This window comes from Acinetobacter sp. YK3 (assembly GCF_001729365.1).
GTDB classification, from domain to species: domain Bacteria; phylum Pseudomonadota; class Gammaproteobacteria; order Pseudomonadales; family Moraxellaceae; genus Acinetobacter; species Acinetobacter vivianii.
In genome coordinates this window covers 1-57,671 of record NZ_LZPJ01000110.1, presented here as the reverse complement: position 1 = coordinate 57,671, position 57,671 = coordinate 1, and the positions used below count along the sequence as shown (strand labels likewise).

At 42.9% G+C, this 57,671-nt stretch carries 51 protein-coding genes (1 of these 51 running past the window's edge); 14 read left to right on the top strand and 37 right to left on the bottom strand.

The features are described from left to right. The 3 genes from A9Z07_RS13380 to A9Z07_RS13370 all read left to right on the top strand — a co-directional run. Window positions 1–1,403 carry the 3' portion of an efflux RND transporter permease subunit gene (locus A9Z07_RS13380; protein WP_069579294.1) on the top strand. The gene continues 1,708 nt to the left of window position 1, outside the view, so only the last 1,403 of its 3,111 coding nucleotides appear in the window; its start codon lies off the left edge, out of view; the stop codon is at window positions 1,401–1,403. Window positions 1,404–1,482: 79 nt separating this feature from the next. Then, window positions 1,483–2,883 (top strand): AdeC/AdeK/OprM family multidrug efflux complex outer membrane factor, encoded by a 1,401-nt coding sequence (gene adeC / locus A9Z07_RS13375; RefSeq protein ID WP_069579292.1) that lies wholly within the window; start codon window positions 1,483–1,485, stop codon window positions 2,881–2,883. Between the two features lie 85 nt (window positions 2,884–2,968). Next, window positions 2,969–3,364 carry an acyl-CoA thioesterase gene (locus A9Z07_RS13370; RefSeq protein WP_069579290.1) on the top strand — a complete coding sequence of 132 codons (396 nt, stop codon included), beginning with the start codon at window positions 2,969–2,971 and terminating at the stop codon, window positions 3,362–3,364. A 44-nt stretch (window positions 3,365–3,408) separates the two neighbouring features. Here A9Z07_RS13370 and A9Z07_RS13365 read toward each other — a convergent pair whose 3' ends face one another. The 5 genes from A9Z07_RS13365 to A9Z07_RS13350 form a co-directional block, all read right to left on the bottom strand. After that, window positions 3,409–4,350, bottom strand: coding sequence for a Dyp-type peroxidase (locus A9Z07_RS13365; protein ID WP_069579288.1), 942 nt, complete (start codon window positions 4,348–4,350; stop codon window positions 3,409–3,411). Between the two features lie 87 nt (window positions 4,351–4,437). Further along, the gene (gene fdhD / locus A9Z07_RS13360; RefSeq protein WP_069579286.1) at window positions 4,438–5,223 is read right to left on the bottom strand and encodes a formate dehydrogenase accessory sulfurtransferase FdhD; all 786 of its coding nucleotides are present in this window, start codon (window positions 5,221–5,223) and stop codon (window positions 4,438–4,440) included. Window positions 5,224–5,250: 27 nt separating this feature from the next. Then, a complete protein-coding gene (locus A9Z07_RS13355; protein ID WP_004772748.1) occupies window positions 5,251–7,659 on the bottom strand; it encodes an FdhF/YdeP family oxidoreductase in 2,409 nt (802 codons plus the stop codon). 192 nt (window positions 7,660–7,851) lie between these two features. Further along, entirely contained in the window at window positions 7,852–8,025 is a 174-nt protein-coding gene (locus A9Z07_RS17820; protein ID WP_139126644.1) for a cbb3-type cytochrome oxidase assembly protein, read from the bottom strand. A gap of 43 nt (window positions 8,026–8,068) precedes the next feature. After that, window positions 8,069–8,887 (bottom strand): hypothetical protein, encoded by an 819-nt coding sequence (locus A9Z07_RS13350; protein WP_069579284.1) that lies wholly within the window; start codon window positions 8,885–8,887, stop codon window positions 8,069–8,071. Window positions 8,888–9,245: 358 nt separating this feature from the next. Between A9Z07_RS13350 and A9Z07_RS13345 the strand changes: the two genes are divergently transcribed. The 4 genes from A9Z07_RS13345 to A9Z07_RS13335 all read left to right on the top strand — a co-directional run bounded on the left by A9Z07_RS13345 (window position 9,246) and on the right by A9Z07_RS13335 (window position 13,298). Further along, a complete protein-coding gene (locus A9Z07_RS13345; RefSeq protein ID WP_069579282.1) occupies window positions 9,246–10,691 on the top strand; it encodes a cytochrome ubiquinol oxidase subunit I in 1,446 nt (481 codons plus the stop codon). Then, window positions 10,684–11,688, top strand: a complete 1,005-nt coding sequence (gene cydB / locus A9Z07_RS13340; protein ID WP_069579280.1) for a cytochrome d ubiquinol oxidase subunit II — start codon at window positions 10,684–10,686, stop codon at window positions 11,686–11,688. The genes A9Z07_RS13345 and cydB overlap by 8 nt, the downstream gene beginning before the upstream one ends. A gap of 13 nt (window positions 11,689–11,701) precedes the next feature. Then, a complete protein-coding gene (locus tag A9Z07_RS18105; RefSeq protein WP_264673641.1) occupies window positions 11,702–11,824 on the top strand; it encodes a hypothetical protein in 123 nt (40 codons plus the stop codon). Window positions 11,825–11,885: 61 nt separating this feature from the next. Further along, the gene (locus A9Z07_RS13335; protein ID WP_004772759.1) at window positions 11,886–13,298 is read left to right on the top strand and encodes a PLP-dependent aminotransferase family protein; all 1,413 of its coding nucleotides are present in this window, start codon (window positions 11,886–11,888) and stop codon (window positions 13,296–13,298) included. Here the strand turns inward: A9Z07_RS13335 and A9Z07_RS13330 are convergent. Next, complete coding sequence (locus A9Z07_RS13330; protein ID WP_069579278.1) at window positions 13,295–14,359, bottom strand: AraC family transcriptional regulator; 1,065 nt, start codon at window positions 14,357–14,359, stop codon at window positions 13,295–13,297. The genes A9Z07_RS13335 and A9Z07_RS13330 overlap by 4 nt on opposite strands. A 118-nt stretch (window positions 14,360–14,477) precedes the next feature. Here A9Z07_RS13330 and A9Z07_RS13325 point away from each other — a divergent pair, with 118 nt between their 5' ends. Next, window positions 14,478–15,194 carry an enoyl-CoA hydratase/isomerase family protein gene (locus A9Z07_RS13325; protein ID WP_069579276.1) on the top strand — a complete coding sequence of 239 codons (717 nt, stop codon included), beginning with the start codon at window positions 14,478–14,480 and terminating at the stop codon, window positions 15,192–15,194. Between the two features lie 36 nt (window positions 15,195–15,230). Then, window positions 15,231–16,058 carry an SDR family oxidoreductase gene (locus A9Z07_RS13320; RefSeq protein WP_069579273.1) on the top strand — a complete coding sequence of 276 codons (828 nt, stop codon included), beginning with the start codon at window positions 15,231–15,233 and terminating at the stop codon, window positions 16,056–16,058. Window positions 16,059–16,124: 66 nt separating this feature from the next. Here the strand turns inward: A9Z07_RS13320 and A9Z07_RS13315 are convergent, their stop codons facing one another. From A9Z07_RS13315 to A9Z07_RS13275, 9 genes are all read right to left on the bottom strand, one after another. Beyond that, window positions 16,125–17,396, bottom strand: coding sequence for a Glu/Leu/Phe/Val family dehydrogenase (locus A9Z07_RS13315; RefSeq protein WP_004772767.1), 1,272 nt, complete (start codon window positions 17,394–17,396; stop codon window positions 16,125–16,127). Between the two features lie 32 nt (window positions 17,397–17,428). Further along, window positions 17,429–18,349 (bottom strand): formimidoylglutamase, encoded by a 921-nt coding sequence (gene hutG, locus A9Z07_RS13310; protein WP_069579271.1) that lies wholly within the window; start codon window positions 18,347–18,349, stop codon window positions 17,429–17,431. 34 nt (window positions 18,350–18,383) lie between these two features. Next, complete coding sequence (hutI, locus tag A9Z07_RS13305; RefSeq protein ID WP_069579270.1) at window positions 18,384–19,589, bottom strand: imidazolonepropionase; 1,206 nt, start codon at window positions 19,587–19,589, stop codon at window positions 18,384–18,386. Between the two features lie 52 nt (window positions 19,590–19,641). After that, on the bottom strand, window positions 19,642–21,054 hold the full coding sequence (locus A9Z07_RS13300; protein ID WP_005258176.1) for an amino acid permease: 1,413 nt from the start codon (window positions 21,052–21,054) through the stop codon (window positions 19,642–19,644). A gap of 64 nt (window positions 21,055–21,118) precedes the next feature. Beyond that, window positions 21,119–22,657: a histidine ammonia-lyase gene (hutH, locus tag A9Z07_RS13295; RefSeq protein WP_069579268.1), complete on the bottom strand. Its 1,539-nt coding sequence runs from the start codon at window positions 22,655–22,657 to the stop codon at window positions 21,119–21,121. 84 nt (window positions 22,658–22,741) lie between these two features. Next, a complete protein-coding gene (gene hutU / locus A9Z07_RS13290) occupies window positions 22,742–24,418 on the bottom strand; it encodes a urocanate hydratase (RefSeq protein WP_004772775.1) in 1,677 nt (558 codons plus the stop codon). A gap of 238 nt (window positions 24,419–24,656) precedes the next feature. Continuing rightward, window positions 24,657–25,238: a HutD family protein gene (locus tag A9Z07_RS13285; protein ID WP_069579266.1), complete on the bottom strand. Its 582-nt coding sequence runs from the start codon at window positions 25,236–25,238 to the stop codon at window positions 24,657–24,659. After that, window positions 25,235–25,987 (bottom strand): histidine utilization repressor, encoded by a 753-nt coding sequence (gene hutC, locus A9Z07_RS13280; protein WP_069579264.1) that lies wholly within the window; start codon window positions 25,985–25,987, stop codon window positions 25,235–25,237. The genes A9Z07_RS13285 and hutC overlap by 4 nt, the downstream gene beginning before the upstream one ends. Before the next feature lie 143 nt (window positions 25,988–26,130). After that, window positions 26,131–27,186 carry an aromatic ring-hydroxylating oxygenase subunit alpha gene (locus A9Z07_RS13275; RefSeq protein ID WP_069579262.1) on the bottom strand — a complete coding sequence of 352 codons (1,056 nt, stop codon included), beginning with the start codon at window positions 27,184–27,186 and terminating at the stop codon, window positions 26,131–26,133. A 164-nt stretch (window positions 27,187–27,350) separates the two neighbouring features. Here A9Z07_RS13275 and A9Z07_RS13270 point away from each other — a divergent pair, with 164 nt between their 5' ends. Beyond that, window positions 27,351–28,277, top strand: coding sequence for a LysR family transcriptional regulator (locus A9Z07_RS13270; protein ID WP_069579261.1), 927 nt, complete (start codon window positions 27,351–27,353; stop codon window positions 28,275–28,277). 135 nt (window positions 28,278–28,412) lie between these two features. Then, window positions 28,413–29,363 (top strand): allantoinase PuuE, encoded by a 951-nt coding sequence (puuE, locus tag A9Z07_RS13265; protein ID WP_069579259.1) that lies wholly within the window; start codon window positions 28,413–28,415, stop codon window positions 29,361–29,363. Between the two features lie 273 nt (window positions 29,364–29,636). Here the strand turns inward: puuE and A9Z07_RS13260 are convergent, their stop codons facing one another. From A9Z07_RS13260 to A9Z07_RS13245, 4 genes are all read right to left on the bottom strand, one after another. Beyond that, the gene (locus tag A9Z07_RS13260; protein ID WP_069579257.1) at window positions 29,637–31,091 is read right to left on the bottom strand and encodes an amidohydrolase family protein; all 1,455 of its coding nucleotides are present in this window, start codon (window positions 31,089–31,091) and stop codon (window positions 29,637–29,639) included. Then, window positions 31,088–31,882: an ABC transporter permease gene (locus A9Z07_RS13255; RefSeq protein ID WP_069579255.1), complete on the bottom strand. Its 795-nt coding sequence runs from the start codon at window positions 31,880–31,882 to the stop codon at window positions 31,088–31,090. The genes A9Z07_RS13260 and A9Z07_RS13255 overlap by 4 nt, the downstream gene beginning before the upstream one ends. Then, window positions 31,875–32,696, bottom strand: coding sequence for an ABC transporter ATP-binding protein (locus A9Z07_RS13250; protein ID WP_069579253.1), 822 nt, complete (start codon window positions 32,694–32,696; stop codon window positions 31,875–31,877). The genes A9Z07_RS13255 and A9Z07_RS13250 overlap by 8 nt, the downstream gene beginning before the upstream one ends. Window positions 32,697–32,761: 65 nt before the next feature. Continuing rightward, entirely contained in the window at window positions 32,762–33,754 is a 993-nt protein-coding gene (locus tag A9Z07_RS13245; RefSeq protein ID WP_069579251.1) for an ABC transporter substrate-binding protein, read from the bottom strand. A 762-nt stretch (window positions 33,755–34,516) separates the two neighbouring features. Between A9Z07_RS13245 and A9Z07_RS13240 the strand changes: the two genes are divergently transcribed. Next, window positions 34,517–35,530: an isopenicillin N synthase family dioxygenase gene (locus tag A9Z07_RS13240; protein ID WP_069579249.1), complete on the top strand. Its 1,014-nt coding sequence runs from the start codon at window positions 34,517–34,519 to the stop codon at window positions 35,528–35,530. A 74-nt stretch (window positions 35,531–35,604) separates the two neighbouring features. Here the strand turns inward: A9Z07_RS13240 and A9Z07_RS13235 are convergent, their stop codons facing one another. From A9Z07_RS13235 to alc, 3 genes are all read right to left on the bottom strand, one after another. Beyond that, window positions 35,605–36,387, bottom strand: a complete 783-nt coding sequence (locus A9Z07_RS13235) for a hypothetical protein (RefSeq protein WP_069579248.1) — start codon at window positions 36,385–36,387, stop codon at window positions 35,605–35,607. A 139-nt stretch (window positions 36,388–36,526) separates the two neighbouring features. Further along, the gene (locus tag A9Z07_RS13230; RefSeq protein ID WP_069579300.1) at window positions 36,527–37,063 is read right to left on the bottom strand and encodes an ureidoglycolate lyase; all 537 of its coding nucleotides are present in this window, start codon (window positions 37,061–37,063) and stop codon (window positions 36,527–36,529) included. 66 nt (window positions 37,064–37,129) lie between these two features. Next, complete coding sequence (gene alc, locus A9Z07_RS13225; protein WP_069579246.1) at window positions 37,130–38,134, bottom strand: allantoicase; 1,005 nt, start codon at window positions 38,132–38,134, stop codon at window positions 37,130–37,132. Between the two features lie 162 nt (window positions 38,135–38,296). Here alc and A9Z07_RS13220 point away from each other — a divergent pair, with 162 nt between their 5' ends. Together A9Z07_RS13220 and hpxO are read left to right on the top strand one after the other, a co-directional pair. Further along, a complete protein-coding gene (locus A9Z07_RS13220; protein WP_069579244.1) occupies window positions 38,297–39,007 on the top strand; it encodes a FadR/GntR family transcriptional regulator in 711 nt (236 codons plus the stop codon). 207 nt (window positions 39,008–39,214) lie between these two features. After that, window positions 39,215–40,372 carry an FAD-dependent urate hydroxylase HpxO gene (hpxO, locus tag A9Z07_RS13215; protein ID WP_069579242.1) on the top strand — a complete coding sequence of 386 codons (1,158 nt, stop codon included), beginning with the start codon at window positions 39,215–39,217 and terminating at the stop codon, window positions 40,370–40,372. Between the two features lie 111 nt (window positions 40,373–40,483). Here the strand turns inward: hpxO and A9Z07_RS13210 are convergent, their stop codons facing one another. The 15 genes from A9Z07_RS13210 to pcaF form a co-directional block, all read right to left on the bottom strand. Next, entirely contained in the window at window positions 40,484–41,767 is a 1,284-nt protein-coding gene (locus A9Z07_RS13210) for a hypothetical protein (RefSeq protein WP_069579241.1), read from the bottom strand. Between the two features lie 173 nt (window positions 41,768–41,940). After that, complete coding sequence (locus tag A9Z07_RS13205; protein ID WP_047428279.1) at window positions 41,941–43,314, bottom strand: nucleobase:cation symporter-2 family protein; 1,374 nt, start codon at window positions 43,312–43,314, stop codon at window positions 41,941–41,943. A 49-nt stretch (window positions 43,315–43,363) separates the two neighbouring features. Further along, on the bottom strand, window positions 43,364–43,699 hold the full coding sequence (gene uraH / locus A9Z07_RS13200; protein WP_047428280.1) for a hydroxyisourate hydrolase: 336 nt from the start codon (window positions 43,697–43,699) through the stop codon (window positions 43,364–43,366). Continuing rightward, entirely contained in the window at window positions 43,699–44,199 is a 501-nt protein-coding gene (uraD, locus tag A9Z07_RS13195; protein WP_069579239.1) for a 2-oxo-4-hydroxy-4-carboxy-5-ureidoimidazoline decarboxylase, read from the bottom strand. The genes uraH and uraD overlap by 1 nt, the downstream gene beginning before the upstream one ends. 184 nt (window positions 44,200–44,383) lie before the next feature. Further along, window positions 44,384–46,807: a glucose/quinate/shikimate family membrane-bound PQQ-dependent dehydrogenase gene (locus A9Z07_RS13190; protein ID WP_069579237.1), complete on the bottom strand. Its 2,424-nt coding sequence runs from the start codon at window positions 46,805–46,807 to the stop codon at window positions 44,384–44,386. A gap of 16 nt (window positions 46,808–46,823) precedes the next feature. Beyond that, a complete protein-coding gene (locus A9Z07_RS13185; RefSeq protein ID WP_069579236.1) occupies window positions 46,824–48,152 on the bottom strand; it encodes a carbohydrate porin in 1,329 nt (442 codons plus the stop codon). 18 nt (window positions 48,153–48,170) lie between these two features. Further along, complete coding sequence (locus A9Z07_RS13180; protein ID WP_069579234.1) at window positions 48,171–49,631, bottom strand: right-handed parallel beta-helix repeat-containing protein; 1,461 nt, start codon at window positions 49,629–49,631, stop codon at window positions 48,171–48,173. A gap of 20 nt (window positions 49,632–49,651) precedes the next feature. After that, window positions 49,652–50,491: a type I 3-dehydroquinate dehydratase gene (aroD, locus tag A9Z07_RS13175; RefSeq protein WP_069579232.1), complete on the bottom strand. Its 840-nt coding sequence runs from the start codon at window positions 50,489–50,491 to the stop codon at window positions 49,652–49,654. Window positions 50,492–50,805: 314 nt separating this feature from the next. Further along, on the bottom strand, window positions 50,806–51,435 hold the full coding sequence (gene pcaG / locus A9Z07_RS13170; RefSeq protein ID WP_005258202.1) for a protocatechuate 3,4-dioxygenase subunit alpha: 630 nt from the start codon (window positions 51,433–51,435) through the stop codon (window positions 50,806–50,808). A gap of 12 nt (window positions 51,436–51,447) precedes the next feature. Continuing rightward, the gene (pcaH, locus tag A9Z07_RS13165) at window positions 51,448–52,173 is read right to left on the bottom strand and encodes a protocatechuate 3,4-dioxygenase subunit beta (RefSeq protein WP_004772812.1); all 726 of its coding nucleotides are present in this window, start codon (window positions 52,171–52,173) and stop codon (window positions 51,448–51,450) included. 10 nt (window positions 52,174–52,183) lie between these two features. Further along, complete coding sequence (pcaC, locus tag A9Z07_RS13160) at window positions 52,184–52,597, bottom strand: 4-carboxymuconolactone decarboxylase (RefSeq protein WP_004772813.1); 414 nt, start codon at window positions 52,595–52,597, stop codon at window positions 52,184–52,186. A 32-nt stretch (window positions 52,598–52,629) separates the two neighbouring features. Further along, on the bottom strand, window positions 52,630–53,982 hold the full coding sequence (locus A9Z07_RS13155) for an MFS transporter (RefSeq protein WP_004772814.1): 1,353 nt from the start codon (window positions 53,980–53,982) through the stop codon (window positions 52,630–52,632). Between the two features lie 41 nt (window positions 53,983–54,023). After that, on the bottom strand, window positions 54,024–54,809 hold the full coding sequence (pcaD, locus tag A9Z07_RS13150; RefSeq protein WP_069579229.1) for a 3-oxoadipate enol-lactonase: 786 nt from the start codon (window positions 54,807–54,809) through the stop codon (window positions 54,024–54,026). 4 nt (window positions 54,810–54,813) lie between these two features. Beyond that, the gene (locus tag A9Z07_RS13145; protein WP_069579227.1) at window positions 54,814–56,163 is read right to left on the bottom strand and encodes a 3-carboxy-cis,cis-muconate cycloisomerase; all 1,350 of its coding nucleotides are present in this window, start codon (window positions 56,161–56,163) and stop codon (window positions 54,814–54,816) included. 8 nt (window positions 56,164–56,171) lie between these two features. After that, the gene (gene pcaF / locus A9Z07_RS13140) at window positions 56,172–57,380 is read right to left on the bottom strand and encodes a 3-oxoadipyl-CoA thiolase (protein ID WP_069579225.1); all 1,209 of its coding nucleotides are present in this window, start codon (window positions 57,378–57,380) and stop codon (window positions 56,172–56,174) included. Between the last annotated feature and the right edge of the window lie 291 nt (window positions 57,381–57,671).

Below are 57,671 nucleotides of genomic sequence, written 5' to 3'. Positions count from 1 at the left end.
TTCTGACTTCGTTCCAATTGCCTTCTGACGCCACTGCTGAAAGAACGAGAAGCGTTGTGAATGAGTTTGAAAACAGTTTAAAAGACAATCCGAATGTCAAAAGTAACACCACCATTATGGGCTGGGGCTTCAGTGGTGCGGGTCAAAACGTGGGTATTGCGTTTACTACGCTCAAAGATTTTAAAGAGCGTACCTCAAGTGCCAGCGAAATGACCAACGGCGTCAATGAAACAATGGCTCATAGCAAAGAAGGTGCAACCATGGCGGTGCTTCCACCTGCCATTGATGAACTTGGGACATTTGCTGGTTTCAGCTTACGCTTACAAGACCGTGCGAATCTGGGTATGCCTGCGCTATTAGCTGCACAAGACCAGTTAATGGAAATGGCAGCCAAGAATAAAAAGTTCTATATGGTTTGGAATGAAGGCTTACCGCAAGGTGACAATATTTCTTTAAAAATTGACCGTGCAAAATTGAATGTTCTTGGTGTGAAGTTCGCAGATGTTTCTGACATCATTTCAACGTCAATGGGCTCGATGTATATCAATGACTTCCCAAATCAGGGACGTATGCAACAAGTCATTGTTCAGGTCGATGCCAAGTCACGAATGCAATTAAAAGATATTTTGAATCTGAAAGTGATGGGTTCAAATGGGCAATTGGTCTCTTTATCAGAAGTGGTTACACCGCAATGGAATAAAGCACCACAGCAATATAACCGCTATAACGGTCGCCCATCGTTAAGTATTGCAGGTATCCCAAACTTTGATACGTCATCAGGCGATGCCATGCGTGAAATGGAGAACCTGATTGCCAAATTGCCAAAAGGCATCGGCTATGAATGGACGGGTATTTCTTTGCAAGAAAAGCAATCTGAATCGCAGATGGCGTTCTTACTTGCCCTTTCCATGCTGGTGGTATTCCTTGTTCTAGCTGCACTTTATGAAAGTTGGGCAATTCCGCTTTCAGTGATGCTGGTCGTGCCTTTGGGTATCTTTGGTGCCATCGTTGCGATTATGTCTCGAGGCTTGATGAATGATGTGTTCTTTAAGATTGGCCTGATTACCATTATTGGTTTATCCGCCAAGAACGCGATCCTGATTGTCGAATTTGCCAAGATGCTGAAAGAAGAAGGTATGAGTTTAGTCGAGGCCACCGTTGCCGCAGCTAAACTTCGTTTACGTCCAATTTTGATGACTTCGCTGGCCTTTACCTGTGGTGTGATTCCACTGGTGATCGCTTCTGGTGCCAGTTCAGAAACACAGCATGCCTTAGGTACAGGTGTATTTGGCGGCATGATTTCAGCGACGATTCTGGCAATCTTCTTTGTACCAGTGTTCTTCATTTTCATTCTGGGTGCAGTTGAAAAGCTGTTTTCTTCGAAGCAAAAAAATCCATCTTAAATGACATTTCGCAGAGGGAATCAACGGATTTCCTCTGCCTCCTCCTCTGCATTTATTCTTATCTTATTTGGAGAAGACCATGTCTAAAGCGACTGTCTTATCTCGTGGCTTGCTTGTCTCTACACTCTCAATTGCCTTGACGGCGTGTATGAATATGCAGGCACCAAAACCTGTGATTCAATCGGATATTCCACAAAATTTTTCTCAAACCACAGCTGGAAATTCGATTGCCAATCAAGGTTATCAACAATTTTTTTCTGACCCGCGCTTATTACAAGTGATTGAAATCAGTTTAAATCACAACCGTGATTTACGTACTGCAACACTGAATATTCAACGTGCACAGCAACAATATCAAATCAGCAAAAATGACCAGTTACCAACCATTGGCGCGACTGGCAGCGCTGTAAGACAGGTTAACTCTACTGTAAATCCGAATAATCCTTATTCCACCTTTCAAGTCGGCCTTGGCGTAACTGCTTATGAGTTAGACTTTTGGGGCCGTGTACAAAGTTTAAAAGATGCGGCGCTGAGTAATTACCTTGCCACCCAAAGTGCCAGAGATGCCACTCAAATTAGTCTGGTGAGTCAGGTCAGCCAAGCATGGTTAAATTATGCCTATGCAAAGGCCAATTTAAATCTGGCTGAGCAAACGTTAAAAGCACAGCTCGATTCATTTAACCTCAACAAGAAACGTTTTGATGTCGGGATTGATAGTGAAGTTCCATTACGACAGGCACAAATATCAGTTGAAACAGCCCGAAATGATGTCGCAACCTATAAAACTCAAGTGTCACAAGCACAAAACCTACTGGATCTGTTGGCTGGTCAAGCGATTCCTCAAAATCTCCTGCCGAATCAAGCTGTGAAAAATATCAGTGCTGAACGCAGCTTTGCAACGGGCTTAAGCAGTGATTTACTCAATAACCGTCCAGATCTAAAAGCTGCTGAATATCAATTACTTGCTGCTGGAGCAAATATTGGTGCAGCGAAAGCACGCATGTTCCCGACCATCAGTCTGACAGGTTCAGCGGGATATGCATCGACAGATCTCAAAGATTTATTTAAGTCAGGAGGTTTCTCTTGGTCAGTTGGGCCAAGTATTGATCTTCCAATTTTTGATTGGGGAACGCGTAAAGCCAATATTAAAATTTCTGAAACAGAGCAAAAAATTGCTATTGCAGATTATGAAAAAGCCATTCAATCCGCTTTTCGTGAAGTCAATGATGCGCTGGCTGCCCGTGCCCATATTGAGGATCGTTTGAGTGCACAACGCCGTTTGGTTGCTGCAACCGATACCACCTATAAATTATCTACGGCCCGTTTTAGAGCAGGCATTGACAGTTATTTGACGGTGCTGGATGCACAACGTTCTGCCTATGCGGCTCAACAAGGTCTACTGCTGCTGGAACAAACCAAATTAAATAATCAGATCGAACTCTATAAAGCTTTAGGTGGCGGCTTATCTCAGGCTTCGTAAACGCTTAAGTCGATTATTTGGGCTGATTTTTAAAGATTCAGCCCTTATAGTATTTGAGTTTAAATAAGAAAATAACCATTCATCTATGTTTACACTTTCGATTACGCCTAGATTCTATGAAACCGATGCTTTTGGACATATCAACAATACTGTGATTACAGGTTGGTTTGAAACTGCACGTGAACCAGTTTTCCGCCTATTTAACCCCGGCATGGAGATCAAAAATCTGCCTTTGATTCTGGCGCGGGTTGAGGTCGATTTTGTTGCCCAAATCTATTACGGCGCTGAGATTGAAATCAAAACATGGATTGAACAGATTGGAAATTCTTCATTCGTTGTTGCCCATGAAGCTTGGCAAAATGAGCATTGTGTTGCGCGTGGCAAAGCAGTTCAGGTGTATTTTGATTTCAGCACGCAAAAATCAGGTCGTATTCCAGATCCATTCCGTGCTCAGTTACAACAATATCTAATTAACCAATAAATATTTCCCGCTGAAATAAACCCATTCATCTCAGCGGTTCTGAATTACTCGCCTAAATCTTCGAGAAAATCAAAGGTTGGCACAAAGAATAAGCTCCCTGAAACAGGTGTACTAAAATCGAGTAAGCGATCGACATGACCAGTTTCTTTACCCAAGAACATATTCTCAAGCATGGTTTTGGTGATATTAAAAGACCGTGAATAGCCAATAAAGAAGGTGCCATACTCCCCTTCTGTTGGATTGGAAAATGGCATATTGGCTCTTAAGATTTTAAGTTCGTTCCCATCCGCATCATGTGCCTTACTCGCCACATTATGTGCACTTTGCGGTTTCACATCATCACCCAGCTCGACATCATCATATTTCTTGCGTCCAATCACTTTTTCCTGTTCTTCAGTAGTTAAGCCCTTCCACATTTCCATATTATGTAAATACTTTTGAATAAATACATAACTGCCACCTAGGAACTCAGCATCTTCTGAACCGACATAAGCAATCTCTTTGGCAATTTCATGCTCAGGGTTTTCAGTACCATCTACAAAACCAATAATCGCGCGACCATCAAAGTATCTAAAACCTTTGGTCTCACTAATTGGGTAAGTATCTTCTTTTAATTGCTCATGCAAAATTGAGGCAAGTTCATAGCACATTGCCATTTGATTGGCACGGATATGAAAGAATAAATCGCCTGTTGTTGCGACCGCAGTATGTCTCGGCCCTTTGATCTCTTGAAATGGTGCCAGTTCTTTCGGTTTATTTAAATCAGGGAACAGTAAATCCCAAGCATTTGAGCCGATCCCCACCGAAGCACTGAAATTGCTGTTTGGAAAACGATTGGTCAGGCTGCGGACTAAGGCTGAAAAATTGGCGAGAAAATCAATCACCCCTGAATGATCTGGGTTGGTGTTGATGCCAAGCACGATAAATAAAGCATTTTCACCTGAAAGATTGTTGATCACAGGCTGAGGTCTTAAAGGTATATTCATAATATTTGGGAATAAAAAAACTTAATGCTCATATCCTACACAAATCAATGCATTAGAGATCAAACAAATCACAATTTTTTACTATTATTACGTATACAAAACAAAGCTATCACCACGGCAAAAACTGGCTAAGGTGAGATTTAATTGCTTTGCCATTTCAATCGCCATACTGGTAGGTGCGGAAATGGTTGCCAAGAGCCCAATATTATATTGTGCGCATTTGCGGATTAACTCATAGCTGGCGCGACTGGTCATCACCACAAAGCCCTCGGCAACATTCAGTTTTTGCTCTGCCAGATGACCAAGTAATTTATCTAAAGCATTATGCCTGCCGACATCTTCAAACAGTGCCACGATTTGCCCTTGTACCACCCACGCCGCAGCATGCGCGCCACCAGTGAGTTCAGTAATTTTTTGTCGGGCTTTTAGTTGAGCAATGGCATTTGGAATTTGCTTGAGCCACAAAGGTGAAACCTTACTGCGAACCAAAGGTAGATCGGCATAAAATTGCTTTAAGCTCTCGATCCCGCATAAACCACAGCCAGTACGCCCTACCATCATTCGGCGATGTTCCTTGAGAGCCATAAATGCACGCGATGAAATCGTCATATCGACCTCAACGCCTAATGCATTATGACGAATTTCAAGCGAATACAGCTCGTTTAAGCTTTTTAATATCCCTTCTGAAAGACTAAAACCCTTGGCAAATACCTCAAGGTCTGATGGCGTTGCCATCATGACCGCATGAGAAATCCCATTATAAATCAGTGCTACAGGATACTCCTGAACAATATAATCCATTTCATCTTCAGAATGATCCTGATGGAAACGATGCACTTGCACCGTTTCATAGCCGCGTGTTTTGGTATCCACAATTGACCTCTTTACTTAGACGCGCAACTATACGCCACCCACACGTTCATTGGCATGTTCAGGATCGACTGCAACCGCTAAGTTAAAATGCTCAGGCGCCTGACCTGCATGCAGGATCACAGGGATACTTTTTGATGCTGGAATTTTGGCATATTTATCATGGCTACCTAAGGCCACCAATGGATTGGTTTCAGGATAATACGCTGCCAGACTGCCTTGTGGAATGTTATAAGGCACGATACGGAAACTATGGACAATCCGTTTAACCCCATCCGAGAATACACTTTCGATATCAACCCATTGATCAGCCTCAAAGCCTGCTGCATCAATATCCGCCTGATTCATAAACAGTACACGGCGCTGCCCGAATACTCCGCGATAACGGTCATCCAGACCATATAACGTCGTGTTGTACTGGTCATGCGAACGTGTCGTCATCAAGGTATACACCTGTTGCTCACTATAAGCTGCGGCATACTGGTTTTCTTCATCCTCATATACTTCGGCCAATGGCGTAATCAAAAATTGTGCCTTACCGCTTGGGGTATTCCAGACATGCTGATTGGCTGGATGCTCTAAATGGAAACCACTCGGCTGATAAACCCGTTGATTGAAGTCATGAAACTCATCAAAAACATCGGCAATCGAGTCACGAATACGGTCATAACTTTCAATATACCAGCGCCATTTCACATGACTCTCAGGCAATGCTGCTTCCGCCATACGCGCCACAATATCGGGTTCAGACAAGATATTTTCGGAGATCGGTGGATTACGTCCCGCTGAAAGATGCACATTACTCATCGAATCTTCTACTGAAATCGCTTGAGGTCCATGCACCTGCATATCCACTTCGGTACGTCCAAGACAAGGCAACATCAATGCATCCTGACCACACACCAGATGGCTACGATTCAGCTTGGTGGTAATATTGACGGTTAAATTACAACGGCGTAAAGCTTCTTGGGTATAAGGTGTATCAGGCGTTGCAACGGCAAAGTTACCGCCTAGGCCAATAAAGACTTTTACATCACCTTCGTACATTGCCTTGATGGTATCGACCACGCCAAAACCATGTTTACGCGGCGACTTGATGCCAAATACGCGATCAATACTATCAAGTAGCTTATCACTTGGGTTTTCATTGATACCCATGGTACGGTCGCCCTGCACATTACTATGCCCACGAACAGGACAAAGCCCCGAACCTGGTCTTCCGATATGTCCTCGCGCCAGCATCAGATTCGCCAGCATATGAATATTGGCAGTACCATGACGATGCTGGGTAATCCCCATTCCCCAACAGAAAATAGCCGTTTTCGCATCCAGATACATTTTGGCAATCGACTCTAAATGCTCGGCTGAAAGTCCAGTATGCTTGTGGATTTCTGACCATGCGGTACGGTCAATTTCCGCCAGCATCTCATCAAAACCGATGGTATTCATTTCAATAAAACTGCGGTCGAAAACGCTATGCTCGCCTTTGGCAAGGGCTTTTTTATCCCACTCCAGTAAATGCTTCATTACCCCGAACATCAGCGCGTAGTCACCGCCAATTTTTGGCTGGAAGTAATAGCGACTGATTGGCGTACTGCCATTGGTCATCATTTCCAGAGGTGCTTGCGGATCTTGAAAGCGCTCTAGACCACGTTCTTTGATCGGGTTAATCGCAACAATGTTACCCCCACGTCTTGAGACCTCTCTCAAGGTAGCTAACATACGTGGATGATTGGTCCCCGGGTTATGCCCGAAACTAAAGATCGCATCGGCCTGATCAAAATCATCCAGAATAACCGTCCCTTTACCTAAACCAATCGCATCTTTTAAACCGACACTGGTGGTTTCATGACACATATTAGAACAGTCTGGGAAATTATTGGTTCCAAAGCTTCTGACAAAGAGTTGATATAAAAATGCTGCTTCATTGCTGGCACGACCAGAAGTATAGAAAGCCGCTTGGTCAGGATGGTCTAAGGCTTGTAAATGTTTGGCAATCAGTTGAAATGCATCGTCCCAAGAAATCGGCACATACTTATCGGTAACAGGATCATAGCGCATTGGGTCGGTTAAACGCCCCAAATCTTCCAGATAGAAATCACTCTGCTCTGCCAACCAGCTCACTGTATGCTGGGCAAAAAACTCCGGCGTAACGGTCTTACTGGTAGCTTCAAAGGCAACGGCTTTGGCACCGTTCTCACAAAAGTTAAAGGCATGGGCATCCTTTTTCTCAGGCCAAGCACAACCAGGACAATCAAAACCTGTCGGCTGATTAATATTGAGTAAAGTAATCGAACCTTTTTTGAGAATATCTTGTCGTTTGAGATTGCGCGCTACACTCAACAATGCTCCCCATCCACCAGCGGGCTGGGTATAAGGCTCAATTCTCGCGTAGCCATTATTTTCTTGTTTATGAACCGTTTGTTCTGAATTATCCATTGCGTCGCCCTCAGCTGAGCTATTTTCATTTCTTACTCAACTAGAAGTATCACGAATCTGGGCATTTTTCTATTCCTGATTTGTCACATCCCATCAACATGAAACTTAAAATCGGCATTCATTTAACCCAGAAATCAAAACAAAAAATTGCCAACAAATACTTAGTAATAAGCTAAATAAACGTGGCACCAACTATGAATTGGTATGGCTTGGATGTTGTGCTTGAGTTGAATTCTGCTTTTGTTGTGAAGGCATATAATCAGGTTGATTACTCACTGCCAGAAAGAAAAACACCAGAAATAAACAGCCCAGTAAAATACTGATACCTACCGCCAAATAGGGAAATTTTGATTGCTCTTGAGACATTTGATCTGCTCCTGTTTAAAAATTAAAAAATTTTCAACCTCGTTTACATCGTCGATAAAACCTTAAAACTCGCACCATTTTGAATACGGGTTTGCATATATTCCGCATAGACCGATAACTTCTCGAAAATGTGTTCGGAATAAAACATATCTTCGATCAAGTGCGCTGCCTGTTGTTCGGAAAATTGGCCCATATTGGCAATCAATTGGGCATTCAGATGTGAGAACAACGTACAAATCTCTTTATGGAAATCATCTTTATTTTTAAATAACAGTTTGCGCATATTGATCAATGCATGATCCACTTGAGGTTCATCTTGATCGGTATGAATAATCGTGATTTTGACCTTAAAGAAATCTTGCAACACCTTAAGCTTATGCATATCGATCGCCAGATCTGTGACCAGAAAAAGATGGGAAAGATCCGTTCTGCAAAGTGCTTTCACCAGACTACGAAAAAGAAAATCTTCCTCATTTCCTGAATCATTCACCAGTTCAATATAGAGCTTGAGACTATCAAGGACATCTTCGATCTTGAGTTGAATACTTTTCTCTGCCTGATAATATTTTTTAAAAATTGATAGAACTGGCGTTGTAGCAGGCGTGGTATAGATTACGGGCTGGTTTAAATTCGCAATAATCAATGGCGCAAACACATAGCCCAGATGACGATTATTTTCCACGATCTTCGCCTGCGCGATATAGGTCACTTTGTCTTTAGAAAAATCTCTAAGCACCTTACCTCTTAATAAAGTTGCTTCAAGATTGACATATTCAAGATGTAACTGTTCTTGTACTGATTGGGACGGTATCTTGCCTTGAAAAAGTCGGGTAAGCGCATAAAGCTCTGGGGTGACAAACATAATTAAACGCCATTCAGTCAGAAGTATTATCATGCAAACGACTTACAATGCTTGATCAATATTTAACACATTGTATCGTTGCTTATGCTATTTTGAATGAGCAACATACAACTGAATAGCTACAGAATTTTGCTAAAAAAATATAACAGATGACTTAGCGTTTCCGTATCTGTTATAAAAAAACAAGAAGAAATTGTACCTACTCATATACAGCAGAAGACTGGATGATGAATAAAACTTAAAAGGTTTTAAATACGCCGAGAACATTTTTAAGGTTCTGTTTATTTTTAATCGTTTAAGGCCCTTCTTTCACATTTTCCTAGCGACTGCTTTACTCGTCTGTTATAGGAGAGGATATATGGATCTCGGTCTCACTGCTTTAGAATTAGCCCGAATACAGTTCGCCTTTACTGTTTCATTTCACATTATCTTTCCAGCGACCTCAATTGGCTTGGCCTGCTTTCTGGCAATGCTGGAATGGAAATGGCTTCGAACTCAAAACCCGATTTATAAAGATCTATTCAAGTTCTGGATCAAAATCTTTGCTGTTGCCTTTGGTATGGGCGTGGTTTCAGGCGTCGTGATGAGCTATCAGTTTGGAACCAACTGGAGTGAATTTTCCCGAATCGCTGGTGGTGTTACAGGCCCCTTACTGACCTATGAAGTATTGAGTGCCTTCTTTCTGGAAGCAGGCTTCCTTGGCATTATGTTATTTGGTTGGGGACGGGTCAGTCCCAAAGCACATTTCTTTGCCACCCTGATGGTTGCCATCGGTACCTGTATTTCCATGTTCTGGATTCTGTCTTCCAATAGCTGGATGCAAACACCACAAGGATTTATTATTGAAAATGGTATTGTGATCCCAACCGACTGGTGGGCCATTGTTTTCAATCCATCCTTTCCTTATCGCCTAGCGCATATGGCTGCTGCCGCATTTTTAGTATCGTCACTTTTGGTAGTAGGTACTGCCGCATGGCATTTAATCAAAGGCCGTCGTGATGAATTGGTCAAAAAATCATTTTCGATGGGACTCTGGATGGTGCTGGTCACCTCATGTCTGCAAGTGGTGATTGGTGATAATCATGGGTTAAATACCTTAAAGCACCAGCCAGCCAAACTCGCAGCGATTGAAGGACATTGGGAAACCAATCATAACGAATCCATGCCTCTACTGCTTTTCGCAATTCCGAATATGGATAAAGAAGAAAATCTGTATGAAATCGGAATTCCCCACCTCGGCAGCCTGATCCTGACCCATTCTCTCGATGGCAAAGTGACAGGTTTAAAAGACTTCGCCCCTGAAGATCGCCCAAATGCCACCATTGTGTTCTGGAGTTTCCGCGTCATGGTCGGTCTAGGCATGCTGATGGTACTGCTTTCATTGGTTGCTTTATGGTTGCGTAAAACTGGCAAACTTTATGGTACTTCGTGGTTTCATAAGTTCGCTTTTATGATGGGCCCTGCGGGTTATATCGCTCTACTTGCAGGCTGGGTAACCACCGAAGTTGGTCGTCAGCCTTGGGTGATTTATGGTGTGATGCGTACCAAAGATGGCCTTTCGCATAGTGTGACAGCCGATCAGGTCGGGATTAGTTTAATTATCTTTGTGGTGGTCTATACCATCGTTTTTGGTAGTGGTATTTACTACATGCTGAAACTACTGAAAAAAGGTCCTGAATTTATCGATGCGATTGAACCTGAACCTGCGGGTCCCGGTCATTTCAAAACACCTATGCGCCCACTCAGCGCAGTCGATGAAAGCATTGACGGGCAAGACCAAAGTAAGGAGAAACACCATGATTGATTTATCTCTGATCTGGGTTGGTATTATTGGTCTGGGTGTACTGATCTATGTGGTTCTGGACGGGTTTGATCTCGGCATTGGTATTCTGTTTCCTTTCATTAAAAACCGAGAAGAACGCGATGTAATGATGAATACTGTCGCGCCCGTCTGGGATGGTAATGAAACCTGGATGGTGCTCGGTGGTGCAGGCTTATTCGCAGCTTTTCCATTGGTCTATTCAACCGTACTTTCCGCCTTGTATATGCCAATTACCTTAATGGTGATTGCATTGATTTTTCGAGGTGTTGCCTTCGAATTTCGCTTTAAGGCCAATCGTACCAAGCATTTATGGGATCAAGCCTTTATCTGGGGCTCGATTTTATCCAGCTTCTTCCAAGGTGTGATTCTAGGGGCTTATATTCAAGGGATTCAAACGACTAATGGAATTTTCTCAGGCTCGGGTCTGGACTGGTTGACACCTTTTGCCTTATTTACAGGTCTAGGGGTGCTTGCCATGTATGCAGCACTCGGTTGTGGCTGGTTGATTATGAAAACAGATCATGAGCTACAAGATCAAATGTATCGATTAATGCCGAAGCTGATCATTCTGCTCTTTGTGGTATTTGCCGGCGTCAGTCTTTATACGCCTCTGACTCATCCTGAAATTGCAGCGCGCTGGTTTGCCTTGCCAAATCTGCTTTATTTTAGCCCTGTGCCTGTTTTAGTCGTGTTATTTACTGCTTTAATCTTGAAAGCTTGTAAAAACCGTCAGGATTTAAAGCCATTTATCTATACATTAGCGCTGGTGTTTTTAGCCTTCACAGGTTTTGTGATTAGTTTATGGCCTCATATTATTCCACCATCAGTGACGATTTGGGAGGCTGCTGCACCAGCTTCAAGTCAAAAATTTGCGTTGGTTGGTGCCCTTATTCTCATCCCGATTATCATTGCCTATACGATCCTCTCATACTGGGTATTTAGAGATAAAGTCCGTGTGGGTGATGCAGGTTATCACTAAGGAGGAACATTGCATGAAAATAAAATCTCAGCATTTAACTTCAACGCAATGGTTTATAATCTTATGGTTACTTGGATTTTTTGCACTCGCCATTATTGCAGGTCTGTTTAGATTGCTGTTGATGTTTGCTTATTAGAACGATGAATGGAACAGTCTTTTGATCAAGGCTGTTCCTTCGCACGGATTACCCCTATTTTATGTATAAATCAGAACAGTTAGCACATAACCTGAAACTTCTCATTGAAAATGGGACATGGAAGCCGCACACCAAACTGCCATCTTTGCGTGAACAGGTACAACGCTCAGGCTTTAGCCTCATCACCGTCATGAATGCTTATCAGGAATTGGAAGCACAAGGCCTGATTTATTCCAAAGAAAAGTCGGGTTATTTTGTGGCTGAACAAAGTCATATCCAGATTCCGCAAGCCTACTCAGTGGTGTCTTTAAATCCTAAAATTGAAATTAACTCACTGGTTTTTAAATATCTTAAATCAATTCAATCCAAGCAAGTCAGCCCATTAGGCTCAGCTTTTCCTGACAGTCAGTTACTCTACCCACCCAAACTGATTCAGATCATGGGGCAGCTTTCGCGTAATCGGCATAGTTATGATCAAACCACCAATCTGCCACCGGGCAATTTGGCACTCAGAAAGCTGATTGCTCAACGCTATTGTATGCAAGGGATTCCAACCGATGCTGATGACATTGTCATTACATCTGGTGGTTTAGAAGCATTGAATCTTTCATTGCAAGCGATTACTCAACCTGGTGATTATATTTTATTGCAGCAAACCATCTTCTATGGCGCATGGCAAGCTGCGGAGCGTTTGGGCTTAAAGGTGATTACCATTCCTGAGCATCCGCAACATGGATTTGATATTGAAGCCTTTGAGCAAGTCATCAAAAACTATCCAATCAAAGTATGCTGGTTTATGCTCAATGCACATAACCCGATTGGCTTTACAGTCAGTGAGGAAATTAAATATAAAATCGCTAAACTGTTACACGAGCATCAGATCCATTTGATCGAAGATGATGTCTATGAAGAACTGTTTTATGGCAATCACAAACCTTTGCCGATGAAGTATTTTGACCAGCAAAATCTGGTGCTGCACTGCTCTTCTTTTTCCAAAACGCTTGGTTCAGGTTTCCGTATGGGCTGGGTCTATGCAGGTAAATTTTCCGAGCATATTCAGCATTTACAATTGATGAGCACCATTTCAGCCAACGCACTGATTCAGAATGCGTTGGTTGAGTTTCTCTCCCATCATCATTATGAAAAGCATTTGCGAACGCTTAGACGCGCTCTGGAGAAAAATAAGAAGCAGTTCTTTCAATATCTCAAACAGCATTTGCCTAAAGGTTGTAAGGTCTACAATTATCCAAGCGGCTATTTTCTCTGGATTCAACTGCCTGACAAGGTCAGCAGTATGAAAATCTATGAGCACCTAATTCAGCAACAGATCGGTGTTGCGCCAAGTACATTATTTAATGTGCTGCCCTCGCATCAACATTTTATTCGTATGAATTGTTCTTTTGAATGGAGCGAGCAAATTGAGCATTCGTTAGAATTGTTTATTCAAACGGTTCAAAATGCTGTGTCAGATTAATCGACTTGGGGCAAACACCTTTTCCGATACTGGCTCGGTGTTTCCCCAAAATTCTTTTTAAAAGCACGAATAAAATTGGTGGCTTCTTCATAACCCACTAGACCCGCAATATCTTGAATGCTGTATTGCTGCTGTTGCAGTAATTTCTTCGCTTGATTAAAACGAACCTCTGCCAAAATCTGTAAAAAACTTGTCCCTTGAGCCTGTAAATGCCGTTTGATGGTTCGCTCCGACATATTCAGGCGCTGTGCAATAATGGGCAAAGTTGGGTAAGTACTGCTTGAGTGATATAACAATTCAGACCGAATACTTTTTTGCAAATCACGAGCCCCTTCTTTCACTAACTTGAGCTTGTCGTTTTCACAATAGAGCACTGCTTGCTGAAAAGCGACTTGATCTGCGTTTGGATTTTTACAGTGCAGATATTGCTTTGGAAAACGTAAACCATTACGAGCTTGATTAAATTGAATCTTGATCTGGGATAAATCAATTTTTTTATAATTCGGGGCATCAGCCCAATCTACAAATACCTCACAGTTTTCGGCAATACGTCCAGAAAACAAAGTCAAAAAATGAATCGCACCAAATAACAGACTTTCTATCAGGAAATGTCTTAATTGGTCTGATTGTTGTTCATTCCCCAATTTTACTGGATGCACATCATCAAGATAAACATAGACAAAATTGTCATTGATGCACCATTCTGGCGTGAAGTTCTGTATTCGTGTACAAAAATACTGCTGGCAAAGGCTTAGCGCAGTTTCCACATCCGTACAGCTGAGAAATGCAAATCCTAAAGGTCCATGCGAAGTGGGACGTAATTTAAAACCATATTCAATCCCAAGCCGTGGATTGCCTGTCAAGCGTAAGGCATTGACCACTAGTTTTGACCATTGATGCGCACTCATTTTGGCATCAGCCTTATTTATTTCGCTCGAATCAAGCCCAGTACCATTGAAAATACTTTGAGTATCAATACCATAGTCATACACAATTTCTAATAAGATATGTGCATAAGATACAGAAATCGTTTCCTGAAACAATCCGAAGGGATCCCGCATGACAGACATCCTGTCCTAAAATGATCATCAATATGGCATAGCCCCACCTATTGTGCGAGTGTTTTATTCGAAATAATAGCTTCAATAATAAACAATTTCACAATGAGGATGTACTTAAATGGCAACCATGAAGCTTGATCGACAGCAGTCCATTTATGTTCTTACATTAACCAATGGCGATCAGGAAAATGTCTTAAATCAAGATGTATTGAATGAATATATCGAAGTATTTAATGAAATTGAAAGTCATCAACAAAATGCATGTCTGGTCATTCAAAGTGACCATCCAAAAACGTTTTGCAATGGCTTGGATTTAGCATGGCTCATGCGCCAATCTATAGAGGATAAAAAAGCCTTTACTCTACAACTGGAAAATATGCTATTGCGTTTGGCCTTGCTCAACTTGCCTGTTATCGCTGAAATTAATGGCAATGCTTATGCTGGTGGTGCAATTTTAGCATCGGCTTGTGATTTTCGATTTATGCGAGCAGACAAAGGGCGCTTTTGCTTTCCCGAAGTCAAACTAACCATCCCCTTCACAGATACGATTGCAGAAATTGTGCAATTACTTCCCAATCAGCATACGATCTGGGAAATGTCATTGACGGGCAAATCGATGACAGGGCTTGAATGTTTAGACACGCAAGTCGTCCATCAAATTCATCCCGTAGAATCGTTAAATTCCGAAGTTTTTAAATTTGCTGAAGATATGTCACAAAAGCATCGCTTAACCTATGCTGTGATCAAACGTCAGTTGCGCCATCGTATCGTCGACATTGCGAAACAGCGTCAACTGTACAATCCTGAAAAATTTGCACATCCCTTTATGGTTTAACTCAACTTTTATAAAAATTAAATATAGGACGTCTTCATGAACAATATGCAAGGAAAAACCATTTTTATTACTGGTGGCAGTCGAGGAATTGGCAGAGCAATTGCAATTAAAGCAGCGCATGCGGGTGCAAATGTCGTTATTGCAGCTAAAACTGAAATCGAAACTGCCAAGTTAACAGGCACGATTTACAGCGTGGCACAAGAGATTGAAGCCGTAGGTGGCAAAGCACTCCCCTTACTGCTTGATGTAAGAGATGAACAACAAATCCATGCTGCCATCCAGCAAGCAGTTCAACACTTTGGCGGTATTGATGTGCTGATTAACAATGCTGGTGCCATTGCGCTCACAGGTGTAGAAGCAACATCCTTAAAACAATATGACCTGATTCAAAGTATTAATCATCGTGCCACTTTTATCTGTGCACAAGCTGCTCTTCCTTTTTTGAAACAGGCGGAACATCCACATATCTTAAGCTTATCCCCTCCTGTGAATATGTCGCCAAAATGGTTAGGCATGCTCTCTCCTTATGCTCTGTCTAAATACGGGATGACGATTTTAACTTTAGGTATGGCAGAAGAATTCCATCAATATGGTATTTCTTGTAATACCCTGTGGCCTGAAACCTACATTGCAACAGCTGCGGTTTCAAAAAATTTAGGTGAAGAAAATACACAACAGCTCAGCCGAAAACCTGAAATCATGGCAGATGCAGCTTTTGTCATTTATAGCACAGCCAAAGGTGAACTCACTGGACAAAGCCTGACTGATGAACAAGCTTTAGCGCGTATGGGTATCACTGATTTTGCTCAATATGCTTGTATTGCAGGTAATCGCCAACTGCAAAAAGATTTCTTCTTAGATTAAATAAAGCATAAAAAAACGACCTTAAAGCATTCACCTTAAGGTCGTTTTCAATGATATTCCGCAGTATTAACCCGGGAAGATACCACGCTCTTTACGTGCTTTTAAGATACGCTCACAACCTAAAATGAAAGCAGCTGTACGTAAAGTACATTCTTTTTCACTAGATTTGTGCCATACATCATTAATCGCTTGAATCATTAACTTATCGAGTCTTTCATTAATTTCTTCTTCAGACCAGAAGTAGCTCGACATATCCTGAACCCATTCGAAATAAGATACGGTTACACCACCCGCATTACAGATTACGTCTGGAACAACAGTGATACCACGTTCAACGAGGATGTCATCTGCTTCTGGATAAGTTGGGCCGTTCGCGCCTTCAAGTACCAGTTTTGCTGATAAGTTTTTCGCACGTTCAACCGTGATCTGGCTTTCTAAAGCAGCAGGGATCAAGATATCCATGTCTACTGTCCAGAACTCTTCATCGCTGATCACTTGAGCACCGGCAAAACCGCCCACACCTTGGTTAGTTTCCATGTGTGTTTTTAATGCAGCAAGATCAATACCTTCAGGGTTATAAATCGTACCCGTATGGTCTTGAATGGTCACGATTTTAGATTTTGAATCACCGAAAAGATACGCAGCTTCGCTACCGACGTTACCAAAACCTTGAACCGCAATTTTAGCGCCTTCCAAAGGTAATTTGATCTTTTCAGCAACTTGCTGACCTGTGATAAATACACCACGGCCTGTTGCTTTAATACGACCTAAAGAACCACCAAGGTGGACTGGTTTACCCGTTACCACACCTGTTACGGTATGACCTTGACCAGATGAATAAGTATCCATGATCCAGCCCATTACGTTTGGATTGGTACCAACGTCTGGTGCAGGGATATCTTTTTGTGGGCCAATAATATGGCTGATTTCACTGGTATAACGGCGTGTTAAGCGTTCTAATTCACGTGGAGAAAGTTGACGTGGATCAACACGGATACCGCCTTTTGCACCGCCAAATGGTAGATTCACCACCGCAGTCTTAATTGTCATCCATGCTGAAAGAGCCATTACTTCATTTAAATCTACATCTGGGTGATAGCGAATACCGCCTTTACCCGGACCACGTGACAAGTTGTGTTGTACACGATAACCCTCAAAATGACGAATTGTGCCATCGTCCATAACAATTGGCACGTCAACGATCAAAGCACGTTTTGGGCGCTTCAATGTATCCACATAACCTTCTAGACCTTCTAGATACGGAGCAACACGCTCGATCTGCTCGAGGTAAGTTGCCCATGGACCGTCATTTTGAGAGACATAAGATAAATTAGACATGTTTTAACCTTTTGATGAATTCACATGATCCATCAATAAAATATGTAGTTAAAAATTATATAAGCGGCTAACTTGGCAGTTCTACTATCCAAATCGAACCGTGGATTACATTCCGCCACATCAAAAACTTTAATCTTTCCGGTTTCCTTAATGGCCTCTAGTAATGGGTCAAAGACTGATAAATCAATCCCTTTTACCGCAGGTGCACTTACACCTGGAGCAATGCTAGCACTAAATACATCAAGATCAACTGTAATATACAAATAGTCAACTTTTCCGATAAAAGCTATGATTTTTTCGAGTAAAATTTCAACGTTTTTCGGTTGTAATTCAAAGTCGTAAATGTAACTGCAATTTAGTCGGTCTGCCGTTTCAAAAAGGACTCTAGTATTTGAGTGTTTTGCAACGCCGATACAAAGATAATGAAACGCCTTTTGATACTGCTCAGACAGTCTTGCTGCATTTAAAAAAGGTGTGCCTGATGTGACATGTTCCGCTTCACGCAAGTCAAAATGGGCATCAAAATTAATGATCCCGATGGTTTTATCTGGCTCATTATTCTGTAGATACTGGAACAAACCTGAAAAGCTGCCAAAAGCGACTTCATGACCACCGCCTAAAACAATCGGTTTCATTCCCTGTTTTAAGCTGCGTTCAACCTGATCTGCCAGTTCAGCTTGCGCCTGTTCCAGTTTACCATTGTCACACACTACCGTACCAAGATCGGCAATCGTGACAGGTTGATGAACTGGTAAATTTGCCAACTGCGCCCGAATCATGTCAGGTGCATCAGCTGCACCCAAGCGCCCTTTATTGCGTTTTACACCTTCATCGGAGCTAAAACCGATGAAAGCGAATGAAGCGTGTTGTTGCGTATTGACCACTTGATGGAGACGCAAGTGCGCTTCACCGTCGCCATCATGTCGTCCTTGCCATTTAAATGAATGATTCATTATAAATACCACGCTTTAAAAATGAGTCTTGAGATTAGATCGAAACTTCATTGCCATGCTGAATGATGCGTTTTGGCAAATCACCACCTAACCAGTAAACAATTTCTGATGGATGTTCAATGTCCCATGCAACAAAATCTGCAATTTTGCCCTGCTCCAGACTGCCATGCGTTTCTTGCAAGCCCAATGCATGCGCTGCATGAATAGTCACGGCTGCCAAGGTCTGTTCAGGCGTTAAACGGAATAAGGTACTGCCCATATTCATCATTAAACGCAAAGATAAAGCTGGCGATGTGCCCGGATTTAAATCACTGGACAAGGCAATCCGTACCCCATGTTGCTGCAAACTTTCCAACGGCGGATACTTGGTTTCTCTCAAGAAATAAAATGCGCCTGGCAATAACACGGCAACGGTTCCTGCAGCAGCCATCGCTTTCACATCATCTTCAGTCATAAACTCTAAATGATCTGCTGACAAAGCTTGATAACGTGCAGCCAGACTTGAGCCACCGAGCGAAGAAAGCTGCTCTGCATGCAACTTGATGGGTAGATGTAAAGACTGGGCTGTTTTAAAGACGCGCTCAACCTGAGCAGGAGAAAATGCCAGATATTCACAAAACGCATCAACAGCATCAACCAGACCTTCTTGATGGAGTTTTGGCAGCATGTCATTACAGATATGCTCAATATAAGCATCGCTTTGATCCTGATATTCAGGCGGTAAAGCATGTGCCGCCAAACAGGTACTGCGTACCGTCATTGGCAATGTTTCTGCAATCTGACGAATCACACGCAACATTTTGCGTTCATTGGCATAGTCCAGACCATAACCAGACTTAATTTCAATGGTAGTGACACCATCTTTAAGCAGACAACGAATCCGTTTTAGTGCCGATGCAAGTAACTGTTCTTCACTCGCTTCGCGGGTCGCACGAACCGTACTGGCAATACCACCACCACTCGCTGCAATCTCCGCATAGCTAACGCCTTGCAAGCGTTTTTCAAACTCAACGCTACGGTTGCCACCAAACACACTATGGGTATGGCAATCAATCAAACCCGGTGTCACCCATGCCCCATTCAGATCAATGGTTTCTGCATAAGCATCGGCAGGAAGGTCTTTAAATGTACCAATCCAGTGAATCTGCTGTCCGAGCGTTACAATTGCAGCATGTTCAATACTGGAATATTGACCCGCTTGCATGGTGGCGATATGACAGTTTTTCCAAAGCTTTTTCATTCAAAATTCCTCTCACTGCTCAAGTGCTGTTAACACTTGAGCAGCTTGATTATTAGCTTTCCATCTCAATGTTTTGTTGCAAAGCCGTGTTTTCTTTTACCGTGTTTTGCTTGGGTTTCACCCAAATGGTATAGGCAATCCAGAGTAAAACTAACCAGGTTGCACCGACATAAATTGCAGGTCGTGAGTCTGGGAAATAACCCATCATGGCTAAAATAAACAGCATGAATGCAATGGCAAAGGCAGGTGCATACGGCCAGCCAATTACAGGGAAATCCAGAGCTTTGATCTCAGCTTTAGACAACTTGCGACGCATCGCAACCTGAGAAAGCAAAATCATGAGCCAGACCCAAACGGTCGCGAATGTTGCGATTGAGGCAATAATGATGAATACATTTTCTGGAATGAGATAGTTCAGTAATACACCGATCAACAACACGCCTGCCATCACCACCACGGTCATCCAAGGCACACCATTCTTAGAAATTTTCTGGAATACTTTTGGTGCTTGTCCACGGTTTGACATCCCGTACAACATACGTCCTGCACCAAACACATCACTATTGATGGCAGATACAGCCGCTGTAATGACCACAATATTCAGAACGGTTGCCGCTGATCCAATGCCCAGATTTTCAAAAATCTGTACGAATGGACTGCCCTGACTACCAATCTGGTTCCACGGGAAAATCGACATCAATACAAAAATCGTTAGAACATAGAACAACAGGATACGTACCGGCACGGCATTAATCGCTTTTGGAATCGAAGTTTTCGGATCTTGCGATTCACCAGCGGTGATCCCGATAATTTCAATCCCACCAAAAGCAAATACCACCACAGATAAACATGCAACCAAACCTGCAATGCCGTTTGGCATAAAGCCTTCATGAATCCATAGATTTTGAATGCCTGTGGTAAAACCACTGTGGTCAGCATGGAAACCGTAGAACATTAGCCCCAAACCACCGACAATCATCGCCACAATGGCAGTGACTTTGACGATTGAAAGCCAGAACTCAAGCTCGCCAAAGACCTTGACGTGAATCAGGTTGATTGCACCCAAGAACATGATCAATGACAAAATCCAGATCCAGCGTGGCACATCGGGATACCAGAATCCCATATAGATCCCGAATGCAGTCACATCCGCAAGTGCAACGATGATCATTTCGAAAACATAAGTCCAGCCTGTGGTAAAACCTGCAAGCGGGCCAATATATTGAGAAGCATAATGGCTGAATGAACCTGATACCGGGTTGTGTACAGCCATTTCACCGAGTGCGCGCATCACGATATAAATTGCAATCCCTGCAACAATATATGCGAGTAATACGGACGGGCCTGCCATTTTGATCGCAGTAGCCGAACCGTAAAAGAGTCCTGTCCCAATGGCTGAACCCAATGCCAAAAAACGAATATGGCGGGTGTTTAGCCCCCGCTGTAATGTGGAGTGCTGTGACATTATAATCTCCAATCCTTGAGGAAATTTAGTTAGATTCGGCCACTCCATGTGACCGATTTATTGATCACACTTCAGACAAACTCGGTAATAGCTTCGGAATGAGTAATTCGTTCAGGCAGCCACTCGCGAGCAATTCACTTGCTTGCTCGATATCTGGCGCAAAGAAACGATCTTCACTGTAGTAAGGCACTTGATCACGCAACACTTTACGCGCACGCTCAAGTTTGGGAGAACTCTTCAATCCTTCACGGAAATCAAGGCCCTGACATGCACCTAGCCATTCAACTGCAAGGATGCCGCGAACGTTGTCAGCCATATACCACAAGCGTTTCCCAGCATTCGGCGCCATGGAAACATGGTCTTCCTGATTTGCAGAAGTCGGTAAACTATCAACACTGGCAGGATGTGCAAGTGCTTTATTGTCACTTGCTAACGCAGCGGCTGTTACTTGAGCAATCATGAAGCCTGAATTGACCCCACCATTGGCAACCAAGAACGGTGGCAGCTGTGACATGTGACGGTCCATCATCATTGAAATACGGCGTTCAGACAGTGAACCAATTTCTGCAATGGCCAATGCCAAATTATCCGCTGCCATTGCAACAGGTTCCGCATGGAAGTTACCACCCGAAATCACATCGCCCTCTGCTGCAAAGACCAATGGGTTATCTGACACTGCATTTGATTCAATTTCCAGCACTTCTGCCGCTTGACGGATTTGAGTCAAGCAAGCGCCCATGACCTGTGGTTGGCAACGTAGTGAGTACGGATCTTGAACCTTGCTGCAATCTTCATGTGAATGTGAAATTTCACTCGATTCAGTCAATAAGTCACGATAAGCAGCAGCCACATCAATTTGACCACGCTGACCACGAACCTCATGAATACGGGCATCGAATGGCGCACGTGAACCTAACATTGCTTCAACGCTTAAACCACCGCACACCGTTGCCGCAGCAAATAAATCTTCTGCTTCAAACAAACCACGTAAAGCGTATGCTGTTGAAACTTGAGTACCATTTAACAGTGCTAAACCTTCTTTCGCAGCTAAAGAAATTGGCTCTAGACCCGCAATTTTAAGCGCTTCAACGGCTGGCAACCATTCACCTTTATAGCGTGCTTTACTTTCACCCAGTAACACCAAAGACATATGCGCAAGCGGTGCCAAATCACCTGAAGCACCAACAGAGCCTTTTAATGGAATATGTGGATAAACTTCTGCATTAATCAATGCCAAAATGGCATCAATCACCTTATGGCGAATACCTGAAAAACCACGAGCCAAACTGTTTGCTTTGAGCAACATAATCAGACGCACCATCGCATCATCAAGCGGCTCACCTACGCCAGCAGCGTGTGAAAGTACCAATGAACGCTGTAATTGCTCTAGATCTTCTGGTGCAATTTTAGTTGAAGCAAGTAAACCAAAACCTGTATTGATACCGTAGGCTGTACGGCCTTCATTCACGATTTTTTCGACACAAGCAACACTTGCATTGATGCCAGCAGAAGCGCTGTCATCGAGTTTCACTTTGATTGGATTTAAATAAGCGTGGCGGAGATCTGCTAAGGTAAGTTTGCCGGGTTGAATTAGAAGTTCCATTGTTGGCGTCCTGTTTTGCATTCTATTGTTCTCTTACGATGCTGTTTACACAATTGCAAAAAGCATCGTAATGTCCTTGTCTGTTTATTGCGTGATCATTGGCAAGTTCAAGCCTTGCTCTTTGGCACAGTCAATTGCGATGTCATAACCCGCATCGGCATGACGCATCACCCCTGTTGCAGGGTCATTGGTCAGTACACGTGCAATACGTGCTGCTGCTTCATCTGTACCATCACACACAATCACCACGCCTGAATGTTGAGAGAAGCCCATACCTACACCACCACCGTGATGCAATGACACCCAAGTCGCACCGCCAGCAGTATTGAGCAAGGCATTCAATAATGGCCAGTCTGATACAGCATCTGAACCATCTTTCATTGATTCGGTTTCACGGTTTGGACTAGAGACTGAGCCTGAATCCAGATGGTCACGACCAATCACGATTGGTGCTGAAAGCTCACCACTACGAACCATTTCATTAAATGCCAAACCAAGTTTTGCACGTAAGCCTAAGCCGACCCAGCAAATACGTGCTGGTAAACCTTGGAAACTAATACGTTCACGCGCCATATCTAACCAGCGATGTAAATGTTCATCATCTGGAATGAGTTCTTTTACCTTAGCATCTGTTTTATAGATATCTTCTGGATCACCTGAAAGTGCAGCCCAACGGAATGGACCAACACCGCGACAGAACAATGGACGGATATAGGCAGGAACGAAGCCTGGGAAATCAAAGGCATTTTCTACGCCTTCATCTTGTGCCATTTGACGGATGTTGTTGCCATAGTCAAAAGTTGGCACACCCATTTTCTGAAAATCCAGCATCGCTTGAACATGCTGCGCCATTGATTGTTTCGCTGCTTTCACTACAACTTCTGGCTCAGTTTTAGCGCGTTGACGGTATTCTTCCCATGTCCAGCCAATTGGCAAATAACCATTTAATGGATCATGTGCGCTGGTTTGGTCAGTCACCATATCTGGATGTACACCACGGCGAACCAATTCAGGTAAAATCTCAGCGGCATTTCCATGCAGTGCAATCGAAACAGCCTTGCCTTCTTTGGTATATTTTTCAATACGCGCTAACGCATCATCCAAATCAGTTGCTTGCTCATCGACATAACGGGTGCGTAAACGGAAATCGATACTGGTTTGCTGGCATTCAATATTCAATGAACATGCGCCTGCAAGTGTTGCAGCCAAAGGTTGCGCACCGCCCATACCACCTAAGCCAGCCGTTAAGACCCAACGACCTGTTAAATCGCCGTTGTAGTGTTGGCGACCTGCTTCTACGAAAGTTTCATAAGTACCTTGTACAATGCCTTGGCTACCAATATAGATCCAAGAACCAGCCGTCATCTGACCGTACATTGCCAAACCTTTGGCATCCAATTCATTGAAATGCTCCCAAGTTCCCCAATGTGGTACAAGATTCGAGTTTGCAATCAAAACACGTGGTGCGTCTTTATGAGTTTTAAATACGCCTACTGGCTTACCCGATTGAACCAATAAAGTTTCATCTGTTTCTAAGTTCTTTAGCGTTTCTACGATCTTGTCGAAACATTCCCAGTTACGTGCAGCACGACCGATACCACCGTAAACAACGAGTTCTTTTGGATTTTCTGCGACATCTGGATCTAGGTTATTCATCAACATACGCAATGGTGCTTCTGTTAACCAGCTTTTGGCATTGAGCTGTGTACCACGCGGTGCGCGAATTTCTACATCACGAAATTTTGTTGTCGTTGTTGTCACAATCGGACTCCTTCCATTGAGTTTGAACCAGCAAATTAATCTGCTTTTACTGTATAGCAATGTATTAACTTGTATATACATCCATATACTACACAAAACTTTTCTATTGAAAAGATGCTTTTCAAATCTTTTATGAAAATAAATTACAAGCTAATGAAATAAATCGATTTATTTTTTATAGGCAATAAAAAAACACATACAACCTGAGACTGTATGTGTTCTCAAAAATACAAGAAAACTAGATTTTTATGAGTTCAATGAGACAAGTTTGCTTTAAAATCTGTGGATTCGGAACCACCTTTTTGAGTGATTTTTCCTGCTCAATGTGAAGACTTTCATGATGCTGCAATTGAAAAATCTGCCCATCAATTTCAATATCTAACAGCTCTGTACTCTGATTAAATATAAAAATCAGATCAGCCGAACTAAAAATCTCAGTCTTTGTTGGCTCAAAATACCACTGCAAACGTGCATGAAACTGCTTGGGATCATAAATCAGATTAAAATCCCGAATCGGGCCATCAATCAATTCACAACGGGTCGCACCATCACCGCTAAACTGTACCGATTGCAATGTCGTTAGAGATTCATACTCATCGTCAATATAAAGCTCGATGCCCTGACCTTCCAGCACGGTTAAGATACGCTGCATCCCATTAAATCGGGAAAAATCGCCTGCGCTTTTGACATCTGCCATGGAAATACGCCAGTCAAAAGTATCCAGATTTTCACCCGCACTACGCGCCAGTTCAACCGTATAACCTGCACCATTTTTCCATAGCATCTGCCGATAATCAGTACTGCTTAACTGCTTGATCATTGGGTAAATTTACCTTCCAGATAATAACGGCTACCCGGATAAATCAAACGTGCGCTGGAAATCAGTTGTTTATTCGACCAAGTTCTACGACGAATCAATAAACACGGTTCGGTCTTGTTAATTTTCAGCCATTTACATTCTTGCGCTGAGGCTAGAATCGCGGTCACTACATGCTCACCTTCGGTCACAGGTGCTTTCGACATCAGATACGCATTGGGTGTAATGGATTTAAAATCCTGTGCCAAGTAATCTGGGATCAACATTGGATCGACCAAACGATCTTCAATCTGTACAGGCACATCATTTTCATAATGCACGATAATCGAATGAAACAATTTTTGGCCTTCCCGAATCTGCATCAACATGCTTTGTTCAGTATTGGCCTGAATCTGTTCCAAGACCAACACTTCGGCATGATGTTTATGATTTCGGGCAATAATTTCTTCGGCAATATTATTGACATGGAATAAAGCCGTTCGACCTTGCCCTTCGGCCACAAAAGAACCGACACCTTGGATACGCACCAATAAACCTTCGCTGGTGAGTTCACGTAAGGCACGGTTCACGGTCATACGACTACAACCGAGTAAATTGACCAGTTCACTTTCAGAAGGAATCTTTTTATTAACCGTCCATGTCCCTTCATAAATCTTTTGCGAAATCATTTGTTTCACACGTAAGTACAAAGGAACTGGACTATCTTCTTCTAGAGACAAATCCAAATCATTTTGCTTTGTCACTCTTGACATTGGCTAAAACTCATACTAAATATTCTAAGTCATTGTATATTGAATTAATGCAAATTGTATATACAAGCCTATACAAATAAACATTTTAGCTTAAACCCTCTTCTGATCCTCTAAATTTATATTTACAAAAGTCCCTCTTCCACTTATACCGTATAGCGTTTACTTAAACCCCATTCCGCCAAGATACGACGGTACAGGGTCGAGGAACGATCTGCTTCAAAATGAGCCTCCATACTAATATCTAAAGGCAATTCTTCGGGTTTCTGTGCCTCCACCATTTCCTGATCTTCTGCAAAAATCTGCGCATTAAAATCATAAACGGCCTGTAAATCTCCCGTAGTATCAAAATTACGGGTTAAAGGTACAAACAAACGGGTCTTGTTATGTGAGATTGGGCAGCAGGCATTTAAAATCTTGAGCACGCCATCATTTGGAAAATGGATCGTCAGTAGCGCTGAAAATGGTGGATAAACATCAAAAATCCGCTCCCACACAAAATCATCTGGCGCGAGATGCTGCATTCCATGCGGATAATTGCTGACATTGCTGGTGTAGTTTGTATGCAAGCCATAATCAGTACGTTCAGTCGAGTATTTGGGTACGACTGGATTATCTCGGTCTGCAAAAGCCTGATGATGTACCCAAGCAAAATGTGCCACATCAATAAAGCCTTCTAATTGACGACCACTTGAGCCAGCAATATCCACGGATGGCGGCAAAATGGCTTGATGCTCCTCCTGTTCCCATGTATCCAACACAGGGAAATTCGCCAAACTTTCTTCTCTGCCAAGAATACTGGTCCAGACCAAGCCATATTTTAAAACCACGGGAAACTTGGTCAGAGAAAAACGCTCTGAGATTTTCGTTAAATCAGGTTGAGCTGGGATTTTGGTACATTTTCCGTCTTCATTGAAATGCAGTCCATGATAAGGACAGATAATGGTTTCACCCTCCACCCAACCTTTACTCAACGGCACACCGCGATGCGGACAAATATCCCGAGCCAGATGAATCTGCCGTGTTTCAGTCTGATACAACACCAGATTCATATCCAATAAAGTGACTTGCTGTGGTTTGTGAGTTACGTCTTGAATGCGTGCGACTGGATACCAATGCTGCGCAAGAATCTGCCAATCCTGATCATCAAATTGGCTGTGACATGGCTTATTTGGAAGATTGATGAATGGAATTGCGTTCATATCCTGTGCTCATTTTTTAATGTTTTCTCTGTTGTTTGTAGTGTGGAATAGATCATTATTTTCGTCTATTAGAATGAATTACATGCATCATTCTAAAAATTAGAACAGTATCGGCATTAAAATTGCTTTTGTATTTGCACTAGTTTTTATATTGAGAGCACGTAATGGCCCTGCCATTTTCACGTTTTGCAGAATATTTTATGGCTGTAGCCAAAACAGGAAGCTTGAGAAAAGCAGCCGATCAACTTTTCATTTCTGTATCCGCAGTCCATCGGCAAATTGTTCTGGCGGAAGAAGAACTTGGGGTGAGCTTATTCGAACGACTTCCGAATGGGTTAAAACTGACTTTGGCTGGTGAATTGCTCTATGCCGATTTACGCACTTGGCAAAAAGGCTATCAAATTACGCAAAAACGTTTAGGTGAAATTCAGGGCTTGCAGCGAGGCTCGATTGAGTTTGGAATGATTTCTGCATTGAGCGAGAGCTTTGTCAGCACTGTTATTCAGTCGATTCACCAACAATATCCATGGATTAATTTTCAGATTCATGTATTGGACAGTGACAATGTGGCGGATCTGGTGATGAATGCAGATCTCGACTTTGGTTTAATTCTTAATCCTAAACATCAGCATCAGTTACAGATCAGTGCATTTATAGAAATGCCCTTAGGCTTTGTGATTCCCAAGCAGCATCATTTAGCCCATAAAGAAAAAATCTATTTCTCGGATACATTGGAGTTTAATCATATCCTGCCTGCCGAACCTTTGATTATTCATGATCATGTTACGGCCCTATATAAAAAACAGGACTTTCATCCACCGCATAAAATTGAATGTAATGATATTCGTATGATGATTGCCTTACTCAGACAAAACCTAGGTATTGGCCTGATGAGTTATCTGGATGCCGCGCCATATATTGAAAATGGTGAATGTGTATTTAGAACAATTGACGATAATGGACTGCATCCGATTACGGTTGCATTATGTGTTGCACCAAAACGGCAACTTTCCCGGATTGCGCAAATCATGATGAATCAAATCATTGCAGAAATGGAAGCACTAAAATTGCGCATGTATAAACATATTTAGCAAATAAAATTGTATTTTTGCACCAAAATAAATCAATTAAACCATTGATTTTAATAAATATAATATTTGACACCCGATTATTCTATCGAGTAATTTGATGTGAAGATTCAATGATTTCACAATTCAGGCATTGCTATGGTTCAGTCCAATACAGACATTGATTTTACGACCAATTATCCTCGAGATATGATTGGTTATGCTGATCGCCCTCCACACGCCAAATGGCCCAATCAGGCAAAAATCGCTGTCCAGTTTGTGCTGAATTATGAGGAAGGTGGAGAAAAACATATCCTGCATGGTGATGATGGTTCAGAACAGTTTTTGTCTGAAATCAGTGGTGCCGAAAGTTATCCTGCACGACACCTTTCAATGGACTCAATCTATGAATATGGTTCACGGGTCGGTTTCTGGCGGATTCAGCAAGAATTTGCCAAACGCCAATTGCCCATGACTATTTTTGCTGTGGCGATGGCGTTGCAACGAAATCCACTGGTGGTCGAGGCGATTAAACAGCACAACTATGATGTGGTCTCGCATGGCTTACGCTGGATTCATTATCAAAATATGGATATTGAAACCGAGAAGCAACATATGGCTGAAGCCATGCAAATATTCAAAGACCTGTTTGGTAAAATGCCAACGGGTTGGTACACAGGACGCGATAGCCCGAATACCCGCCAATTATTGGCTGAATATGATCATGTGCAATATGACAGTGATTATTACGGCGATGACTTACCTTTTTGGACAACACTCAGTAATGAAACGGGCACAACACGACCGCATTTAATTATTCCCTATACGCTCGATACCAACGATATGAAGTTTGCTTCACCGACTGGTTTTAATCGTAGTGAGGATTTCTTTGAATATTTAAAAGATGCTTTTGATGTATTGTATGCGGAAGGTGCATCGAGTCCGAAGATGCTTTCGATTGGTATGCATTGCCGGATTTTAGGACGGCCTGCCCGTTTTAAGGCGCTACAACGTTTTCTAGACTATGTTCAAAATCATGATCGGGTCTGGATTTGTACCCGCCAACAAATTGCTGAGCATTGGTATACGCATCATCCTTATCAAGGATAAGCAGTCTTACCAACAATCTATTGATATACAAATAATTATAATAATCTTAACGGGGTCTTGCCGAGTTCTCATCCAATTTCAAGATAAACCTGCGGTTCGCCCTACTTTTCTTTCGGGAAAAGTAGGCAAAACCATTGTCATTTGCAAAACCTGTCCACTTCTTATATCTACCATATACTAACTAGCTGTATAAAACTTTATATATTATTGACACCATGCAGGTTGCAAATGACGTTTCCGAGTATCATATTTTCTGTATATCGCTCCATCTACTTAGGCTATTTTTGCCATGTCCATACTCCGCTGTTGTAACAGCTTTACGGCTTGCTTTGCTTGCCAAGCCAACTCCATCATATCCAGATCAGGAATCTGATCATTCTCCATCACCATTTTCCCTGCAACAAACATGGCCTTGATATGCGCCCGTCCAGCACTTGCCACAGGCCCTATCGCCAAGTCATGTAAACCGAAATAACGTGGATCGTCCAATTGATACACCACCAAGTCGGCCTGTTGCCCTACTTCAATCGTACCAACTTGATCTAAGCCCAATATCTTGGCGCCGCCCGCTGTTCCCCAACGGATCACATCCTCAATACTGGCAGCATCTGCACCACCTTCAAATTGCCCGCCCTGATATTGTGGTGTCGCCAACATGCCCTTTCTGGCCCGTTGCAATAACCATGTAGCATGGGTTTCAGACAACATATCTGCGGCTTCGTTGGAACCCGCACCATCTACCCCAATCGAAATCGTCATGCCTGCCTGTTCCAGTGCAACAAGATCAGCAATACCACTGCCCAAACGTGCATTACTCTGCGGACAGTGCGCGATTCCAGTTTGAGTTTGGCCCAACAACTGAATTTCTTCAGGCAGTAGTTTCACTAAATGCGCAAACCAGACATCACTTCCGATCCAGTCCTGTTCAGCGCAAAACTGGACTGGAGTCATACCAAATTTGGCTTTGGCAGCATCCAGATAGTCCACCGTTTCAGATAAATGACTATGCATCCGAATCCCGAATTGTCTGGCGATTTTGGCACTTTCCCGCAATTGTGCCGCTGTGGTCGAATGCAAGGTTGAAGTCGGTGCCATCACAATTTTTCGAAATGCATCTGAACCTGATTGATGATATTGCTGTACCAAACGCTCAATATCCATCATATAGTCTTCAAACTTCTCAGGGCGTAATGCTTGCGGCAACTCACTTTCCAAACCGCGCGTAAGCGTTGCACCACCACGACACAACACAAAACGCATGCCTAATTTTTCGGCTTCATCAAATAAAATTGCTGCACCATCGAACGGCATCTTTGGCCAATACAAATAATGGTGATCCGCCACTGTTGCGCAGCCTGAACGCAATAACTCGATTAAGCCAATCCGTACCGCAACCCTGAAAGTGTTTTCATCAAATGCACCACGAAACCGATACGGCGTACTGGCAAGCCATGAGGTCAGGTTTTGATTCAGTCCTTGTGGCTCGCCCTTCAATAAAGATTGGAATAAATGATGATGTGTATTCACCCACGCAGGATAAATTACACATTCTTTGGCATCAATCACCTGTTCATTCGGCTGGGCAGTTAACTGGCCGAGTTCAGTGATTTTACCTGCCTGAATACGAATATCACTGAATGAGCAACGCGCTGCATTGCCAGATAACCCTGTCAAAATGGCATGTGCATTTTTAATTAAATAACTATGATTCAGAGACATTAGACTCATACTTGCTCACTCTCATGCCATTTGTTTAAAAAGAACTGACTTAATAAAGACATCAAGACAAATAAGCCTAAACCTGTGCAGGTAATCAGGAATAATGCAGCAAACATCAGAGGTAAATCTAACTGAAAGCCTGCTTGCAAGATTTGATAAGCCAAACCTGCACTGGTTCCACCTGCTCCAGCAACAAATTCGGACACCACAGCACCGATCAGTGCCAAGCCACAGGAAATACGTAAGCCACCAAAGAAATAAGGCAAAGCGTTCGGTACCCGTAAGCGCATCAGAATCTGCCAGCGACTGGCTTTATTGATTTGAAAAAGATTGAGCAAGCCTTTATTGACACTACGCAAGCCCAAAGTGGTATTGGTCAGTATTGGGAAAACCGCAACCAGCATGGCACAGACCACCAATGCCAAAGTTGTATTTTGAATCCAGATAATGACCAATGGTGCAATCGCAACAATCGGTGTGACCTGAAATAAAATGGCATAAGGCATAAAACAGGCTTCGACCACACGACTTTGTACAAACACAAAAGCCACCAATGTGCCGATAATCACCGCACACACAAAAGCCAATAAGGTGATTTTTAGCGTGACCCATAAACTGCCAAATAACACACTGGACTGATTGACCATCGCCATAACGATATCACTCGGCTTTGGCACCACATAAATAGGCACTTCTAGCTGTTGAAAACTCAACTGCCAAAACAACAGGAAGATCAAACCAAGCCCAAGTGGCGCAGCAATACGTTGTACAGTTGGATGTTGTATCAAAGGTTTAATCATGATGATGTCCTCCACTTGCTTCAGCCAATAATTGCGATAGATGCGAACATTGTTGAATAAAGATGTCTGAGCTTCTAAAGGCTTCATCACGCAGATAAGGCCCTTCAATTTCCAGATCAGCGACCACCCGCCCAGGTCGAGCCCCCATCACAATCACGCGCGAAGATAAATACACCGCTTCATAAATACTATGCGTGACAAAAACCACGGTTAAATCACGTTCAGACCATAATTGGCGAATATCGCTATCCAGTTTATGGCGGGTAAATTCATCCAATGCGCCAAAAGGTTCATCCATTAACAATAAGTCGGGTTCCGTCACCAGTGCCCGAGCCAACGAAGCACGCATTTGCATGCCCCCTGAAAGTTCGCGTGGATAAGCTTTGTTAAACTTCTCTAAACCCACTGCTGCTAAAGCCGCCATCACTTTCGGAGTGCTAACTGATTTTGAGATATGTTGTAAATCGAGTGGCAAACGAACATTGTCTTCAATATTGCTCCACGGCATGAGCGTTGCTTCTTGAAACACCATAGCCATTTTGCATTGGGATTGAATATCAGCTTTACCATTCCAGCGCACCACACCGGCAGATGGGTGCTCCAGATCAGCAAACATTTTCAGTAAGGTACTTTTACCGCAACCTGATGGCCCGAGTAATGAAACAATCTCACCACGTGCAATATTTAAATCTAAACGCTGTAATGCATTGGTGCCATTCGGATAAGTTTTCTCTACACCTCTGGCCATGATCATTGGCGTGACAAAGCTTGAAGATTCATGGATTGGCGTATCCATTGGTAAAGCAGAATTCATATGGTTTCCCCTTTGTGCCAGTGCCCTATTTTTTAACCCTAAAAAATCCTGATCGACATTCCAGATTATTTGGCTGGTTTAATAAATTGCGTGGTATAAGCGGTTTTCCAATTGGTTTTAGTGTTCAGCAACCCTGCACTCACCATAAAATCTCGCGTTGCTTTCCAACGTGCATCCGTCATGACGCCAATGCCTTGAGTCTTGGCATCGCCACCATCAATCAATTTCAATTTCCGCATTTGCCCCACAGCAAACGTGAGTAATTCATCATTCATATTCGGATTTTCTTTTTTAATGATGCTATTGCCCAAGCGTGGATCAGCCAAATAGTTTTTCCATCCCTCCATAGACGCCTGAACAAAGCGACGCAGCACATCAGGTTTGTTTTGAATCACGTCATTTCGTGTCACTAAAATACCGCCATAAGCTGGATAGCCAGCATCAGCAAATAAAAAGAAATTACTCGATGGTTCTGCTTTTTTGGCCTGAAAGACTTCAGAGGTCGCATAGGCTTGTTGTGCGACATTTTTGCCTGCTAAAAAAGGCTGCATATTGAAGGTATACGGGCGAGCTTGTGCTGCATCTAATTTATATTTACCTTTTAACCAAGGCCACCAGCTTGCTTGTCCACTGGTCGAGACCAGGATCGTTTTTCCTTTCAGATCGGCCAAAGACTTTACATCGTTATGGGTTAGTACACCTTGCGGATCAAACTGAAATGGCGCCGCAACCGCTTTAATCGGAAAATTGCTTTCAATGCCTTTTAAGACCTGTAGATCATAGTTAATAATAATGTCAGCACGTTTTGATAATAATAAAGTCATGTTGTTGACTTGTGGCCCACCGATTTTAATATCGACATCAAGGCCGTATTTTTTATAAATTCCTTGTGCTAGTGCCTGATAATATCCACCTTGCTCAGCTTGCGCATACCATGTGGTTTGCAACACAAGTTTATCGGCTGCATAACTGGTTGAGCTGAGAACGGTGACAAAGCCCAATAACGCGCTCGCGATAACAGTACGTCGTCCTTTGCCTACATAGTGCTGAATATTCATAAGTAACACCCCTAAATCTGTATGGATTCATCTTGCTATTCTTTTTAGGGGGTCAATCAATGTATAAGCTACACATTTCTCTCAAAGCCAAACCCAATTGGCTTTGTCCCCGAAAGAGGAACAGCAAACGCTGTAGAGCAATGTCCCGCGTGTTTGGTACACACTGACCGCTTATACTCAGTAATGATTTAGCAAGCTCTGTGCCAAGATTGCTTTCACTTTATTTTTCATAGGCATAATCTAGTTTGAATTTATTTTTGATTATTTTTAGATGAATAAACAGTATTCATTATCTTGTTTTGTAGGCCATAAAAAATAAGACTGTATTAAAAATGCACTATTTTAAAACAGCTCAATGCGCAGAAATGAATCACTGACGCTGACGATTTAAATCCATATAAATATTTCAATGCAATCTTTTATAGATTGCTTGTTCATCTCGACACAACTGTTCAACCAACAAATCTTTATCAGTTTCCCGATATTTCATGCTCAAGCCCATTGTATAAATTGCTTGTGCTGATTGCCCTCCACGAGCTGCTTTATAAACTGGTATAAAAAATGCTTATGTGTTTATGTCAGAGTAGAAGCGTTCAGCATGCAGTCACAACAACTGCTATGTGGGTCATTGCTCAGAAATCAGCTCACGCTCTTCATAAGAAAATATCTTTTGAAGAAAGTGCGGCTCTTTTTTGAATGTGACCCCGTCTCTTTCAATGCATTGGATTGGGTCACGGTTTATCCAAAAGATGAGGTTGAAATATGAATAGCGCTAACATGACTCCAATCGCTGAAAATGACTACAGCTTAGAAGAACTACAAAAAGAAGCCCGTATGGGTGCTTTGGGACAAGAAACCTTTGAACGTGAAGTTCGGGTGATTGATTTATCCAACTTTGAACAACGAAAGTATGAGATTGCAGAACAGCTTTGGGCAGCAGCAACGGATATCGGTTTTTTTCAGGTCGCAAATCATGGTATCCCATTGGAACAGATTCAAACAGCTTTCGAGATGACACAGCAGTTTTTTGCTTTGCCCGAACCTGTCAAAGCGCGTTATCCACTGAATCGCAATGCGGGTTGGGAAAGTAAGGCACAAGTTCGTCCTTCGACCAGTACGCCAGATCAAAAAGAATCCTACCAAATCACTCGTCCCCGGATGGAAGGACTTTACCCAAGTGAGCAGGAATTACCGAACTTTAAAAAGACCATGCTGGAATTTGAACAGGCATGCTGGCAAGTCGGTATGAAAATACTGTCCTGCTTTGCTTATAAACTGGGTTTTGCCGATAACTTCTTTGCACTGGCGCATGATCCTGAGCAGGACAGCTATCAAAGTACCTTAAGAATGCTACATTACTACGCAATTGATCCAGCGCTTAAAGATCAATTGGGACTATGGCGTGCGGGTGCACATACCGATTTTGACTGTTTAACCCTGCTGTTCCAACGTCAAGGACAAGGTGGTTTGCAAGTCTGTCCTGGCAAGGATATGGAACAACAGCAATGGACCAGTATTGAACCACTCGACCATGTGATTACCTGTAATATTGGCGATATGCTGATGCGTTGGAGTGATGACCAGTTACCTTCTAATTTCCACCGTGTTAAAAACCCAGAAGCCAATGAATATCAAGGGCCGCGTTATAGTTTGGCATTCTTCTGCCAAGCCAATGAAGATGTGATCATTGAAAGCCCACAAAAGAAATATCCTGCAATCACGGCGAAAGAATATTTAAAACAACGCATCAGCGCCAACTTCAAAGGTAAATATTAATCCTCTATTCTTTGCAGACAGAGATAGATCGTCTCTGTCTGTTATTTCAGCTTTAGTCTATTTATTTTTATCATCTATGGTGGTGTTTGCGGTCTTTTGTGCGATCTCTTCAGATTTCTTTTCTTGGGTCTTTTTTGAGGGATAATGATTTTTCCAGTGCCTAAACCTCGGAAGAAATAATTAAAAAGATAAATAAATAAAAAACCAAAATAAAAAAACGGGAATATGGTAAAGACACTAAAGGTACTTTCCCAAAAAAGTACACCGATCCGATAATTATAACCGAACTGGATAAGTGCACCTCTACGACTACCATCCTGAAAGGAGATATTCTCTAAAAGAAAATGACTCATCCCCATGATAAAGCAGAATAAAAATATCCCTGAAACAATTGTTTTTTTAATCAGTGGCTTCTCCAGCCACGGGTATTTCTTCGATGCCTCAAACTCAGCTTGAAAGAATTTACGATAAATTTTTTCCTGAAACGCTTTGTTCACGCCTACTTTCTGAATAAATAACAGGCACATGTAACAACCCAAAACAAAGGCTAAAACAGTACAATAAATACTTGAAAGAATAGTAAAAAATGGCAATGGCCCTTTAGTCCCCACCGTAATCAACATCTGCTCTGTGATATAACGATAAATCTCATACTGCCACTGATTGCGTGGATATGCTGGAAATAAAAAGAGTGGTAAAACGAATACAATAATCAAAAGTGTGGTATGTATTTTCGTTTGTCTTTTTTCTTTAGCTTGTTGTTCAAGCACCAAACGCCTTTGTTCTAATTTTTCTTGCTTCTTTTGCTTTGTATGCTGTTCAAGCAATTCTCTTGCTACATAGCGTTTTGTTGACATAAAAAAAGAAATAAATATTTAGGTTATATACAAAAAATCTTAATTAAAAAAAGATTCGAATATTAATATGCTTGAGGATTCTAAATTAAAATGAATCACCTTCCAATATTTTAGTGTCAATATATTTTTCAATATACAGTCAGAGATTGATGATCTCTGACTGAGCTAAAGCTTCAGTAATCCATAAAGGTTGAGATAAATGATGCACATCGCAATTACTGCCGCCACCAATCCGATCTAGCACTAAAAAATCACTGTTTGCTTCTAAGGTAATTAAAGGATGGTGCCATACCCCTTGATGATAGGTAATTCCCTGCTGTCCATTGCTGATAAAAGCATAAATTAGCTGTTCATCAGGTCGTGTTTTGTCAAATGGTAACGCCACAACAATAATAAATTTCTGCTGCTGTAAAGGAATAAAAGACTGCGAACCATACGGATGCCGTTCTAACATCTCAATTTGGAATGGAATTGATGTTGCAAACAAATTATGAAAAATGCTCATCCCAACAGCAACATGATCACCTGAAATTTGCGCCAGTGATAAGGCGTGATAACGCTCAGTGAGTCCCTGATTAATCGGGATAAAGTCTTTGCCGCTCTTTTCAATGACCTCACCAAAAGCAGCAAAACTGTCCTGAGTTAAAGGTTGGATCTCAATATTTTTTTCATGCATATGTTTATTCTCTGCCATTTCTTATCAGCCCCATTGAATCACAATGAGGCGATTACTCATGAGAAATTATTCAACCACTTTTCCCCATAAACGAATCCGGCTAATTCCACCATCAGGAATCATATTGACTCGGATATAATTCACTTTTTGATGCTGAATGACTTCTGCTAGATATTCATGAATATTGTCCATCGTTAAAGGTTGCTGTTCCAATAAAAATGGCCAGAACATACTCTGTGGAATCAGTTGTGCATCGGTTGCATCTTCAATATAAGTCGCTTGTATTGAACAAAATGCGGGGAAATTGCCTTTGAAATATGCGGTATCGACTTCAATTTTTTCAACTGATCCAGCTTGTCCCAAAGCAATAATGCACCAATCAAAACCAGGTGCACGACGGCGTTTAGTTTCCCAGCCATCACCCATGTTTAAACCACGATCAGGATTGAGCAAATTATTTGGATGCCCAAAATGTGCATCACTAAAAGCCACAATACGCCCACCATTTTTTAAACCAATCAGGTCGATCTGCTGGGATGTATCTACATTTTCGACCACCACACGGCCATACACCCTTAAACGGGCAATCCCGCCATCAGGGAAAATGTTAATGCGAATATGCGTGATTTTCTGTGCGCTACAATCAAAAAAATGATGCTGGTCTGGAGATAAAACCGAATTTTCTAATAAGGGTATCCATTCAATATTGTCTAATTGATTGTCTGGTGCATAACATCCTTCTACAGAGGCAGAAGCTGGATAATTGCCTGTAAAGAAAGAAGTATCAATATCAAATCCAGATACCAGCCCTGCCACACCTAGACGGACAATACACCAATCATAGCCAGCTTCACGCTTGCGTCGGGTTTCCCATCCGTCCATCCATTTACCATTGTCATCATATTTTCCCTCAACAAATTGAGCTGGCGTGCTTTGCAACATTCTTTCTGCCTGTGCAAAGAACTCGTCTGAACAGCTCACAATCGTTGCACCAATTCGGGCATCAGCAAGATTAGTTAACGCTTGAAAATGGCTCGGTAAAGTTACTGTTTTGGCAATATGCACTGTCATCGATCAATCCTGAACATTTCATTTCTATTCTGTTATGCAAAAACCAGTCCAACTGGTCTGACCTGTTATCAAAATATAGCGATTTTTTATCAGGAACAACAACAAAAATAGAAATTTTGTGTAGAATCAAATTGTTCATTTTAAAGATAAGGTACGTGGCTTATGAGTCCACAAGCAATGCTCAATGGAAAATCATCTCAGGTGACTGAGCAAGCTGTGGAAGTGATTCATCAACGCATTCAGCAAGGTACTTATCCTGTCGATTCAACACTCCCTTCGCAACGCGATCTTGCCGTCCAGTTAGGCATCAGTCGGGCCTCCTTGCGTGAAGCTTTAACACGTCTTGCTGCCTTGGGATTATTGGAAATCAAGGCTGGAAAAGGCGTTTATGTTATTTCAAAACATAGTCAGGCTGCCGAGCAATGGGAAGGTGAACACCGCGTTTCACTCAAAGATTTCTATCAATTACGCTATGTACTGGAAGGTTTTTGTGCCCTACTGGCTTGTGAATATTTAACTGAAAATGATAAATCGATCTTAGAGCAACATTACCAATTGCTTGCCGCTGCAATCAAACAACAAGACTGGACAACAGCTTCTGAGGCAGATTATGCTTTTCACCAGCACATTATTGAATTGAGCCACAATCAATCTATTATTCAAACACTTAAAATGCATACCGAATGGATTAAAAAGAGTCAAATTCTTCCTTTTGTTCAGCCAAATCTGGCATTTAAAACCATTCAGGAACATGAGCTGATTCTACAAGCCTTGTTTAGACAAGATGCAGAAGCGGCTGAAAAAGCCATGCAAGCGCATATTATTGGTGCGGCACAACGAGCAGGCGTATATTTCTCTCGACATGACAATTGAAGATCACCAGACTACTCAAATTAATTACTTAAATCATCACCCTGCACCACTTTGCATCATGTCCCGAACCACATCAATGCAAGCTCAATAATTATGCATTTTAATAAAGCATAACAACTGGTATGACCAGTAAAACCAGTTATTAAAATTGGCACACTTCTCGCTTAGAACTGTTTAGAAACTTTTTAAATATTTAGGATCTGAACAATGAATATTGCAATTGTTGGTGCTGGTATGGGTGGTCTAACTGCGGGTATCGCTTTAAAAAAATTTGGCCATCAAGTTACCATCTATGAACAAGCAGCCGAGATCTTACCTGTAGGTGCAGCGATTTCACTTTGGTCAAATGGCGTGAAGTGTCTTAATTATTTAGGTTTAACCGACCAGATTCAGGCCTTAGGCGGTCAAATGGAATCTTTGGCCTATGTTGATGGTCACAGTCAGCAAACCATGACGCAATTCAGCTTGTCGCCTTTATACAAGGAAGTTGGACAACGTGCCTATCCTGTTGCCCGAGCTGATCTACAGCACTTATTAATGCAACAATTTGGTCTGGAAGATATCAAACTGGGCATGAAAATGACCGCGATTGAAACGCATCAAGATGAGGTGACCATTCATTTTCAGGATGATTCTCAAATCAAAGCTGATTTACTGATTGGTGCAGATGGTACACATTCCCTCACCCGACAATTTGTACTCGGCTATCAAGTCGAACGTCGTTATGCAGGTTATGTAAACTGGAACGGATTGGTCGAAATTGATGAAACCATTGCACCTGCCATGCAATGGACAACCTATATTGGTGAAGGTAAACGCGTATCGCTGATGCCTGTTGCACAAAACCGTTTCTATTTCTTTTTTGATGTGCCATTAGATGCAGGGCTAACAAATGATCGTGCCTATTACAAACAAGAGCTAAAGGCCCATTTTAAAGGTTGGTGTGAACCTGTACAAAAACTCATTGACCGTTTAGATGCACATAAAACCAACCGTGTTGAAATCCATGATATTGAACCGTTTATGGACTTCTACAAAGGACGTGTCGTGTTATTAGGCGATGCAGCGCATAGCACCACGCCTGATATTGGACAAGGCGGCTGTCAGGCCATGGAAGATGCGATTTATCTTGCTCGTGCCCTGCAAATTAATACCTTTGGTCTGGAAGATGCATTGGCACGTTATCAAAACAAACGTAATGATCGTACCAAGGAAATGGTCTTAAGAGCGCGCAAACGCTGCGATGTCACTCATATGAAAGACCCTCAAGTCACCCAAGAATGGTATCAGTCTCTCTATCAGGAACAAGGTTCACATATCATGCAAGGCATTATAAGCAATATCGTTGGTAACCCACTCGATTAGAACTTTTTTAATGGTCGCCCCCTATTAAGGGGGCTTTTTTTTCAACGGACTTTTAAGACATAAAAAATGCATATCTCGATTGAAATATGCATTGATTGAACAGCTGATTCCTTAGAATTTATAAGTCAATGCAAAACGGTTCTGTAAGAAATTCTTGTCATAACGTGGAGAGGTCTGGATACCCGCAAAATTACTGACACTAAAACCTTTTAAAGCCCCTGTAAAATTATAAATCCCAAACAGCATATATTCAGATTGGTTTCGGCTGGCAACATGCTCTGCTTCCTTTAAATCCATAAATGAATAACGCGCTCCAGCAATCACCTGATCAGACACTTTGCCTTCCAAAGACAACATGAAGGCATTACCCGCACCTAAATCCTGAGTACTGGTAAAAAATGGCTGAGCAAAAATTTCACCTGAAGAGGTTTTGGCAGCATACGGCGTTAAAAGTGCGCCATTCAAATACCCCTCCCGATCCGGTTTAATATAGTTATATGCAACTTTTAAAGTCGCCTTAGGTAATAGCTTAACTGCCGTCTGTGCACCAAAAATCTGACTATTTACCTCACCAGCTAAAGCTTTGCCTTGATCTTTACCTGAAATATATTGCAGTGAAAATTCAGGAGCATATTTAATCTTCGGCATTGCCAAATCAGCTTGTGTATAGATCAAACGGGTATAGCCATCATAACTTTGATACCACACCTGCGTTTTTAGACTTCGATCTTCGGCTAAGTTGAACCGCTTCCCGACACCCACTGACCAGACACCATCGGTTTCCAGATTCGAGTTTTGACGAGAGCTTTTTGTAAACTCATCTTCGCCATAACTTTTATATTTATTGACTTTGGTCAGACGCAAGAAGTCGTCATTGTTTCCAATCTGGACATCGGCTGCCTGATATAAAAACATCAAAACACGACGGTCTGCATAATCCCCCATAAACGGTAAATTGAGACGCTGATTACCAATGGTCACTCTGGCTAAATCATTCTTCCAACTTAAATAAGCTTCTGCCAGACCATCTCGATCCTCTTGCAGTTCAGGTACTTCGTCATTTTTATTTTTCTCATCTAAACGGCGTTGTATGTCATATCCAACACCTGCCTGTATGCCATAAAAAGGCGCTGTTTCATATTTAATATAGCCGCCGATGACAGCCGTATCCTGATTCAGATTATCCACAAAATAAGCATTATTGAGTGAGTAATAGGTCGATTTCACTGCGCCATGAACACTTCCACAGGCAAATGCCGCAACCAGTCCATCACTCGCCTGACAATCTTGTTGCAGATTCAACAGATGATTTAGACTGGTATCAGCCGCCCATGCCTGCATGGCTGAGGTCATAGCGAGCATGAGCATTGCCGATTTTAATTTAAAATTTCTCATAAAATTCCCCGTAAGATTTCATTTAAAAATCGCTTTAGGTCTTTAAAATCCTGTTTTTGGCTTTTTCAAGACAAAAACTCCCCTAGACCTATTCAGTGTTGAATAAGCAACTTTTAAATTTTTCGAATAAAAAGTGTGGTTAGGTTAAAAAATCAGTTCCAAATCAATCTCGATCAATGCCCTGAATTTAGAGGCACTGTTGCGACATCAACAGACTTTTTACTTAATGGTAAGTGGTTAAAAATGATGTTAAGCAAAATGGCGGTGATACAAGCCGAGCTAATGCCTGAATGCAATAAGGTTTTTACCCAAGTTGGGAATTGTGCATAGAACTCCTGATTGACAATAGGAATCATGCCAATTGCCAGTGAAGTCGCCACAATAATCAGATTTTTGTGATCGTTATAATCAACTTTGGCTAAGGTTCGTATACCACTTGCGGCAACTGTACCAAATAACACAATGCCAGCACCGCCCAAAACAGGCATGGGAATCGAGGCAACCAGACGCCCCACGATCGGCAATAATCCCAGAATAATTAAAATGCCACCCGCAGTCGCCACCACAAAACGGCTTTTCACCCCTGTAATGGCAACCAACCCGACATTTTGAGCAAAAGCCGTTTGCATAAATGAACCAAAGATCGGAGAAATTGCACTCGATAACATATCCGCGCGTAAACCATCACCAATACGTTTCGAATCCACTTTAGTTCCAACAATTTCACCAATCGCAATAATATCGGCAGTAGTTTCCGTCATGATCACTAAGGTCACAATTGTCATGGAAAGAATGGCAGAAAACTCGAATACAGGAGAACCGAAATGAAAGAAGCTAGGAAATGCAAAAATAGAACCTGCAGCAACCTTTGAAAAATCAGTAAATCCAGCAATATAAGCAAGCACAGTCCCTAGAATAATTGCTGCCAAAATTGCGAGCCGACGTAAAATCTGGCTACGCAACATACTAAAAATAATCACAATCGCCAGCGTCATCACCGCTAAACCAACATTGGCTGGATCACCCCAGTTTTCAGCTTTAGGATTACCTCCCATAATCCAGCGGATCGCAACAGGCATCAGTGAAATACCAATCATGGTAATCACACAACCCGTCACTACAGGTGGAAAGAAGCGAATAATTTTTGCGAAAAATGGCGTCAGTAGTAAACCAATTAAAGAGGCGACGATCACAGCACCAAAGGCAGATGCTAATCCTCCACCCGTACTCACAATAGCCAGAATGGTCGCAACGCCTGCAAAAGAAACACCCTGTACAATCGGTAATTTTGCCCCGAAATGTTTAAAACCTATGGTTTGTATAACCGTCGCCAGACCACCTACAAATAAGGCAGCAGCGACCAGTAATCCAATTTCTGAAGCTTCCAGACCTGCTGCGGCTCCAATAATCAATGGCGGTGCGATGATTCCACCATACATAGTCAACACATGCTGTAAACCATATAAGATGTTTTTATTCATGCCTAAATATTGATGTTCTGCCGAGATCAGTTCATCTCGTTCTGGATGGGTGTTGTCTTGATGCATGGTTAATTCCTCAAATTAAATTCATAAGGTCCACATTGCTTGCGTTGATTTAGCTACCACGATAAGTTGAATATGAAAAAGGACTGATCAATAAAGGCACGTGATAATGCTGTTGCGTATCCACGACCTTAAAATCGATACAGACGCTTGGATAAAAACTGTCTGTGTTCAAAGCCTGAAAATAATCCCCCACTTCAAAAATCAATTGATAATTGGCTTGGATGAATGAGTCGATTTTGAATGCAGGAATACGACCATCTGCATCCGTGAACTGTTCATCCAGCAAAATATATTGATGATTGATTTCCTGACGTAATTTCACCAATACCTGACGAGCTGGCTGACCAAGTGATGCATTTAAAATATGTGTGCTAATACCCGCCATTATTGAATCTCCTGTTTTAAACGAATCAAGGCAATTTCAGCCAACTGTTGTTTTACTTCGGCTTGCTCTTGTTCAACCGTATTGAGCAATCGACGTTGTAGTTCAGACAAGATCTGTTGCCCCGAACGACCCGCAGCGCGAATCAGGAAAATATGTCCAAATTTGTGCTCATAGTCTAAATTGCCCTGATATAGCGCCAGTTGTACGACAGCGTCCGTTTCAACTTGGGCTTGTTCGCGTTGAGAAAATTGCTGTTCTTTTTCAGACAATACCGATGCTGCTTTTTTCTCACCAATGCGCGGATGTTGTGCCAAAGCTTCTGCAATATCAGACCATGACCATGTCTGGGCTTGCGCATCAGCAATTTGATAAAGCTGGTCTATAGACAGATAAGGACGTTGTTGTACCAGTTCAGAACCCCAAGTCGGGATATGTACACACGCTTGTAACACACGCCCTGCTTCCACTGAGTCCAGTTGATTGAATGTTTCTAGCTGCATCGCTGCTCCAATTTAACGCATTGTCTGACTGGTCAGACCAGATGTATTAAATTAAGCAATGACTATGCCAATTATTATGCGTGAAGCTTTCAATAGCATTTATTAAAAATGAGCTGGATATCCAAATAAAAAAACGGCAATCACTGAGGATTGCCGTTTTATGTTTTTAATGGTAAATAAAGATTTAGTTCAAGCTATACGCAATCACATAATCTCCATGATCAGGCGATTGACGCGCGCCACCCGCAGTAATCAATACATATTGCTTACCTGATTTCGGTGACACATAACTGATTGGTGTACCTTGGCTGCCCACTGGTAAGCGTGATTTCCAAAGCTCTTTGCCCGAAGATGAATCTAGTGCACGCAAGTAATAATCTTGAGTTGCAGCAAAGAACACCAAACCACCTTGAGTTGCCATTGGACCACCAATGGTTGGCATACCAATCGGAACAGGCAAGCCCATTTTGATTCCCATCGGGCCAGTATCCTGTACAGTTCCCATTGGTACTTGCCATGCAACCTGACGGGTTTTCATATCCACTGCGGTCATGGTGCCATACGGTGGTTTTTGGCAAGGGATCATCAATTTCGACCAGAAACGATCTTTATTGACTTTGTACGGTGTTCCTTTCATCGGTACCGCGCCCATACCCGTATTGACTTTTTCTCCTCCATTGGCTTGAACAGCCAGATCTTCAGGTGTTTGTTCAATCAACTGAATCCATAGGCCTAAGCGCATGTCATTGACGAACATATATTGATGGCTTGGATCAAAGGCAATACTGCCCCAGTTCATGCCGCCTAGAGAACCTGGGAAACTTAATGATTTATCCGTACCCGGTGCGGTAAACAAGCCTTCATAACGCATTGATTTGAAGTTGATACGACACATCAATTGATCAAATGGTGTGGTCCCCCACATATCAGATTCAGTTAAGGTCTGGTTACCAATCTGTGGCATTTCTACCGAACGTGGTTGTGTCGGGCTGTATTGTTCTCCCGGAATATCCGCAGGCTTCACCGCTTGCTCAACCACTTTGGTTAATGGCTGACCTGTTACGCGATCCAATACAAAGAACTGGCCTGATTTAGTACCAATTACCACAGCAGGCTTATTTCTACCATCCTTCATTGGGAAATCCACCAAGCTTGGCTGCATTGGCAAATCAAAATCCCAGAGGTCATTATGCACCGTTTGATAAACCCACTTTTCCTTACCTGTAGTTGCATCTAAAGCAAGAACGGATGAGTTGTATTTGTGATCCAGTGGTTGACGATTACCGCCCCAGACATCGACAGATGAGCTACCCATTGGCAAGAATACCGTGTTCATCTGTGGATCATAAGACATCGCTGCCCATGAGTTTGCTGAACTACGTTTATAGGTTTCTCCATCCTTCAACACATAGTTTGGATCAGGATTGCGAGGATCAAAAGCCCAACGTAATTCACCTGTAATGACATCGTATGCACGAATAACACCACCTGGCATATCGGCAGCAAAGTTATCGGCAATACGGCTACCCACCACAATCACCGTACCGGCAATGGTTGGTGCTGAAGTGACTTCAAAACGTGGTGCAGTGGTTCCCTCACCCAAGCCTTTGAGCAAGTCAACGGTGCCTTCTACACCAAAGTCTTTACAACGTTCGCCCGTATCTGCATTGACTGCGATTAAGCGACCATCTGGTGTATTGGTATAAACACGACGTAGGCATGAGGTATTGTTTGCCACTGCTTTTACAGGGGTCGCTCCCGCTAGAGTCGGCTGAACCAATGCTTGCGTTGAGTCAAAATAAGCAACACCACGGCAACGCTCCCATGCATCCGATTTGGAATTGACTTCCGCTTTCCAGAGTTGTTTACCTGAATCAACTTCCAACGCGAAAATGTTGTTATGTGGCGTACACAGAAAAATCTTATTGCCCACTTGTAGCGGCGTCATCTGATCTTCTGCACCATTTCCCGAACCTGTGGTGAAATCACCCGTACGGAAACGCCAGACTTCTTTCAACTGATGCACATTATCACGTGTGATCTGATCCAATGCAGCAAAACGGCTACCCCCTGAATCCTGACCATAATGCGCCCAGTTGGTCTGCTTCATATCCGTTTTTACAGGAATCAGTGGTAATGCCTCACCAGAAGCCGTCACGGTTGGATGTGGCTGGAACATCTGATAAAGGCCAATGACCATGCCAATAACCGTCAATATTCCAAGACCATAAGCAGGTAAATCTGCACTTGGTTGAAATTGATAACGACGAATGGAAGGTAAAGTAAACATCAGGGCCGCAAATAAGCCTGCGGGAAACATCAGTCGAGAAAATAAAGGCCAGAACTCCAAGCCAGCATCAAACAACGACCAGACTATTGTTCCCGCGAATACCAATGTAAATAACCAGACACCCAGCGCTTTTTTCTTAAAAATAAAAAGTGCCGCGATCAGCGTTAATACACCTGAAATCACGAAATACCATGATCCGCCTAAGGTCGCCAGCTTTACGCCACCGACTGTAAAGAACAGCCCTGTCAGCAATAAAACCAGACCTAAAATAAAACACCATATTTTCAATATGGTATGCGAGCTTGAAGATTCAGACATCTGTCATACTCCTGTATTAGAAATTCACACGCATGCTCAAACCTGCAACCCATGCATCATCAACTTCTTTAACACCAGCAGGTTGATGAATATATTGCAGGTTCGGTCTTAACATGACCGCAGGTGACCACTGATAGGTGTAATTCAGCTCAACATTGAGCTCATCACGCTGAACGGGTACATAATCTGCAGCAAGCGCATCGTATTGGTCATAACCACGACTCTGGTTAATTTCAATTTGACGATCTTTATAACGATCATTTACGAGGTAATTGGCAATACCAAAACCAATTGAATCATTTGGACGACCATCAAAAGGCCCTTTGTACCAGAGTGCCAGTTGCTGGGTACTGTTGACTGCTGTAGTGGCTTTATCATTCACCACGGCATTGAAACTGACGTACAAACCACGTTTTGGATCGTCGCCTTTTTGGCTGAGTTGTTGTTGTGCATTGAGCCAGAAACTATGTTTACCATCATGTACCTTGCCCACGGTCGCAATATCATTTGCTTCAGCAGTTGAATAGAGTGCCCCGACTTTATATTCACCAGACAAGCCATTAAAGGCAGCAAGTTTTGGTCGCCATGCCAGTTCTACAGGAATGGTCGCCCCTTTGACGTGGTCCATATCCAGATTAAAACCATCACTATTCCCATCAGTTTTAACATTGTCTGGATTGACCTCATAGACACCTACGCCCAGTGTCCATTCAGGTGCGAATTGATATTTAACATTGGCGCCCCATAATCCAACAGGTAAGTTGTACCAGATTGAACCAATCGACTTTCCAAGCTGACCGCCACACAGTAACAAGTTCTGAAATTCGCATTGCGAGCCATTAAAATCTTCTGACATGCCCATACGGCCAATCTTGAACTGCACCGTATTATCAACAAAACCCTTTTTCACCCATGCCTGACTCAAACGCCAGATTTTGCCGCGACCGTAGATTTCCTGTGAATTGCCTAGCGCACTAGAACGAGGATCTTTAATCCGATCTAGCGTTAGCGCATTACCATCACGTTTGGTGATTAAAAGACTGGCACTGGTATCTTTCCAGCCTGCAATTTTCTCTAAATCAAAATTGGCGCCTAAAGACAATTGCGCTGCATTTTTAAAAGTATTGTTATCGTCATAACCACCTTCCAGGTTAGTGGCACTTTGACTCATGATCGAGGCGGTAAATTTATAGCCTTCTTTTTCCAGTTGCTGACGCTGGCCATTCCAGTCACCCAGTAGCCATTGGCGATCCTGTGACCACGGCTGATCCGCAAAACTAGCTTGAGCAGCACATACCGCAACTGCCAGACAGCTCATTTTGAGTAATAATGCATTCGATTTCATATTCAGCCTCCTTGCCGTTTATTTCAGTTTCACAGCTGAACTGAGTTCAGATGTCGCACCTACACGGTCAGTGATATTTGCTGTCACTGAAGCAACTTGCGCTGTTGGTTTCCAAGTCAGCGTTGCAGTTCCTTGTGCATTGGTTGCAGCAACCGCTGAACCTAAATAAAACTCTGCTTCATTTGAATTTGCCGATGAGTTTCCAAAAAACTCGACCTGATAACGCTGATTCGGCTGCCCTTTTACTTCAACTGCAATTTGTCCTTTAGACAAGGTTAATTTTGGTGCCTGAATATTCTGGTTCGGTTGTGCATTACAGCCTTGCTCATTGGCCTGTTTACAGGTCTTCTGCAAGTTGGCAGGATCAATCTTGACGCCATGACCGCGCGAACCCACATAATGCGCATGCTCCAGTCCAGGAACATCAAAAACAATCGCGCCTACACGTTGATTCGGTACGCAGCTTCCGCCTGCTTCACAACGTTTAATCTCTTTAGCATTATTCCAGATTTGATTTTTAGTCAATGTAATATGTGCATCCGCGTCTTTCTCGGAACGAATCGCGATGCCGACCCGATTGCCATGTACTTTATTACTATCAAAGATATTGCCATCACCGGTCAGGTTAAAGCCGTTGGAATTATTGGTTAGCTCGTTATAAGCAATATAGTTACGCTTACCCCAGTTGATTTGTAAGCCATCTGAGTAATTTTCAAATTTATTGCCGATCACCGCATTGTCATTGCCCCACAGGATCTCAATGCCCTGTGAAGGTTCAGGATTTGCTGCTGTTGAAATAAAATGATTGTTAGCCACCAGATTAAATGCGGCGCCACGAGTTAACTCAAGACCATCACCATTGTCCTGAAAATAGTTATTCAGCACTTTGTTGTTATTGGTTGTGGTCGCTGTTGGATTACCTTTGCCATCATCACCCGTCAGCATCACACCTGCGCCGCCGTAGTTATGCATGATACGGTTATTTTGAATCAGGTTATTACTGGCACGGTTCATCAGAATACCGATACAGAAATGGCGGATTTCCAGCCCTTGAATGGTTACACCATTGATATCGCGCAATACAATACCAGGCAAAGTTGTGGTACGGACATTAGTCCCGAACTGCCCTTCAACCGCACCAGGACAGGCTTCAACACCAGTTCCTTTAATATAATTCGATCCATCGACTGCAATAAACTCACCTGTTTTTGCCCATTGCGTCCCAATGATTTTTACAGGCGCTTTGATCTCAGGTAATGGACTGTTGACCTTAATGGCATAAGGCGCTTTGCCTACTGCCTGAATCAGAATCTCGCTGGCTTCAGTCGGCTTGCTATTGGCTTGTTCAATTGCCCAACGCAAAGAACCTTTATCTTTATCATCCTGATAACGATCAACAACATAAGTTTCTGCTGCTGCCATTCCCGAAACCGCCATCGCCACAGCTAAAGTGCTTAAACGTAAGTAAATTGCTTTCATGTCTAAAAATCCTTTTTAAATTATTGTGTAGGTTGAACCGTTTTTAAAAACTGTTTCAGTTGCGTTACGTCAATCTGACCCGGCGCCGAAGCTTCACCAATCATGCCAAAACTGAAGCTGCCGCCCATATTGGCCGTCGCAATGCGGGAAATCGTCCCAAGTTTACCCATCGACATGGTGAGTAATGGCTTTTTAGATTGCTGACTGACTTTCAATGTCGCATTCATGAGGGTAAATACATCCTGTTTGCTTTGTGGCATGACTGCGATTTTAAGAATATCTGCCCCTAACTCATCTTGCTTAAGCAAGCGTTTAATGATTTCAGCCTCAGCGGGTGTTTTTTTAAAATCATGATTCGACATTACAATCAGCACTTTTTTCGCATGTGCTAATTTGACCGTATTCTTCACAATTTGCTGATCGCGGAACATTTCCACATCCAGCATATCCATAAATGGCTGCTGTAAATAAGCCTGATAGGTCTTGCCATAATCTGCATCACTAATGGTCAGTTGCCCGCCTTCATTATGAGTACGAATGGTAGCAATCATCGGCTTAGTACCGAGAATCTGTTTTAACTCATGTCCCAAGGCAATCACTTGCTTGCTATCACTGGCAAAGCTCAGTAAATCAATCCGAAATTCAGCTAGATCCGCATCAGCATTGGCGGCAATCACTTTTGCCTGTGCAATCGCCTGCTCTTTGGTTTTGGCTGTAATTGGTACAATAGTTTTCACAGGCAGTTTTGCCAGTTCAGATAATTCAACCTGTTTGTGTAGATTGTCCTGTGCTTGTACGCTTTGAACCATCAATAGAGGGCTAACAAGCAGCATTAACGCTGTCAATATTTTCATATCCATGAATATTTTTCCTTTTTTAATATGTTCCTTATTTAGATTAAGGAAAGTTAAGAATATGTCGTGTTGATCGCTTCAATATCATTTCGAGATAAATACTTGTCTGATACTCGGAAACGTCATCCGCAACTGTCTGAGTCAGGACCACATCAATAAAATGCCATTTCTGCGATAGTTTTGAGACTTGCTGGTCTTGAACGAGTTTTGCGGATGACAATGGTTTTGCCTACTTTTCCCGAAAGAAAAGTAGGTCGAGCCGACGGCTTATCCTAAAATAAGATGAGAACTTAATAAGACTCCGTTGTGAGCCTTAACCTTTAAATATCAAAGAACACGGTTTCATCATCACCTTGAATACGAATATCAAAGCGATAAACCACCTCACCATCCACTTCACTGCGTTTGGCGATTAAAGTCTGACGACGTACTGCCCATTCAATGCTGTTTAGCACTGGATCATTGGCATTGGCATCCACTTCATCTTCAAAATAAACACGGGTGTGTAAACCAATATTGATGCCGCGCGCAAACACAGCTACTGCGATATGCGGCGCCTGAATTGAACCTTTACGCCCAGCAACAGCGCCCGGTTTTACCGTATTAAAGCTCCAGAAACCTGTTTCAAAATTGGCACCTGTACGCCCCCATCCAAGAAAATGTGGATCGGCAGTTTTACCTTGAGTATCCGCCTGACTTGGATAAACACCATTTGCATCCGCCTGCCAGATTTCCAGTAATACATCTCTTAATGGCAAACCAAGACCATCAAACACCTGACCTTCGAGACGAATACGTTGTCCTTGAGTTTGCTCGTTGACTAACTGGTTATCAAAGTTATGCTCAAATACTTCAATATTGGCTTGTTGCGGTAATAAACCGATATGAACATAAGGACCACCTGTTTGTGATGGGGTTTCCTTTAATTCCTGAAAATTCCATGCATTCATCGTATGTCTCCCTTAAGTCAAATCATTTTCAAAATAAGTCGCACGACGACCACGAAGATGAATATCAAAGCGGTAACAACGACTATCTGCTTCGATAAAGTTGTTTTTATCTTCCAGTGCGATCAAGGCACGACGCTGATCTTCCGACGGAATAGTTTTCAAAATCGGGCAAGTATCAATCAAGGTATCGCCTTCAAAATAGAACTGCGAAATCAGACGCTGTGCCCAACCATCTGCAAGTAGGGAGAAATGAATATGCGCTGGACGCCATTCATTAATACGGTTACGCCACGGATATGGGCCCGGTTTGATGGTACGGAAAATATAAAAACCATTTTCATCGGTTAAAGTACGACCACAGCCACCAAAGTTAGGATCCATCGCACCAATGAATTTGTCATTCGGATGACGATAACGACCTGATGCATTAGCTTGCCATACTTCAAGCAAGGCATTTTTTACAGGGCGGCCAAACTGATCACGTACATAACCATGCACAATGATACGTTCACCAACAGGTAGACCTTCTTTGGCATAGTTCAAGATCAGATCATTATCTTTAGGGCCAAAGATATTCGGTGAAAAATGCGGTGAAGTGACTTCAGTCAACGTCTCATTAATAGAAATCAATGCATTCTTTGGCGAGCGTAATACACTGGTCTTATAACCAGGTGTATATGCTGGCGGATGATCATCAGTATTACGTTGTGGGTATGCACCTAATGTATGCTTTAACATGCCTGTCTCCTTAATCCTGTGGTTGTGCCGCAACTGGTTGCACATCGATGCCAAGTTCTTTAAAGACTTCTTCTGCCATATGCATCGCCGCATTTGCTGCTGGCAAACCTGCATATAAAGAACTATGTAAAATCAGTTCTTTCAGTTCATCCTTAGTGACACCGTTGTTGAAGCAGGCACGTAAATGCATTCTAAGTTCGTCTTCACGGCCCAATGCCAATAAGATGGCAATCGTGACCAGACTACGGGTATGACGTGGCAAGCCTTCACGCGACCACACTTCACCCCATGCAAAACGACTAATAAAATTCTGGAAATCCTGATTGAAATCATTAAGGTTCGCTAAAGAGCGGCCGACATGTTTTTCACCCAGTACTTCGGTACGGACTTTTAGTCCTTGCTGATAACGTTGTTCATCATTCATGAACGTTGCTCCTCATCTTGAAAATATGAGCCTTAGGTTGCATCGGTATGAGCAACTAGAGATTTAACAAAAATTGCGATGGCTGCTGCCGTAGCAGGAATCATCAACAAGCTGAGAATGGCGGTAAATGACCAGTCATTACCCAATAGCACTGCGCCAATCCATGCACCAAATACGGCACCAAAACGGCCAATACCTGTCATCCATGCCACACCTGTTGCACGACATTGCGTTGGATAGAAACGAGCGCTTAATGCCGGCATTGAAGATTGCGCTCCGTTAATCGCAACGCCTGCACATAACACAAGGATCGCCAATAACGTTGGATTGCTGAGGCTTTGCCCAACCGCAATTGCAAACAGACCAGCGAGAAAATAGAAACCTGAAATAATGCGGTTTGGATTGAAACGATCCATTGCCCAGCCAATGAATAAGGCACTGAGCACCCCGCCAAACTGGAACAAGCCGCCGATGAACGCCGCGCGTTCCATGGTTGCACCAGTCTCACGCATCAAGGTTGGTAACCAGCTGGTGAGCAGGTAAACCACCACTAAACCCATGAAATAAGTGGTCCACAATAAAACCGTACCTTTGGCATATTGTTTAGAGAACAGCATGCCAAACACATTTTTCTTTTCTGCCACAGCAGATTTTTCTTCCGGGATATGGAAGCTCTCAGCAGCCTGTGCTTTTTCAGGCGAAATATGGGTTAAGATGGTGCGAATTTTTGCTGAATCTCGACCTTTGACAATCAGAAAACGATAAGACTCAGGCAAGAACAAAATCACCAGAACCATTAGAATCAAAGGCGTCCAGCCACCCAATAAAAATAAGCTGTGCCATCCAAATGCTGGAATCAACCAGCTACTGATAAAACCACCTGTCGCCATACCGAGGTTATAACCACAGAACATACAGGTCACCATCAATGAACGTACCCGTGTCGGGCAATATTCAGAGAATAAAGTCGCTGCATTCGGCATCGCCGCACCAAGACCGATCCCCGTTAAAAAACGTAATACGACCAATTGATTCAGGTTGTCAGCATAAGCAGATGCCAAGGTAAAACCACCAAAAATCAACATTGCAACGGTTAAAACAATCTTGCGCCCGAAACGGTCAGCTGTTGGACCCGAAACCAGCGCACCAATGATCATGCCACCCAATGCCGCACTCATTACTGGCCCAAGCTGGGAACGGTCAATGCCCCAGTCCTGAGTCAATGCAGGTGCAATAAATCCCATTGCAGCGGTATCAATACCGTCAACAAATACAATGAGAAAACAAACAATTGCGATCATCCACTGATATTTACTAATTGGCGCATTATCAATTAATGCTTGTGCATCTACGCTATTTTTCGATGCAGCAAATTCCTGTGCCATAACTGCCTCCTTGTAGGCGAATTCCTTTCTAACCCTTGCGGTTATATGTTTTGAATAAACTTGGACAATGCCTGTTTGAACACTTGTGGCTGTTCAATATTGGACAAATGAGAAGCTGCCAAGATTTCAAGCTGACTGTTTGCAATGTGTTGATGCATAAACTCTGCATCCTGCACCGTTGTAATCGGGTCGTATTGCCCTGCGATAATTAAAGTTGGAAGCTGAATCTGACCGAGTTGCTCCCGAACATCGGCATCGGCTAAGGCACGGCATGCATTGGCATAGCCTTGTGCAGGTGTCACAGCCAGACTCTGAATGGTTTTTTGCGCCAGCACATCGTGCGCATAATCAAAATGTTCGCTAAACCAACGGGTATGCGTGGTTTTCACAAGTTCAGCTAAACCGTTTTGCTCTACGCTATCCGCACGGGTATTCCATGCCTCAGCGTTTCCGATTTTTGCTGCCGAGTTTGCAACAGTAATGCTGTGAAAACGTTCAGCGTGATCAATTGCCAAAGCCAAAGCAGTGATTCCGCCCATCGAAATGCCACAAAAATGTACTTTTTCAACGGCTAAAGCATCAAGAATATCCACGACATCTTCAGCCAGATTTTGCAAGGTCGTATCAGCAATCACAGTGCTGGTACCATGTCCGCGTGTGTCATAGGTAATGACCTGATAGTGCTCAGCCAAAGCTGTCACTTGCGCCTGCCACATACCATGATCGGTTCCCAAAGAGTTAGAGAACATGATCACAGGTGCATCTTTGCGCCCTTGAACCTGAACAGCCAGCGGATGTCCCTGACGATTATTGATATGAGTGACCATGTGCTTACTCTCCTTGTGCTGCATGTAGTACTGCATCGATTTGTGCCTGAATATTGCCTAGGTAAGATGCAGGATTGAACAGATCATCTAATGCCTGATCATTGAAATGGACATTCACTTGCTCCATGTTGGATAACACGGTTTTTAAATGCTGGTGCTGGGCAACCGCTTGCTGGCAAGCCTGCTCAACCAGATGGTGTGCATTCAACCGTCCAAGTTTTGGTGCAAGCGCCATCATCACAGCCTCCGCCATGATGAGGCCATGTGTACATTCAAGATTACGTTGCATCGCGTCTACGTTGACCTGCATGTGCTCAAGCACTTCACTGCTTCGTTCTAAAGCACCTGCACATAGCTGGAAAATTTCTGGAATCGCAAGCCATTCCGCATGCCATGCTCCTAAAGCACGTTCATGCTCTTGCACCATGCTTTGATAAACACTTGCCATTAAGGCTGGCACACGATTGGCTGCAGCAAGAATTGAAGCTGCTGCCACAGGATTACGCTTATGTGGCATGGTCGATGATCCACCACGCCCTTTTGCTGCTGGTTCAAAAACTTCTGCGATTTCGGTTTGCATCAGCAGTGACCAGTCTTTCGCGATCTTGCCAACATTTCCAACAATCAAAGCAAGCGTACTGGCAATCTCAACCATTCGGTCACGCTCACCATGCCATGTGCATGCTGGAACTGTTAAATTGAGTTGCGCGGCAAAAGCCTGAACCACAGCCGAACCTTGGTCTTGTAAAGATGCCAATGAGCCTGCTGCGCCACCGAGTTGTGCAGTCAATACGCGTTCTTTCATTGCATGCAGACGATCAAGATCACGCTTAAAAGCATCTGCCCAACGGGCAAATTTATGACCTAACGTAATGGGTAAAGCTTGCTGTAGCCAAGTACGCCCAATCATGACCTGATCACGATATTGCTGTGCTTGCTTTAAGCTCAGCTGATATGCCTGTTGCACTTGCTGTTCGATTAACGCCAATGCATCACGACACTGCAAAATCGTTGCTGTATCAATAATATCCTGACTAGTCGCACCCCAATGCACATAGCGGGATGCATCTTCATCCTGCTGTTTCACCAAGGCGGTAAATTGCTTTACAAATGGAATTGCAATATTGCCAGCCAAGCCCGTTGCTGTAGCCAAAGCATCCATATCGATTTGCGCTACAACATTTTGACCAACCTGTTCAATGATGATTGCCGCTGAAGCAGGAATGACGTTGACCTGTGCCTGAGCTTTAGCTAAAGCAACTTCGGCCTGCACCATATATCCCAATAAAGCATGATCACTAAAAATTGCAGTGACATCAGGCTGATAAAATAAGCTGGCGTATAACTGGCTCATAGCAGACCTCACTCAACACGTTGAATAATCAATGCAATGCCTTGACCGACACCGATACACATCGAACACAAGGCATATTCACCCTTGATTTGTTCAAGCTGGTTTAAAGCTGTGGTCACCAGACGCGCACCTGAAGCACCCAATGGATGACCTAGGGCAATTGCACCACCATTTGGATTGATGCGGGCATCATCATCTGCCAAACCTAAATCACGGGTGACCGCCAAAGCTTGTGCGGCAAAAGCTTCGTTTAACTCAATCACATCCATCTGCGCTAAAGAGAGATTGGCTTGTTTAAGTAGTTTCTTGATCGCAGGTGCAGGTGCAAAACCCATAATGCGAGGTTCAACACCCACTGTGGTGGCTGCAATAATTTTGGCACGTGGTTTGAGTTGATATTTTTCCACCGCTTCATCAGAAGCAATCAACACCGCAGCAGCACCATCATTAATTCCAGAAGCATTACCTGCTGTCACCGTGCCTTCTGCTTTGACCACACCTTTAAGTTTGGTTAAAGCTTCTAAAGTGGTTGATGCACGTGGATGCTCATCATGATCCACCACAAGAGCATCGCCCTTACGCTGTGGAATGGTCACAGGGATGATTTCACGAGCAAAGAAGCCTTTGGCTTGTGCGGTTGCAGTACGTTGCTGGCTATTGAGGGCAAACTGATCTTGATCGGCACGGTTAATGTTGAACTGTTCTGCCACGTTTTCTGCGGTTTGTGGCATGGTGTCTACGCCATACATTTCTTTGAGCTTTGGATTGATAAAACGCCATCCCATAGTCGTGTCTTCAATCTTTTGGCTACGTCCAAATGCACTGTCAGATTTTCCCATCACATAAGGCGCACGGCTCATACTTTCCACACCGCCCGCAATAATCAAGTCAGCTTCGTTGGCTTTAATGGCACGGGCAGCCATGGCAATGGCATCCAGTGATGAACCACATAAACGGTTCACTGTGGTTGCAGGCACTTGATAAGGTAAGCCTGCCAATAATGCTGACATACGTCCAACATTACGGTTATCTTCACCCGCCTGATTGGCACAACCATAGATCACATCATCCACTTGTTGCCAATCGACACTTGGGTTGCGTTGCATCAATGCCTGAAGTGGAATAGCTCCTAGGTCATCTGCACGTACAGGTGCAAGACCACCTGCATAACGACCAAATGGAGTACGGATGGCATCGATGATATAAGCGTTTTTCATATTCTTACATTTCCATTTCTAAATCTGTTGTGATCACTGCCACAAATTACGGGTTTAGTCATTCTTCCTTTGCGTAGGCAATGCCTCGTTTCGCGGCGGCGGCATGGATGCCGCTCGTTGGACTGTGGTATATGGATATACCATCAGTCCAACAAAGGATTTTTGTTACTTTTTATCCTTAAAAAGTAAGGCAATGCCTATACAAAAAGTCTCTGCTTTAACCCGTAATGATTGGCTGTGTAAACATTATCCTTGAGTCGCATCAATCAATTGAGCACCCGTCAACGCCTG

Bases quoted from the DNA above. Each gene is read 5' to 3' on its own strand.
- A9Z07_RS13250 (WP_069579253.1), bottom strand. From the start codon at position 32,696: ATGAATTCTGCTTTACCAATGGATACGCCAATCCATGAATCTTCAAGC.
- uraH (WP_047428280.1), bottom strand. From the start codon at position 43,699: ATGGCGGGTATTAGCACACATATTTTAAATGCATCACTTGGTCAGCCA.
- pcaC (WP_004772813.1), bottom strand. From the start codon at position 52,597: ATGAATGATGAACAACGTTATCAGCAAGGACTAAAAGTCCGTACCGAA.
- pcaD (WP_069579229.1), bottom strand. From the start codon at position 54,809: ATGGTCACTCATATCAATAATCGTCAGGGACATCCGCTGGCTGTTCAG.
- A9Z07_RS13145 (WP_069579227.1), bottom strand. From the start codon at position 56,163: ATGAGCCAGTTATACGCCAGCTTATTTTATCAGCCTGATGTCACTGCA.
- A9Z07_RS13315 (WP_004772767.1), bottom strand. From the start codon at position 17,396: ATGTCTAATTTATCTTATGTCTCTCAAAATGACGGTCCATGGGCAACT.
- puuE (WP_069579259.1), top strand. From the start codon at position 28,413: ATGGTTCAGTCCAATACAGACATTGATTTTACGACCAATTATCCTCGA.
- A9Z07_RS17820 (WP_139126644.1), bottom strand. From the start codon at position 8,025: ATGTCTCAAGAGCAATCAAAATTTCCCTATTTGGCGGTAGGTATCAGT.
- A9Z07_RS13325 (WP_069579276.1), top strand. From the start codon at position 14,478: ATGGCAACCATGAAGCTTGATCGACAGCAGTCCATTTATGTTCTTACA.
- A9Z07_RS13155 (WP_004772814.1), bottom strand. From the start codon at position 53,982: ATGGCACAGGAATTTGCTGCATCGAAAAATAGCGTAGATGCACAAGCA.
- A9Z07_RS13235 (WP_069579248.1), bottom strand. From the start codon at position 36,387: ATGTCAACAAAACGCTATGTAGCAAGAGAATTGCTTGAACAGCATACA.
- pcaH (WP_004772812.1), bottom strand. From the start codon at position 52,173: ATGTTAAAGCATACATTAGGTGCATACCCACAACGTAATACTGATGAT.
- A9Z07_RS13330 (WP_069579278.1), bottom strand. From the start codon at position 14,359: ATGCGGGATCCCTTCGGATTGTTTCAGGAAACGATTTCTGTATCTTAT.
- A9Z07_RS13345 (WP_069579282.1), top strand. From the start codon at position 9,246: ATGGATCTCGGTCTCACTGCTTTAGAATTAGCCCGAATACAGTTCGCC.
- A9Z07_RS13365 (WP_069579288.1), bottom strand. From the start codon at position 4,350: ATGAATATACCTTTAAGACCTCAGCCTGTGATCAACAATCTTTCAGGT.
- pcaG (WP_005258202.1), bottom strand. From the start codon at position 51,435: ATGAATGCATGGAATTTTCAGGAATTAAAGGAAACCCCATCACAAACA.
- A9Z07_RS13320 (WP_069579273.1), top strand. From the start codon at position 15,231: ATGAACAATATGCAAGGAAAAACCATTTTTATTACTGGTGGCAGTCGA.
- cydB (WP_069579280.1), top strand. From the start codon at position 10,684: ATGATTGATTTATCTCTGATCTGGGTTGGTATTATTGGTCTGGGTGTA.
- A9Z07_RS13220 (WP_069579244.1), top strand. From the start codon at position 38,297: ATGAGTCCACAAGCAATGCTCAATGGAAAATCATCTCAGGTGACTGAG.
- A9Z07_RS13205 (WP_047428279.1), bottom strand. From the start codon at position 43,314: ATGCATCAAGACAACACCCATCCAGAACGAGATGAACTGATCTCGGCA.
- A9Z07_RS13285 (WP_069579266.1), bottom strand. From the start codon at position 25,238: ATGATCAAGCAGTTAAGCAGTACTGATTATCGGCAGATGCTATGGAAA.
- aroD (WP_069579232.1), bottom strand. From the start codon at position 50,491: ATGGATATGAAAATATTGACAGCGTTAATGCTGCTTGTTAGCCCTCTA.
- A9Z07_RS13350 (WP_069579284.1), bottom strand. From the start codon at position 8,887: ATGTTTGTCACCCCAGAGCTTTATGCGCTTACCCGACTTTTTCAAGGC.
- A9Z07_RS13260 (WP_069579257.1), bottom strand. From the start codon at position 31,091: ATGAGTCTAATGTCTCTGAATCATAGTTATTTAATTAAAAATGCACAT.
- A9Z07_RS13370 (WP_069579290.1), top strand. From the start codon at position 2,969: ATGTTTACACTTTCGATTACGCCTAGATTCTATGAAACCGATGCTTTT.
- alc (WP_069579246.1), bottom strand. From the start codon at position 38,134: ATGACAGTGCATATTGCCAAAACAGTAACTTTACCGAGCCATTTTCAA.
- A9Z07_RS13275 (WP_069579262.1), bottom strand. From the start codon at position 27,186: ATGAACGCAATTCCATTCATCAATCTTCCAAATAAGCCATGTCACAGC.
- A9Z07_RS13240 (WP_069579249.1), top strand. From the start codon at position 34,517: ATGAATAGCGCTAACATGACTCCAATCGCTGAAAATGACTACAGCTTA.
- A9Z07_RS13255 (WP_069579255.1), bottom strand. From the start codon at position 31,882: ATGATTAAACCTTTGATACAACATCCAACTGTACAACGTATTGCTGCG.
- A9Z07_RS13185 (WP_069579236.1), bottom strand. From the start codon at position 48,152: ATGAAATCGAATGCATTATTACTCAAAATGAGCTGTCTGGCAGTTGCG.
- A9Z07_RS13245 (WP_069579251.1), bottom strand. From the start codon at position 33,754: ATGAATATTCAGCACTATGTAGGCAAAGGACGACGTACTGTTATCGCG.
- hutH (WP_069579268.1), bottom strand. From the start codon at position 22,657: ATGGAACTTCTAATTCAACCCGGCAAACTTACCTTAGCAGATCTCCGC.
- A9Z07_RS13230 (WP_069579300.1), bottom strand. From the start codon at position 37,063: ATGCATGAAAAAAATATTGAGATCCAACCTTTAACTCAGGACAGTTTT.
- A9Z07_RS18105 (WP_264673641.1), top strand. From the start codon at position 11,702: ATGAAAATAAAATCTCAGCATTTAACTTCAACGCAATGGTTTATAATC.
- A9Z07_RS13300 (WP_005258176.1), bottom strand. From the start codon at position 21,054: ATGTCACAGCACTCCACATTACAGCGGGGGCTAAACACCCGCCATATT.
- A9Z07_RS13190 (WP_069579237.1), bottom strand. From the start codon at position 46,807: ATGTCTGAATCTTCAAGCTCGCATACCATATTGAAAATATGGTGTTTT.
- adeC (WP_069579292.1), top strand. From the start codon at position 1,483: ATGTCTAAAGCGACTGTCTTATCTCGTGGCTTGCTTGTCTCTACACTC.
- A9Z07_RS13355 (WP_004772748.1), bottom strand. From the start codon at position 7,659: ATGGATAATTCAGAACAAACGGTTCATAAACAAGAAAATAATGGCTAC.
- uraD (WP_069579239.1), bottom strand. From the start codon at position 44,199: ATGCAGCTAGAAACATTCAATCAACTGGACTCAGTGGAAGCAGGGCGT.
- A9Z07_RS13210 (WP_069579241.1), bottom strand. From the start codon at position 41,767: ATGAGAAATTTTAAATTAAAATCGGCAATGCTCATGCTCGCTATGACC.
- hutC (WP_069579264.1), bottom strand. From the start codon at position 25,987: ATGTCAAGAGTGACAAAGCAAAATGATTTGGATTTGTCTCTAGAAGAA.
- A9Z07_RS13180 (WP_069579234.1), bottom strand. From the start codon at position 49,631: ATGAAAGCAATTTACTTACGTTTAAGCACTTTAGCTGTGGCGATGGCG.
- hutG (WP_069579271.1), bottom strand. From the start codon at position 18,349: ATGAATCATTCATTTAAATGGCAAGGACGACATGATGGCGACGGTGAA.
- A9Z07_RS13270 (WP_069579261.1), top strand. From the start codon at position 27,351: ATGGCCCTGCCATTTTCACGTTTTGCAGAATATTTTATGGCTGTAGCC.
- pcaF (WP_069579225.1), bottom strand. From the start codon at position 57,380: ATGAAAAACGCTTATATCATCGATGCCATCCGTACTCCATTTGGTCGT.
- hpxO (WP_069579242.1), top strand. From the start codon at position 39,215: ATGAATATTGCAATTGTTGGTGCTGGTATGGGTGGTCTAACTGCGGGT.
- hutI (WP_069579270.1), bottom strand. From the start codon at position 19,589: ATGAAAAAGCTTTGGAAAAACTGTCATATCGCCACCATGCAAGCGGGT.
- A9Z07_RS13335 (WP_004772759.1), top strand. From the start codon at position 11,886: ATGTATAAATCAGAACAGTTAGCACATAACCTGAAACTTCTCATTGAA.